This window comes from Methanoculleus sediminis (genome assembly GCF_001017125.1).
In the GTDB taxonomy this organism is placed as follows: domain Archaea; phylum Halobacteriota; class Methanomicrobia; order Methanomicrobiales; family Methanoculleaceae; genus Methanoculleus; species Methanoculleus sediminis.
Genome location: NZ_JXOJ01000002.1, coordinates 161,033 through 217,596 on the forward strand (window position 1 = coordinate 161,033; position 56,564 = coordinate 217,596).

Annotated in this window: 56 protein-coding genes and 1 tRNA gene (1 of these 57 cut by a window edge); 33 read left to right on the plus strand and 24 right to left on the minus strand. The window is 64.7% G+C overall.

The window, feature by feature from the left end:
- The first annotated feature begins 225 nt into the window (after positions 1-225).
- The 3 genes from cofG (at position 226) to SZ63_RS03615 (ending at position 2,497) form a co-directional block, all read left to right on the plus strand.
- Positions 226-1,221, plus strand: coding sequence for a 7,8-didemethyl-8-hydroxy-5-deazariboflavin synthase subunit CofG (gene cofG, locus SZ63_RS03605; protein ID WP_048181343.1), 996 nt, complete (start codon positions 226-228; stop codon positions 1,219-1,221).
- 43 nt (positions 1,222-1,264) lie between these two features.
- Positions 1,265-1,990, plus strand: coding sequence for a phosphoribosylaminoimidazolesuccinocarboxamide synthase (gene purC / locus SZ63_RS03610; RefSeq protein WP_048181349.1), 726 nt, complete (start codon positions 1,265-1,267; stop codon positions 1,988-1,990).
- A gap of 228 nt (positions 1,991-2,218) precedes the next feature.
- Positions 2,219-2,497, plus strand: a complete 279-nt coding sequence (locus SZ63_RS03615; protein ID WP_048181354.1) for a ferredoxin-thioredoxin reductase catalytic domain-containing protein — start codon at positions 2,219-2,221, stop codon at positions 2,495-2,497.
- Between the two features lie 196 nt (positions 2,498-2,693).
- Here the strand turns inward: SZ63_RS03615 and SZ63_RS03620 are convergent, their stop codons facing one another.
- Genes SZ63_RS03620 through ppsA form a run of 7 tightly spaced genes read right to left on the minus strand, consistent with a single transcriptional unit; the run spans position 2,694 to position 11,032 of the window.
- Complete coding sequence (locus tag SZ63_RS03620; protein ID WP_048181358.1) at positions 2,694-4,343, minus strand: ABC1 kinase family protein; 1,650 nt, start codon at positions 4,341-4,343, stop codon at positions 2,694-2,696.
- A 43-nt stretch (positions 4,344-4,386) separates the two neighbouring features.
- The gene (locus tag SZ63_RS03625; RefSeq protein ID WP_048181361.1) at positions 4,387-5,556 is read right to left on the minus strand and encodes an MFS transporter; all 1,170 of its coding nucleotides are present in this window, start codon (positions 5,554-5,556) and stop codon (positions 4,387-4,389) included.
- Between the two features lie 5 nt (positions 5,557-5,561).
- Entirely contained in the window at positions 5,562-6,173 is a 612-nt protein-coding gene (locus SZ63_RS03630; RefSeq protein ID WP_048181364.1) for an METTL5 family protein, read from the minus strand.
- A complete protein-coding gene (gene dph2 / locus SZ63_RS03635; protein WP_048181366.1) occupies positions 6,170-7,123 on the minus strand; it encodes a diphthamide biosynthesis enzyme Dph2 in 954 nt (317 codons plus the stop codon). Before dph2 ends, SZ63_RS03630 begins: the two co-directional genes overlap by 4 nt.
- A complete protein-coding gene (gene hpt / locus SZ63_RS03640) occupies positions 7,101-7,652 on the minus strand; it encodes a hypoxanthine/guanine phosphoribosyltransferase (protein WP_048181368.1) in 552 nt (183 codons plus the stop codon). Before hpt ends, dph2 begins: the two co-directional genes overlap by 23 nt.
- Positions 7,645-8,742: a tyrosine decarboxylase MfnA gene (mfnA, locus tag SZ63_RS03645; RefSeq protein ID WP_048181371.1), complete on the minus strand. Its 1,098-nt coding sequence runs from the start codon at positions 8,740-8,742 to the stop codon at positions 7,645-7,647. The genes hpt and mfnA overlap by 8 nt, the downstream gene beginning before the upstream one ends.
- The gene (ppsA, locus tag SZ63_RS03650) at positions 8,735-11,032 is read right to left on the minus strand and encodes a phosphoenolpyruvate synthase (RefSeq protein ID WP_048183515.1); all 2,298 of its coding nucleotides are present in this window, start codon (positions 11,030-11,032) and stop codon (positions 8,735-8,737) included. Before ppsA ends, mfnA begins: the two co-directional genes overlap by 8 nt.
- A gap of 94 nt (positions 11,033-11,126) precedes the next feature.
- Here ppsA and serA point away from each other — a divergent pair, with 94 nt between their 5' ends.
- From serA to SZ63_RS03665, 3 genes are all read left to right on the plus strand, one after another.
- On the plus strand, positions 11,127-12,710 hold the full coding sequence (gene serA, locus SZ63_RS03655) for a phosphoglycerate dehydrogenase (protein WP_048181375.1): 1,584 nt from the start codon (positions 11,127-11,129) through the stop codon (positions 12,708-12,710).
- A gap of 136 nt (positions 12,711-12,846) precedes the next feature.
- Positions 12,847-12,920 (plus strand) — tRNA-Val (locus SZ63_RS03660).
- 253 nt (positions 12,921-13,173) lie between these two features.
- Entirely contained in the window at positions 13,174-14,250 is a 1,077-nt protein-coding gene (locus SZ63_RS03665) for a YIP1 family protein (protein WP_048181376.1), read from the plus strand.
- 352 nt (positions 14,251-14,602) lie between these two features.
- Here SZ63_RS03665 and SZ63_RS03670 read toward each other — a convergent pair whose 3' ends face one another.
- Both SZ63_RS03670 and SZ63_RS03675 read right to left on the minus strand, forming a co-directional pair.
- Positions 14,603-15,166, minus strand: coding sequence for an SRPBCC family protein (locus tag SZ63_RS03670; protein ID WP_082122636.1), 564 nt, complete (start codon positions 15,164-15,166; stop codon positions 14,603-14,605).
- 159 nt (positions 15,167-15,325) lie between these two features.
- On the minus strand, positions 15,326-16,453 hold the full coding sequence (locus SZ63_RS03675; protein ID WP_241481231.1) for an acyltransferase: 1,128 nt from the start codon (positions 16,451-16,453) through the stop codon (positions 15,326-15,328).
- A 122-nt stretch (positions 16,454-16,575) separates the two neighbouring features.
- On the opposite strand from SZ63_RS03675, the gene SZ63_RS03680 reads away from it, so the two are divergent.
- Together SZ63_RS03680 and SZ63_RS03685 are read left to right on the plus strand one after the other, a co-directional pair.
- A complete protein-coding gene (locus SZ63_RS03680) occupies positions 16,576-17,025 on the plus strand; it encodes a PPC domain-containing DNA-binding protein (protein ID WP_048181379.1) in 450 nt (149 codons plus the stop codon).
- The gene (locus tag SZ63_RS03685) at positions 17,022-18,824 is read left to right on the plus strand and encodes a YgiQ family radical SAM protein (RefSeq protein WP_048181381.1); all 1,803 of its coding nucleotides are present in this window, start codon (positions 17,022-17,024) and stop codon (positions 18,822-18,824) included. The genes SZ63_RS03680 and SZ63_RS03685 overlap by 4 nt, the downstream gene beginning before the upstream one ends.
- 5 nt (positions 18,825-18,829) lie before the next feature.
- On the opposite strand, the gene SZ63_RS12885 is transcribed toward SZ63_RS03685, so the two are convergent.
- From SZ63_RS12885 to SZ63_RS03695, 3 genes are all read right to left on the minus strand, one after another.
- Positions 18,830-19,105, minus strand: a complete 276-nt coding sequence (locus tag SZ63_RS12885) for a hypothetical protein (RefSeq protein WP_156168351.1) — start codon at positions 19,103-19,105, stop codon at positions 18,830-18,832.
- Positions 19,106-19,130: 25 nt separating this feature from the next.
- Positions 19,131-19,427, minus strand: a complete 297-nt coding sequence (locus SZ63_RS03690) for an HNH endonuclease (protein ID WP_241481232.1) — start codon at positions 19,425-19,427, stop codon at positions 19,131-19,133.
- A gap of 98 nt (positions 19,428-19,525) precedes the next feature.
- Positions 19,526-19,825, minus strand: coding sequence for a hypothetical protein (locus SZ63_RS03695; protein ID WP_048181384.1), 300 nt, complete (start codon positions 19,823-19,825; stop codon positions 19,526-19,528).
- Positions 19,826-20,048: 223 nt separating this feature from the next.
- Between SZ63_RS03695 and SZ63_RS03700 the strand changes: the two genes are divergently transcribed.
- From SZ63_RS03700 to SZ63_RS03710, 3 genes are read left to right on the plus strand one after another with little or no spacing between them, the layout of a single operon-like run.
- Positions 20,049-20,738 (plus strand): TIGR00266 family protein, encoded by a 690-nt coding sequence (locus SZ63_RS03700; RefSeq protein WP_156168353.1) that lies wholly within the window; start codon positions 20,049-20,051, stop codon positions 20,736-20,738.
- Positions 20,739-20,769: 31 nt separating this feature from the next.
- Positions 20,770-21,804 carry a DUF2117 domain-containing protein gene (locus SZ63_RS03705; protein ID WP_048181390.1) on the plus strand — a complete coding sequence of 345 codons (1,035 nt, stop codon included), beginning with the start codon at positions 20,770-20,772 and terminating at the stop codon, positions 21,802-21,804.
- 3 nt (positions 21,805-21,807) lie between these two features.
- On the plus strand, positions 21,808-22,956 hold the full coding sequence (locus SZ63_RS03710) for an Nre family DNA repair protein (RefSeq protein WP_048181393.1): 1,149 nt from the start codon (positions 21,808-21,810) through the stop codon (positions 22,954-22,956).
- A gap of 125 nt (positions 22,957-23,081) precedes the next feature.
- Here the strand turns inward: SZ63_RS03710 and SZ63_RS03715 are convergent, their stop codons facing one another.
- Together SZ63_RS03715 and SZ63_RS03720 are read right to left on the minus strand one after the other, a co-directional pair.
- Complete coding sequence (locus SZ63_RS03715; protein ID WP_156168355.1) at positions 23,082-23,429, minus strand: hypothetical protein; 348 nt, start codon at positions 23,427-23,429, stop codon at positions 23,082-23,084.
- 205 nt (positions 23,430-23,634) lie between these two features.
- Positions 23,635-25,281: an ATP-dependent DNA ligase gene (locus SZ63_RS03720; protein ID WP_048181399.1), complete on the minus strand. Its 1,647-nt coding sequence runs from the start codon at positions 25,279-25,281 to the stop codon at positions 23,635-23,637.
- A 104-nt stretch (positions 25,282-25,385) separates the two neighbouring features.
- Between SZ63_RS03720 and SZ63_RS03725 the strand changes: the two genes are divergently transcribed.
- Positions 25,386-25,619 carry a hypothetical protein gene (locus SZ63_RS03725; RefSeq protein ID WP_048181402.1) on the plus strand — a complete coding sequence of 78 codons (234 nt, stop codon included), beginning with the start codon at positions 25,386-25,388 and terminating at the stop codon, positions 25,617-25,619.
- Between the two features lie 20 nt (positions 25,620-25,639).
- Here the strand turns inward: SZ63_RS03725 and SZ63_RS03730 are convergent, their stop codons facing one another.
- Complete coding sequence (locus tag SZ63_RS03730) at positions 25,640-26,119, minus strand: SdrD B-like domain-containing protein (protein ID WP_048183534.1); 480 nt, start codon at positions 26,117-26,119, stop codon at positions 25,640-25,642.
- Positions 26,120-26,488: 369 nt separating this feature from the next.
- A complete protein-coding gene (locus tag SZ63_RS03735; RefSeq protein WP_241481233.1) occupies positions 26,489-29,107 on the minus strand; it encodes an MSCRAMM family adhesin SdrC in 2,619 nt (872 codons plus the stop codon).
- Between the two features lie 261 nt (positions 29,108-29,368).
- On the opposite strand from SZ63_RS03735, the gene SZ63_RS03740 reads away from it, so the two are divergent.
- From SZ63_RS03740 to SZ63_RS03750, 3 genes are all read left to right on the plus strand, one after another.
- Positions 29,369-29,884, plus strand: a complete 516-nt coding sequence (locus tag SZ63_RS03740; RefSeq protein ID WP_048181405.1) for a DJ-1/PfpI/YhbO family deglycase/protease — start codon at positions 29,369-29,371, stop codon at positions 29,882-29,884.
- A complete protein-coding gene (locus SZ63_RS03745) occupies positions 29,878-30,591 on the plus strand; it encodes a dolichyl-phosphate beta-glucosyltransferase (protein ID WP_048181408.1) in 714 nt (237 codons plus the stop codon). The genes SZ63_RS03740 and SZ63_RS03745 overlap by 7 nt, the downstream gene beginning before the upstream one ends.
- A 262-nt stretch (positions 30,592-30,853) precedes the next feature.
- Positions 30,854-31,807, plus strand: coding sequence for an HD domain-containing protein (locus SZ63_RS03750; RefSeq protein ID WP_048181411.1), 954 nt, complete (start codon positions 30,854-30,856; stop codon positions 31,805-31,807).
- Between the two features lie 146 nt (positions 31,808-31,953).
- Here the strand turns inward: SZ63_RS03750 and SZ63_RS12610 are convergent, their stop codons facing one another.
- Both SZ63_RS12610 and SZ63_RS03755 read right to left on the minus strand, forming a co-directional pair.
- Entirely contained in the window at positions 31,954-32,079 is a 126-nt protein-coding gene (locus SZ63_RS12610) for a YHS domain-containing protein (protein WP_394298769.1), read from the minus strand.
- A gap of 13 nt (positions 32,080-32,092) precedes the next feature.
- Positions 32,093-34,558 carry a heavy metal translocating P-type ATPase gene (locus SZ63_RS03755; protein ID WP_048181413.1) on the minus strand — a complete coding sequence of 822 codons (2,466 nt, stop codon included), beginning with the start codon at positions 34,556-34,558 and terminating at the stop codon, positions 32,093-32,095.
- A 167-nt stretch (positions 34,559-34,725) separates the two neighbouring features.
- Between SZ63_RS03755 and SZ63_RS03760 the strand changes: the two genes are divergently transcribed.
- Positions 34,726-35,658, plus strand: a complete 933-nt coding sequence (locus SZ63_RS03760) for a HEAT repeat domain-containing protein (RefSeq protein ID WP_048181414.1) — start codon at positions 34,726-34,728, stop codon at positions 35,656-35,658.
- A 19-nt stretch (positions 35,659-35,677) separates the two neighbouring features.
- Positions 35,678-36,601, plus strand: a complete 924-nt coding sequence (locus tag SZ63_RS03765; protein WP_241481234.1) for a HEAT repeat domain-containing protein — start codon at positions 35,678-35,680, stop codon at positions 36,599-36,601.
- Positions 36,602-36,692: 91 nt separating this feature from the next.
- On the opposite strand, the gene SZ63_RS03770 is transcribed toward SZ63_RS03765, so the two are convergent.
- Entirely contained in the window at positions 36,693-38,588 is a 1,896-nt protein-coding gene (locus SZ63_RS03770; protein WP_082122637.1) for a PKD domain-containing protein, read from the minus strand.
- Positions 38,589-38,922: 334 nt separating this feature from the next.
- A complete protein-coding gene (gene hisD, locus SZ63_RS03775) occupies positions 38,923-40,173 on the minus strand; it encodes a histidinol dehydrogenase (protein ID WP_048181419.1) in 1,251 nt (416 codons plus the stop codon).
- Between the two features lie 139 nt (positions 40,174-40,312).
- Here hisD and SZ63_RS03780 point away from each other — a divergent pair, with 139 nt between their 5' ends.
- From SZ63_RS03780 to SZ63_RS03805, 6 genes are all read left to right on the plus strand, one after another.
- A complete protein-coding gene (locus SZ63_RS03780; RefSeq protein ID WP_048181422.1) occupies positions 40,313-41,284 on the plus strand; it encodes a substrate-binding domain-containing protein in 972 nt (323 codons plus the stop codon).
- A 67-nt stretch (positions 41,285-41,351) separates the two neighbouring features.
- The gene (locus tag SZ63_RS03785; protein ID WP_048181426.1) at positions 41,352-42,047 is read left to right on the plus strand and encodes an ABC transporter permease; all 696 of its coding nucleotides are present in this window, start codon (positions 41,352-41,354) and stop codon (positions 42,045-42,047) included.
- A gap of 4 nt (positions 42,048-42,051) precedes the next feature.
- Positions 42,052-43,137: an ABC transporter ATP-binding protein gene (locus SZ63_RS03790; RefSeq protein WP_048181429.1), complete on the plus strand. Its 1,086-nt coding sequence runs from the start codon at positions 42,052-42,054 to the stop codon at positions 43,135-43,137.
- Positions 43,138-43,259: 122 nt separating this feature from the next.
- A complete protein-coding gene (wtpA, locus tag SZ63_RS03795; protein WP_048181434.1) occupies positions 43,260-44,351 on the plus strand; it encodes a tungstate ABC transporter substrate-binding protein WtpA in 1,092 nt (363 codons plus the stop codon).
- 66 nt (positions 44,352-44,417) lie between these two features.
- Positions 44,418-45,299 carry an ABC transporter permease gene (locus SZ63_RS03800; protein WP_241481235.1) on the plus strand — a complete coding sequence of 294 codons (882 nt, stop codon included), beginning with the start codon at positions 44,418-44,420 and terminating at the stop codon, positions 45,297-45,299.
- Positions 45,286-46,353, plus strand: a complete 1,068-nt coding sequence (locus SZ63_RS03805; protein ID WP_048181437.1) for an ABC transporter ATP-binding protein — start codon at positions 45,286-45,288, stop codon at positions 46,351-46,353. The genes SZ63_RS03800 and SZ63_RS03805 overlap by 14 nt, the downstream gene beginning before the upstream one ends.
- Here the strand turns inward: SZ63_RS03805 and SZ63_RS03810 are convergent.
- Together SZ63_RS03810 and SZ63_RS03815 are read right to left on the minus strand one after the other, a co-directional pair.
- Complete coding sequence (locus tag SZ63_RS03810) at positions 46,334-46,513, minus strand: SemiSWEET family transporter (protein ID WP_052959052.1); 180 nt, start codon at positions 46,511-46,513, stop codon at positions 46,334-46,336. The two genes, SZ63_RS03805 and SZ63_RS03810, sit on opposite strands and share 20 nt — an antisense overlap.
- Before the next feature lie 125 nt (positions 46,514-46,638).
- Positions 46,639-47,769 carry a putative sulfate/molybdate transporter gene (locus SZ63_RS03815; RefSeq protein WP_048181440.1) on the minus strand — a complete coding sequence of 377 codons (1,131 nt, stop codon included), beginning with the start codon at positions 47,767-47,769 and terminating at the stop codon, positions 46,639-46,641.
- A 179-nt stretch (positions 47,770-47,948) separates the two neighbouring features.
- Between SZ63_RS03815 and modA the strand changes: the two genes are divergently transcribed.
- From modA to SZ63_RS03835, 4 genes are read left to right on the plus strand one after another with little or no spacing between them, the layout of a single operon-like run.
- A complete protein-coding gene (gene modA / locus SZ63_RS03820; RefSeq protein WP_048181441.1) occupies positions 47,949-48,767 on the plus strand; it encodes a molybdate ABC transporter substrate-binding protein in 819 nt (272 codons plus the stop codon).
- 21 nt (positions 48,768-48,788) lie between these two features.
- Positions 48,789-49,292, plus strand: a complete 504-nt coding sequence (tsaA, locus tag SZ63_RS03825; protein ID WP_048181443.1) for a tRNA (N6-threonylcarbamoyladenosine(37)-N6)-methyltransferase TrmO — start codon at positions 48,789-48,791, stop codon at positions 49,290-49,292.
- Entirely contained in the window at positions 49,289-50,086 is a 798-nt protein-coding gene (locus tag SZ63_RS03830) for an ABC transporter permease (RefSeq protein WP_048181445.1), read from the plus strand. The genes tsaA and SZ63_RS03830 overlap by 4 nt, the downstream gene beginning before the upstream one ends.
- A gap of 11 nt (positions 50,087-50,097) precedes the next feature.
- Positions 50,098-51,153 carry an ATP-binding cassette domain-containing protein gene (locus tag SZ63_RS03835; protein WP_048181448.1) on the plus strand — a complete coding sequence of 352 codons (1,056 nt, stop codon included), beginning with the start codon at positions 50,098-50,100 and terminating at the stop codon, positions 51,151-51,153.
- Here the strand turns inward: SZ63_RS03835 and SZ63_RS03840 are convergent.
- Positions 51,123-51,494, minus strand: coding sequence for a hypothetical protein (locus SZ63_RS03840; protein WP_048181452.1), 372 nt, complete (start codon positions 51,492-51,494; stop codon positions 51,123-51,125). The two genes, SZ63_RS03835 and SZ63_RS03840, sit on opposite strands and share 31 nt — an antisense overlap.
- Before the next feature lie 50 nt (positions 51,495-51,544).
- Positions 51,545-51,778 carry a hypothetical protein gene (locus SZ63_RS03845; protein ID WP_048183549.1) on the minus strand — a complete coding sequence of 78 codons (234 nt, stop codon included), beginning with the start codon at positions 51,776-51,778 and terminating at the stop codon, positions 51,545-51,547.
- Positions 51,779-51,870: 92 nt separating this feature from the next.
- Between SZ63_RS03845 and SZ63_RS03850 the strand changes: the two genes are divergently transcribed.
- From SZ63_RS03850 to SZ63_RS03875, 6 genes are all read left to right on the plus strand, one after another.
- On the plus strand, positions 51,871-52,677 hold the full coding sequence (locus SZ63_RS03850) for an amino acid kinase family protein (protein ID WP_048181454.1): 807 nt from the start codon (positions 51,871-51,873) through the stop codon (positions 52,675-52,677).
- A gap of 87 nt (positions 52,678-52,764) precedes the next feature.
- On the plus strand, positions 52,765-53,463 hold the full coding sequence (locus tag SZ63_RS03855; protein ID WP_048181457.1) for an ABC transporter substrate-binding protein: 699 nt from the start codon (positions 52,765-52,767) through the stop codon (positions 53,461-53,463).
- A 125-nt stretch (positions 53,464-53,588) separates the two neighbouring features.
- Positions 53,589-54,515 carry a substrate-binding domain-containing protein gene (locus SZ63_RS03860; RefSeq protein WP_048181460.1) on the plus strand — a complete coding sequence of 309 codons (927 nt, stop codon included), beginning with the start codon at positions 53,589-53,591 and terminating at the stop codon, positions 54,513-54,515.
- 56 nt (positions 54,516-54,571) lie between these two features.
- Positions 54,572-55,273 (plus strand): ABC transporter permease, encoded by a 702-nt coding sequence (locus SZ63_RS03865; RefSeq protein ID WP_048181464.1) that lies wholly within the window; start codon positions 54,572-54,574, stop codon positions 55,271-55,273.
- A gap of 4 nt (positions 55,274-55,277) precedes the next feature.
- Positions 55,278-56,357: an ABC transporter ATP-binding protein gene (locus tag SZ63_RS03870; protein WP_048181467.1), complete on the plus strand. Its 1,080-nt coding sequence runs from the start codon at positions 55,278-55,280 to the stop codon at positions 56,355-56,357.
- Between the two features lie 190 nt (positions 56,358-56,547).
- Positions 56,548-56,564, plus strand: the start of a protein-coding gene (locus SZ63_RS03875) for an MBL fold metallo-hydrolase (RefSeq protein ID WP_048181472.1). It continues 769 nt past the right edge of the window; the window shows 17 of its 786 coding nt (coding positions 1-17); it begins with the start codon at positions 56,548-56,550; its stop codon lies beyond the right edge, outside the window.

The following is a 56,564-nucleotide window of genomic DNA, read 5'->3' on the forward strand; positions in this document are numbered from 1 at the left end:
TTCACACCTCGCACACTCGGTGCTCAAACTCCTTCCCCTTCGGGGAAGTCGCCCTTCACACCTCGCACACTCGGTGCTCAAACTCCCTCCCCTTCGGGGAAGTCGCCCTTCACACCTCGCACACTCGGTGCTCAAACTCCTTCCCCTTCGGGGAAGTCGTTCTTCGCGCGAGTCGGCGGCGTTTGGTAACTAAAGGTTCATGTGAGACAATGCCGACATGTACCCATGCACCGCCGCGTGATCACCTTCTCAAGGAACGCGTTTCTCCCCCTGACGACGGTCTGCGTAAACCGCTGCGGCTACTGCTGTTTCCGCACCCCGGTGCGGGAAGGGTGCGTCATGCCGCCCGATGAAGCCACCCGGACGCTTGATGCGAGCGCGGCCCTCGGGTGCACGGAAGCGCTCTTCACCTTCGGAGAACGGCCCGGCGCGGTGCCGGGCTTTAACGAGATGCTCGGGCGGCTCGGCTACGCGGATATCCTCGACTACGTCTACGGCCTCTCTCTTGCGGCCATCGAGCGCGGCCTCCTCCCGCACACCAACGCCGGCATCCTCTCCTACGGGGAACTCGACCGGCTTCGCGAGGTGAACGCAAGCATGGGGCTGATGCTCGAGACGACCGCGGATGTCGCCGCACACCGCGACTCCCCGGGAAAGGACCCGGCGGTCAGGATAGAGATGATCGAGAACGCCGGGAAACTCTCGATCCCATTCACGACCGGCATCCTGCTCGGGATCGGCGAGACAATGGACGACCGCGAGGAGTCGCTCCGGGTCATCGGCGACCTCCACACACGCTTTGGCCACATCCAGGAGGTCATCGTCCAGAACTTCTGCCCGAAACCCGGGACTGCGATGTCGGATGCGGCGGTTCCCGGCACCGACGAGATCTGTACGACGATCAGCCTCGCACGCGAGATCCTTCCGGCAGACGTGGCGGTGCAGATACCCCCGAACCTCGCGGACGCATCCCATCTCATCGGGTGCGGCGTCAACGACCTCGGCGGGGTCTCCCCGCTCACCATCGATTACGTCAACCCGGAGCACCCCTGGCCGCAGCTCGACGAACTCCGGCGGATCGCCGGGGACGCCGAACTCCGCGAACGGCTCTGCATCTACCCGCAGTACATCGAGAAGGGCTGGTACTCTTCCCGGCTCGAACCCCTGATCCGGCGGCTCGCAGAGAAGATTGCTGCACCCGGCCGGGACGCGGGTGCATAACCTCATGACAAATCCCGGACAACACATATCAGGAGATCTGGCCATGAAACAGGTTGACCTCCTCTACACGGGGAAGGCTAAATCCGTCTACCGCACCGACGACCCGGAAGTATACATCATGAAGTTCCGGGACGACATCACGGCGTTCGACGGCGAGAAGAAAGACACCCTGGAAGGAAAAGGGAAGTACAACGCGGAAGTTTCGACCTTCATCTTCAGGTACCTGGAAGAGCACGGGATCCGGACGCATTACCTCGCGAGCATCGAGCCCGGCGTCATCGCCGTGCGGAACCTTACGATGATCCCGCTCGAGGTGATCGTGAGAAACGTTGCGGCCGGCTCAATCGTGCGCAACTACCCGTTCCGGGAAGGAGAACCGCTCGATCCGCCGTTGATCGTCATCGACTACAAGAGCGACGCCCACCACGATCCGATGCTGAACGACGACCTGATCTACGCTCTCGGTCTTGCTACGCCCGAAGAGCTCGACCAGATCAAGGCCATGGCGCTCGCGATAAACCAGCTGCTCTCGGAGTACCTCGACCTGCGCGGCATCACCCTGGTCGATTTCAAGATGGAGTTCGGCCGTTACAACGGCGAGATCGTCCTCGGCGACGAGATCAGCATGGACTCGATGCGGCTCTGGGACAAAGAGACCGGAACATCCCTCGACAAGGATGTCTACCGGTTCGGCAAGGGGGACGTCATGGAGACCTACGCCGGCGTCGCGAAACGGATTCTCTCCCCGCCCTGGGGCGAGCCTGCATGAGGTGCACCGTAGCCGCCACCAGTGCGGAGAGGCGCTGCATCGGCCCCGTGGAGGTGCTCGCACGGCTGAACCGCGAAGGACGGTTCGGGGGAGAACATCGCCGGTGTCCTCTCCGAGGGCAGGGATGTGCTCGCGATGATGCCGCACCCCGAGTCAAAATCTTTAACTCGATGATGGCCTATATCGAAGAGTACAGGCGCCAGCGAGTTGTACAATAGGAGTTTTATTATGAGTGAAGATGGGATCGAAGAGGCGCGGGCCAGGGCAAAAGAGTACGCGAAGGAGAAGGGCTACATTTTAAACGTCGACGAGAAGCAGCTCGAGGCGGTTCTCCGCGGGCTCGCCCGGAACAAGGAGCGGTTCGGGGAGGCATACTGCCCCTGCAGGCTCCGGAGCGGCGACCCCGAAAAGGACCGGATCATCGTCTGCCCCTGCATCTATCACGAGGAAGAGATCGGGGAGCAGGGCACCTGCCACTGCCGGCTGTTCTTCAAGAAGGGCGAATAACTTTTTTTCGGCCCGGCAGCCGTACTGCGCAAATCCGGCCGAGCGAGGCTCGAGCTCCGGCTCTTTGACCCGTCGCGCTCCAAATCGTCACCACTCGTACCAGCACTACTCGTGCGCGACCTTCGGATTGACTGGCACGGATTCCCACAGGAAATCGCACCTTCGGTGCTCAAGCGCCAACCCTATGGCCCATCCTTCATCGCCGGAGGCCGCGGCTGTATCTGAGGACGTTGTAGACTGCATAGAACCCGACGATCACCGCGAAGACGTAACCCAGCGTGGCGAGAACCGAGACGTACCCGGGAACAGGGATATCGGCAATCCTGAGAACCAGCGACGACCCCACGACGATCGCGGCGACCACCACCCCGACGATGATCTTGTCGCTCGTCCGGTCGATGACGCCGACGATCCGGTCGAGGTCGTGGTTCTCGAGCTCGAGCGTGACGGTGCCCTCCGAGAGGGTTTTCAAGGTCTCGTTCACGTTTCCGGGGATGGCAAGCAGGCCTTCCGCCGCGTCCACGATCGACCGCACCGCGCCCGTCACGTTCTCCGGGGAGAGGCGCTGCTGCGCGGCGATCTCCAGCAGATACGGCCGGATCCTCTGGTCGAAGTTGAACGCGGGATCGAGCCGGGTGCCGACGTCCATCACCATGACGATCACCTTCATCATCAGCATCAGGGTGGACGGCACCCGGATATGGTACCGCCGGAGGGTGTCGGTCAGGCCGCGGATCGCGATCGCGAAGTTCACCCGTTCAAGTTTCATCTCCCGGTAATCCAGCATGACGAGGTAGAGGTCGTCTTTTACGGCATCGAGGTCCGCCGGGTTGATACGCACGTCGATCTTCCCGAGCGCTGTGATCACGCCGGCGACGTCCTTGCGGGTCATGGCAAGGAGGAGGTCGACAAAGACCCGCCTTCTCTCCGGGCGGAGAACGCCGACGATGCCGTAGTCGAGGAAGACGATCTCCCCGAGTTCGGTTACCAGAAGGTTTCCCGGGTGGGGATCGCCGTGAAAGAACCCGTCGACGAAGATCTGCCGGACGTAGGCGGCAAACCCGGTGTCGGCGATCTCTTCCGGGAAGAGACCGAGGGCCCGGATCGCCTCCACATCGTCGATCCGCACGCCTTCGACGTAGTCCATGGCAAGCAGACGGGGGCCGGAGATCTGCCAGTAAATCCGGGGGATCTTTACGCATTCCAGATCCTGCAGGTTCCGCCTGAGACGCTCCGCGTTCGCCCCGTCCTGGGTGAAGTCCAGTTCGCGCCGGATCTGGACCGAGAACTCGTCCATCATGCCCTGCAGGTTGTATACCCGCAGGTCCGGGAAGATCGACTCCACCCGGGTCACGAGCGACTGCAGGATCAGAAGATCGGTCTCGATGAGGTCGACGATCCCCGGGCGTTGCACCTTGAGGGCGACGACATGACCGTCCCTCGTCACCGCGCGGTGCACCTGCGAGAGAGAGGCCGCCGCAACCGGCTCCTCCTCGATGATGTCGAAACACTCCTCGAGGTTCGGACAGTACTCCATGATCACCGGCCGGATCTCCGCAAACGGAACCGGGGCAACCCGGTCCTGAAGCTTCTGCAACTCCTCGATCAGTTCGGGCGGCAGGAGCTCTCGCCGGGTGCTCATGATCTGGCCGAACTTGATGTAGGTCGGCCCCAGCTCCTCGACCGCAAGCCGGATCCGCTCGTAGACCGATCGCTTCTCTTCGGGAGCCCTCCGGAATACCCGCAGCCGCTCGGCCCCGGGAATGACCTCCTCGACGAGAACTCCGAAACCGTACTTGACGAGCACATCCGCGATCTGGCGGTAGCGCCGGAGCCGGGTGACCATCGGCGATGAATCCGCACTCCCGATACTTAAGGGATGGGGCGGATCATCCCCGGGAGGGGAGCCGGCCCCGGACAAGAGACTTCCAGGGGTAGGGGACGAAGAGGAAGAGCGGCACGGCAAGGACGATCGCGAGCGGGATCGTTGCGAGCCCGAGCGTCAGCGTGGTCATATCGGCGATCCAGCCGGTGACCGAGACACCCATCCCACCCACGCCGACCGCGAGCCCGAGCATCAGGCCGGAGACGAGCCCGACGTTGCCCGGGGCAATCTCGTGGGCCATGGCGACGGTGACGGCGAAGGTCGACCAGAGGATGAACCCGAAGACTATCAGCGCGGCGAGCGAGAGGATGCCCTCCGTGGTGAGGAATACGACGAACGGCGGGATGGCGGTGACAAGCCCGATGATCGTGTACTCTTTGCGGCCGTAACGGTCGGAGAGCACACCGCCGACGACCTGCCCCACGACCCCGGCGATGAGCGTGCCCGAGACCAGGATATTCGCGGTCACGAGGTCGAACCCCCGCATGGTGAGGATGGTGGGGAGGAAGGCGACCGAGCCGAAGATCGCCCACGCCCTGAAGCCCGAGGCCGCGACCAGGAGAGCGACTGCCCGGTAGGAGGGTTTGGCGGCGGGCGCGCGCGTCTCCGGGACGGCGGCGCGGTCGGGGGCGGGGAGGATGCGCCTGAGTGCCACCGCGATCGCGATGCCGGGGACGGCGAGGACGACGAGGCCCGGAAGGCCCATCAGCCCGACGGCGACCCCGGCGCAGATGGGGCCGATCGCGTAGCCCAGGTTGCCGCCGATGACGAAGTAGGAGGTGATCCGGCCCCGGATCGAGTCACTGGCCAGACGGCTGACGGTGCCGAGCGCGCTCGGGTGGAAGAAGGCGTGCCCGAGCGCCGCAACGGCTACGGACGCGAGCACGAGGAAGTAGTTGTCCAGAAGGCCGACGATGGAGATGAAGATCGCGCTTATGGCCACGCTCGTGCCGACGTGGACGGCAAACCCCCGGGTATCGAAGACCCAGCCGACGAGCGGCTGCACGAACGACGACGTGAGGTTGTAGACCGTGACGATCAGCCCGGCGAGGAAGAACGAGTAACCCTGGTCCGCGATGAGGAGCGGCAGGATTGCAGGGAGAACGGGCGAATAGAGGTCGGTCACCAGGTGGGCGGCGGAGAGCCCCCAGACGGGTTTGGTATCAACAGTCACTATTGTCAGATCCTCTTTAAACGTATGACCTCAACCGTGATATCCACTCGGTCCTTGCGGTGGTGCGCAAACGTCCGCCGCATGGGAAACGCGCACCGTATCACCTCCTCGATCGTTGCCCGGCCTTCCGTATAGGCGGCGACGAACGGTGCCGAGCCCTCGTTGAAGATGCCGTAGACGACCTCCCCGAGTTCGAGCGCCCGATCGATGAACGGCCGGTCGGCGTGCGCCTTCTGCGCCCCGAACGGCGGGTTCACCACGACGGTTTCGCAGGCGAGCCCCTGCCACCCGACGCCGGGGTCGCGGACGTCGGCGACCAGGAACTCGACGGCGATGCCGAACGTCTCCGCGTTCCGCCGGGCGACGGCTATCGCCGCCGGGTCGATGTCGAGTCCGGTCACGCGGGAGGCGCCGAGGAGGGCGGCGCCGCAGGCGAGGATCCCTGTTCCGCACCCGAGGTCGCAGACCCACCGTCCCTCGATCGCGCCCTGCATCGCGGCGTGGTGGAGGAGGCGGGCCGCCACCGGCGCCGGGGTCTGGTACTGTTCGAGCCGGGCCGTCGGCCGCTCGAACCCTTCCAGGCGTTCGAGCCGCATCTCAAGTTGCCGCAGGTTCATGGCGCGAGGTACTCGTCGATGGCATAGTCGTCCCAGTCCCGGGCCCCGCAGAGGATCTCGAACTCCGGCGGGGTCAGCACCGGGACGGGGAACCGGATCTGGTCGTCGTAGGCGAGCCGGGGGCAGGCGGTGTTCACGTAAGCCCCGAATCCAAGGTCGAGCATCTCGGCAGGCGAGACCTCGCGCATTGCGACCAGGAACGCCCGGTCGGAGAGGGCGGCGAGCCTTCGCGCGAGATTCGTCCGCTGCTGCCCGCTCTTGGTGCTGACGATGATCCCGTAGTTCGCGGCGTCCCGCGCCTTCTCCATCACCGCAGCCCGGCGGCGGACCAGGCGGTCGGCATCCACCTCCTGCGCCTCGCGGGTGTAGGGATCGAGCGCGACCACGCGGGAGCGGGTCGCGAGCCGGATGCCGATGGGGTGAAAGACTCCCGTCCCCACGAAGAGAATCTCGTCCGCTCCCGTCGCCCGTGCGGCGGCGAAGTTGCACCCGAGCACCTGCCCCGGGATCGGCGTCCGGCCGTCGCCGGGGGCGACGACTGCTTCGATGCCGTGCTCGCGGAGATAGGCCGCCATCGCACCGAGCAGGTGGACGTGCTGGACGGTGGTGACGAGGCCGACGCGCCGGCCGGTGAGAAGAGGAAGGGCTTTCTCCAGCACGTTAACGTCGAAGTCGAACCGGACGGGCTCGTAGATGACATCGGTGCGCTCCTCGACCGGTGCGTGGCCGAAGTGCACCAGAACGTCCGCATACCGGAGCGCATCGAGCGCGAGGTCGCAGCCCCCGTAGCAGGGGTCGCCGCTGACGATCACCTCGAATCCCTCGCGGCGGAGGGCGGCGGCCGTTCCCGGCGCCTGCCGGGCGAGCCCGGCGGGGAACTGGAGGGCCACCGACCGCACCCCGCGCTCGCGGAGCCTTCCGATGAGATCAGAGACAGGTATCAACGACACGCACCTGCGTCTCGGAGACCTCGATCTTGACCAGGGTCTTGAGCGGGCGGCCGATATCCGCATCGCCCCGGCCGATGACCACGCAGATGTCGGCGATCTCGGCGCCTGTGCTCTCTATCGCGCTGATGAGGGCGCGGAGCGTCCCGCCGGTGCTGCAGACGTCGTCGATGATCACGACCCGTTCGCCTGCGGCGACGCCGTTCAGGTAGAGCTCGCCCTTCGAGTAGCCGGTGGTCTGGTGGACCGCGACCTCGCCGGGGAGGCCGTAGGGGCGTTTTCGGACGACCACGAGGGGGATATCGGTCATCATCGAGAAGGCGACGCCGATGTGGATGCCCATCGCCTCGCAGACGACGATCTTGTCGATCTTCGCAAGATCGAGGTTCCGCACCATGGCGCACCCGATCTCGCGGAGGAGCGCGGGCTCAAGAAGCGGCACCCCGTCGGTGATCGGGTTGATGAAGTAGTTGTACTCTCCCCGCTTCATGACCGGGGAGGTTTCCAGCGAATGAATCAGGCGTTCAAGCATTTGTATCACTCATATCTACAAGGAATTGCTCGATCACGTCGCGGGTGACGTGAGGCATGCAGACGATCCGCATATGCCCGTTCCGGGTCGTCGAGACCCGCCAGCCGGCAGGCGCACGCTCGCAGGAGAACGTAGCCACGTTGACGTCCGGGGTCACGGCTCTCTGGTAGCCGAGCGTTTCCATCCCCTCGATCAGCCTCCGGCTGTTCTCCATGCACCCGGCGACCACCGCCCGCATGCCGTCCATCCCCAGGTACTCGAGGACGGCGACCGCCGCGGCCACCGACGCCCCGGGCCGGGTGCCGGCAAGGGTGCACTCCCGCTTCACCGTCAGGTAGGGGGTGTCGACGTTGAGGCACGAGAACCATTCCGGGCTCCGCGTGAGGAGGCAACCTGCCGGAATGGTGCTCATCCCCATCTTGTGGGGGTCGACGGAGACGGAGGAGACGCCGGGGAGCCGGAAGTCGAACGGGATCGGCCGGTCGAGGAACGGGACCACCATCCCGCCGAACGCGGCGTCGACGTGAAGGAAGACGTTCCGGTCGAGGGCGATCTCCGAGAGCCGGCTGATCGGGTCGACCATGCCATACTCAGTCGTCCCGACCACCCCGACGAGAGCGACCGTGTTTTCGTCCACGAGAGCGTCGACCGCCCCGGTGTCCATCCGGAACTCGGCGTCGAGCGGCACCGTCCGCATTTCGAGTCCGAGGATGTCGCAGGCCTTCGTAAACGAAAAATGGCTCGACGCCGGGATCACCACGTTCGGGGACTCTGCCTGCTTGAGCCTTTTTGCGATCCGGAGCGCCTGAATGTTCGATTCCGTTCCGCCGCTCGTCGCGTACCCCCCGGCGTCAGGAAGGTGCATCAGGGTGCCGAGCCTCCGGACGAGGAGATCCTCGAGCGCCGCCGTCCCGGGGAAGAGCCCGGGGTCGCCGAGGTTGGTTTCGAGGAACATCGCGTGCGCCCGCGCCGCGACCGGGTGGGGCGGCGTGCACATCGAACTCAGGATATTCCGGTAGCCGAGATCCTCCCGCCGTTTCGACGAGAGGAAGGAGAAAAGGTCTTCCTCAGGGCAACCAACGTCACGCATTTCGTCTCGCCGCATCAAGAAGGATCTGCTGCTCTTTCCGCGCTACGGTCTCGCGGATGCGGGGGACCGCATCGATATTCGCCGAAACGCTGGAGATGCCGTGCTCGACGAGCCACGTGACCATGTCGGGGTCGGAGCCGGCCTGACCGCAGATGGAGCACTCGACACCGTTCTCCCGGCAGACGCCGATCGCGTAGTCGATCAGCCGGAGCACGGCAGGGTGTCTGGGCTGGTACATCTCGGCGACGTGCTCGTTGTTCCGGTCGATGGCGAGCGTGTACTGGATGAGGTCGTTCGTCCCGAAGGAGGCGAACCTGATCCCGGCCCGGATGAAGTCCTCGATCAGGATTGCGCTGCTCGGGATCTCGATCATGACCCCGAGGGTCGCGTTCTCCACATCGACTCCCCATTCTTTCATCATCGACCGGGCTTCGACGAACTCGCCGGGGTGATTGACCATCGGAAACATCACGCCGAGGTTGTTGTAGCCCGCGGCCCAGAGCCTCTTGAAGGCCTCCACCTGCAGGCGGAACTGGTCGGGGCTCCGGAGGTCCCGGCGGATGCCGCGCCAGCCGAGCATCGGGTTGTGCTCGATCGGCTCGTTCTCGCCGCCTTCCATGTTGCGGAATTCGTCGGTCGGGGCGTCGAGCGTCCTGACCCAGACGGGCTTACCCGGAAAGGCATCGAGAACCGTCTTGATCCCGCCGTAGAGTTCGGCGATGAACGTCTCTTCCTCGCCGTGCTCGATGTACCAGCCCGGAGTCTTCGCGAGGCCGAGGATGAGGTGCTCGATCCGCAGAAGGCCGACGCCGTCCGCTCCGGTTGCGGCGGCCCGCTGTGCGGCTTCGGGCAGGGAGACGTTCACCTTGACGAGCGTGCCGGTGATGACCGGGGCGGCCGCTGCCGCCGCCGGTGCAATTGCCGGTGCGGCTGCCGGTGCCGGCGCCTGAACCGCGCCGTCGTAGATGAGGCCTTTCTCGCCGTCGACGGTGACGATCTGGCCGTCCTTGAGCAACTTCGTCGCCTTCTTGGTTCCTACGACCGCGGGCGTCCCGAGCTCGCGGCTCACGATGGCCGCGTGGCAGGTCATGCCGCCTTCATCGGTGACGATGGCGCTGACCCGGCGCATTGCCGGCACCATGTCGGGGTTGGTCATCTTGGTGACCAGGATATCGCCGTCTTTGACGCCGCTCGTGTCCTTGACGTCGCGCACGATGACGACCCGGCCGCTCGCGACGCCGGGCGAAGCACCCTGGCCTTCGACCAGCACCACGCCGAGCGCGCCTTTCCCCTTCTCCGCCGGTCCGGCGCCGCCGTGCGGGATCTCCGGGCGCTTGATCGTCGTTATCGGCCGGGACTGGAGGATGAAGAAGTCATTGCCGACGATCGCCCACTCGACGTCCTGCGGGACGCCGTAATGATCCTCGGCGATCTTGCCGAGCGTGGCGAGGCGCGCCACCTCCGCTTCGGAGAGGACCGGGGCGGTGCGCTGTTTCGCGGAGAGGTTGACGGTCTTCGTCCCGTGCTTGCCCTCGGGAACGATCATGATCTCCTTCTCGGCGATCAGGCGGTCGACGACCCGCTCGGAGCGCAGGTCGAAGACGTAGTTGTCGGGGGAGACGCTCCCCGAGACGACGGCTTCCCCGAGTCCCCAGGAGCCCTCGACGATCGTCAGGGGCTCGCCGGTGACGGGGTGGGAGGTGAACATGACGCCGGACTTCTCCGAGCCGATGAGTTCCTGCACGACGACGGCGATGTTCACGCTCCGGTCGTCGAACCCCTGTTTTGCCCGGTAGTAGATGGCGCGCGCGCCGTACAGCGAGGCCCAGCACCGCTGGACCGCGTCAAGAAGGTCGGTTTCTCCGAGAATATTGAGAAACGTCTCCTGCTGACCGGCAAAACTGGCATCGGGCAGGTCTTCGGCGGTGGCGCTCGACCGGACGGCGACGACCGTTCCGTCCGCCCCCATCCTGGCATATGCGTCGACGATCTCCTGCCGGATCTGGTCGGGCATCTCGGCGGCGAGGACGATGTCCTGCACTTCACGGGAGACCGATTCGAGCGCTCCGTTGTCGTCGACGTCCAGACGCTCCAGCCTGCGGAAGAGTTCTTCTTCGATCCCGGTCTCGATAAGAAACCTTCGGAACGCCTGGGCGGTCACCACAAACGCCTTCGGCACGGGCAGGCCGATGGCCGTCATCTCGCCCAATGAGGCCCCCTTTCCACCTACGGAAATGATATCTTCCTTTTTTATTTCTTCGAGCCACAGAACGTTGGGCATTTCCTTCATGCTCGCACCACACATATACTTCTCACCATCACATAAAAGATTTCGGAGGAAAAAGCATCAATACATATGATGTTGAATTAGTATGGGTTGAACCGTGAAATATAGAGTGCTGGTCAGCGACCCGCTGGCAGAGGAAGGGATCGACATCCTGAAGGAATTCTGCGATGTGGATGTCAACACCGGGCTGACCGAGGATCAGCTTGTTGCTATTATCGGAGACTACGATGCCCTGCTGGTGCGCTCGGGGACCGAGGTGACGGCGCGGGTCATCGACGCGGGAGCAAAACTCAAGTTCATCGGCCGTGCCGGCGCCGGGGTCGACAATATCGATACGGAAGCGGCGACGAGGAGAGGCATCATCGTTGCGAATGCTCCCGAGGGAAACACTCTCGCGGCCACGGAGCACACGATGGCGATGATGCTCTCGCTCGCGCGCAATATCCCCCAGGCGACTGCGTCCCTCAAGAAGGGCGAGTGGAAACGTTCGAAGTTCATGGGCGTCGAGCTCAACGACAAGATCCTCGGCATCATGGGATTCGGGCGTATCGGGCGCGAGGTGGCGAAGCGTGCACAGGCAATGCAGATGAAGTGCATCGCCTACGACCCGTTCATCACCCAGGAGCGGGCCGCAAGCCTCGGCGTGGAGATGGTGCCGCTCGACGAACTCTTCCGGAGGGCGGACGTGATCACCGTCCACACCCCGCTGATCAAGGAGACGCGCCACGTCATCAATACCGAGACGATCGCGACGATGAGGGACGGCGTCCGGCTGATCAACTGCGCCCGCGGCGGGATCATCGACGAGAAGGCGCTCGCGGATGCGGTTGCGAGCGGCAAAGTCGCCGGTGCGGCGCTGGACGTCTTCGAGAACGAGCCGCCGACGGACTCCCCGCTTCTCGGGCTCGATAAGGTGATCGTCACCCCGCACCTCGGGGCGAGCACGGTCGAGGCGCAGAAGAACGTCGCGGTCTCGGTGGCGAACCAGTGCATCAGCGTTCTATCGGGCGGCCCGGCGAAGTACGTGGTGAACGCGCCGATGATCCCGGCGGAGCAGCAGGCGCTGGTCGAGCCCTACGCGATGCTCGCGCAGAAGATGGGCAGCCTCCTCATCCAGCTCGTCGAAGGGCGGCTCGAATCGCTCGAGATCACCTACGGCGGCGAGGCTGCGGGGCTTCCGAACACGAAGTTCGTCACCCGCGTCATCCTGAAAGGCATGCTCGACCCGATCCTGCAGGTGCCGGCCAATATCGTGAACGCCGAGTTCGTGGCAAAGGAGCGCGGCATCCGGATGAGCGAGACGACGACCGAGGAAGCGCAGGGGTTCAAGAACATCATCACCATCACCGCGAAGACCGACAGGATGACGGAGACGGTGAGCGGGAGCGTCTCGGGCCCGAACCGCGCGCGGATCGTGAGCATCGGCGGCTACATGACCGACCTGACCCCGACCGGCCACGTGGTCATCTCCCGCCACACCGACAAGCCGGGCGTCATCGGCAAGGCCGCGACGATCCTCGGCCGGGCGAACGTGAACATCGCGGGGATGCAGGTCGGGCGCCACAAGCCCGGCGAAGAGGCGCTGATGGTCCTCACCGTCGATTCTGCGGTGCCGGCCGATGCGATGAACGAGATCAAGAAGATCGACGGCATCCACACGGCAAAGCACGCCGAGATCTGATCGGTCGGATCATCACCTCAATTTTTTTCACCGCATGCCGGCCTCCGATGCGGCGGAGCCGGGACGGGGCGGTTTTTGGCGCGTGACAATAATTTTATACCCGGAGCACCAACCTTATTGATCGTCGGGCAGACACGGGCTCGTGGTCTAGCTGGTTATGACGTCGCCTTGACATGGCGGAGGTCCTGAGTTCGAATCTCAGCGAGCCCATCACTGTTTTTGCGAAAATTTACTTCTAAATGGTTCTTTCCGGAGACAATATTCCGGAAGAGGCCGTCGATGAATCGGGAGATATTTCTCACGTTTTCATGCAGGTAATCGTACACTTCCCATGAGAGTGTGATGTGTAATCTCGGACTACTGCGTTTCTTTTCGCGGCAGGCGTCGGGGGATCGGGACCAGCGCCGTACGCATCTTCAGAAAAAATCGACAGACCTATTATACCGGTATCAAAGTAGAAAGCATGCCTTACTCGTTCACCCGGAAGATAACGGGCATCTTCTTCAGGACGACAGATACGTTCCGGGAGCTCGAAGAAGAGCATCTCGCACCCGCGCTCTTCCACTTCCTCAAACTCACGGCCCTCTTCTCCCTGCTGATGACCGCCACGCTCTACACCCTCCCCGGCATGCCGATTGCGACGAGGTGGTCGCTGGCCGCCCAGGCCCTCCGGCCCCAGGACTTCTTCGTGGTCCTGCTCGTCGCGACCGTCATGATGCCGCTCGCCATCGGCGTATGGCTCCATATATGGGTCTACATCTTCGGGGGACGGAGAGGGATCGGGCAGACCCTCAAGGCGGCGATGTACTCCTACACCCCGTTCTACATCATCGCCTGGATCCCGATCCTCGGGCTCTTAGGCGGAGCGGCCTCGACGCTCTATCCCCAGTACGTCGGGATCAGGGAACTCCACCACGTCTCGACGAAGAGAGCCGCCGGTGCCGTCTGCGCCGCAGCGTTCCTGCCTGTCGTTGCAGTCTTCGGGATTATCACCCTCCTGCTCGCTGCACCCGCCTCAATGGTCACCGCTCCCACGAGCGGGAACGGAACACTGGTTCTCCCCGACAGTCCGTACCTGCTCGAGCGTTCGGAACTCCCCGGGAACATCATCATCTATACCGCAAACGAGATCGAGAGCGGGCTCATCATGCGGAGAGCAAAAGACTACGGCTGCTTGAAGGAGTACTCGATGATGTACGCAACGGAGAAACCGTCTCCTCCGACCACGAGGAATATCCGGCACTTCGTCATGATCTTCCCCCCGGGCAACGCAGCAAAGATGGTGCAGGCCGACGAGAACTACTACCGGGGGCTGGTGCCGCCGCGAAACGCCGAAGAGCTGCCGGCGCCCGACATCGGCGACCGCTGCATCAGCTACAGGACACCGGGCACGGGTTCGGGATCGGGCGAGGCATACGAGAGTTACTGCATCATATTCACGAAAGGCGATGTCTACGAGAGGTTCTTCACCTACGGACCATCCCCTGATTACGAACTCTTAAAGGACCTTGCCGAACGTGCCGCGGCAAAGATCCCCTAACACTCGAAGCCGCACCTGGCGATTTGCAACCTGTATGAGCACTAAAACAGTACGTTCGATCTTCGGGAGACGCACGCGGCCTCGGACGGGGAGGGGGTTCTCCCCCTTCAAAGCCTAACGGCTTCTCATGCTCTGTTCCGTCGGAACATCGCACCTCGCACCTAGCGGTGCTCGAGCTCGCTTCGCCCCCCTCGAAATTCGTCACGTTTCTCAAACTCCCGTCCGAAACCCATTGGGTTTCTCAAGCTCCGGCCCAGCGGGCCATCGCATCCTACGGACAGTCGTTCTCCGGAGCATCGCACCTCGCACCTAGCGGTGCTCAGGCTCGCTTCGCTCGCACTCCCCGACGACCCTACTTCTGCAGCCGTTCCAGGAGTTCATCCAGGCGGGAGAAGGTGTCCTTCATGCCTTCCTCCATATCGGACTCCATCATCCCGTCGCGGTCCTCTACCGAGAGAAAGACCGACTGACCGGTGAATTTCGTCCGGTTGCCGGGCAGTTCCTCGAACTTCGCCACATCCAGGACGGCGTGGCCGGACTCCGGGAGCCCCTCGAACTCGAAGGTCTGGATGATCCGCTCGGGAGGAGTCAGATCGTGATTCACCCCGTGGAACCCGTACTCGTTCCCCTCCTCGTCCGTCTGAACATACCGCCAGCTGCCCCCGTTCCGCGACTCGAACGTCTCTATCCTCGTAGAAAGACCCCGCGGGCCGATCCACTGCCTGAAGAGTTCCGGATCGGTGTAGGCCCGAAAGACCAGTTCTCGCGGGGCGTCGAACTCCCGGACGACGAAAACCTCCTGCTTTCCCGGTTCTGCAGTGATCCGGATAGGATTCCTCTCCCTGTGAGTCTGTCCACCCTCGATCGTGCCGCGGCCGGCGGCCTGCTCTTCGCTCTTCTGGAGTTCCTGTGCCATTCTGCCCATCTCCTTTCGCATCCCCGGGGGTCCTCATCTTTTTATAGATTATCGGCCGTGCTGCAGAACGCCACCGTGAGCGGCCGCGAACGATCGGGGCCTCCTCCAGGGGCGAGATCGTGCGGCGAACCCGACGGTGTCGGATTTAAGGCACACTCTTCACTGCAGCGGCCTCCGCCGCACCCGCGACCCCCCGAGCAGCCACCCGGCATACGGGACGCCGGAGAGGACCCGCACCACCGTATAACTCGCGAGCACCGCCGCCGCAAAGACCGCCGGGTAGGTCTCCCAGTCCGCCCACGAAAGCCCCGTGAGGGAGGCCCAGAGACCCGCAACGGCCGCGATGAACAGGGGGTGGACGAGGTATATCCCATAGGAGTGCTCCCCGAAGGACCGGAGGGCACCTGCAGGACGGCCCCCTCTCTCCTCCAGCCGCCAGGCCGCGAGGACGAGCGCGGCGATGGCGGGGACGTAGTAGAACGGCTCCAGGATCCGATAGATGCAGAAGACCGCGAGAGTCGCGCCGGAGATACTCCCGTAGCGGAGCACGGCCGACGCCCACATGCTGCCGATGAGGAGGGCGCCCGCACCGGCCGCGGTGATGACCCACGCCGCCGGGAGAGAGCGGAGCGCCGAGCCGCAGCGCTCCGTATGTCGGGCGGCGTGGATCCCGAGGACGAAGTAGAGGAGGTGCGACGGAAAGAGGCGGATCAGCACCGTGTACCACTCGGTGCCCGCGAACGCTCCTGCAAGGTGGGCGCCCGCGTTCCAGAGAATCTGGACGAAGAGGAGGGCGAGGAGGAGAAAGAGCGCCGCCCCGCCCCGGTCGAACCGGTCGTAGCCTCTCGCGATCAGCGGGAAGACGAGGTAGAGCTGGATGATCAGCACGAAGAACCAGAGGTGGTAGGCGGCGGTCCCGAGGAGGAGGGCCTCCACCACCCTCCCGGGCGCAGGCACGCCGGCGAACCCGATCGTCCCCTCGACCGTCACCATGAGGTAGAGCGCGGTGAAGAAGAGGTAGGGAAGGAGGATCGTCTTCGCCCGGCGCCGGTAGAACTCCCAAAGCGAGTAATCGCCGAAATACCGTGCCGCGAGCACCCAGCCGGATATAAAGACGAAGACCGGCACCGCGAAGTGAGCGGCGACGTAGACGAAGACGTTGACGAGGGCGAGCAGGTTCACTTCGGGGATCCGGTTGAAGTTCATCGAGACGTGGACGGCGATCACGGCAAGGGCGGCAAACCCCCGCAGATACTCGACCTCCCGGAACCAGACCACCGCAGCCACACCTCTCTCTATCGCCCGCAGGACACTGGATCATTGCAGGCCGGGTATATAACTGCCCGCACATGCAGGCGGGTCAAGCACTAATAATACCCGGAGGTACCATCTATCAGGAGAGTGAGTCCATGCAGTACTCGGAAGGGCAGGTCGGCAGGATCTTTACCGTCCGGATAGACGACGGAGAAGACTTTCTCCGCGAGATCCAGCGGTTTGTCACGGCAATGAACATCAGGTGCGGCACGATCCAGTTCCTCGGCGCCGTCCGGTCGGCGAAGATCGTGACGGGGCCGAAAGAGCCGGTCATCCCGCCGTCCCCTCGGGGCGAAGAGATATTCGGGGGCTGGGAACTCCTCGGGTTCGCGACCATCTACCCGGGAGAGGACGGGCCGTCCATCCACCTTCACGCGGCGGCGGGGAAGGGGATACGATCGCTCGCCGGGTGCCTCCGGGAGAAGGCGGAGGTTTACCTGGTGATCGAAGCGATCGTCACGGAGTTCGTCGGTATCGTCGCAAAACGGCTCCCCGACGAGAAGACCGGCGTCAACCTCCCGGTCTTCGACCGGATGCTCCCATGACCGGCCAGCCGGAATACCTCCCCATGACGGTTGCGGAGGCGGAGCGTCTCGGCATCGACCGGTTCGATATCGTCCTCGTCACCGGCGACGCCTACGTCGACCACCCCTCCTTCGGAACCGCACTCCTTGGCCGGGTGCTCTGGAACGCCGGGTACTCCGTCGCCGTCATCGCCCAGCCCGACTGGCGAAGCGACGCCGACTTCCGGCGGCTCGGCGAGCCGCGGCTCTTCTTCTCGGTCTCGGCCGGAAACGTCGACTCACTGGTGAACGCCTTCACGCCTAACCTGAAGCGGCGGCGAACGGATGTCTACTCGCCGGGGGGAAGACTTCTGCGGCCCGACCGGGCAACCCTGGTCTACACCGACCGCATCCACGCCATCTTCCCGAAGACGCCCATCGTCATCGGCGGGATCGAGACGAGCCTCCGGCGGTTCGCCCACTACGACTACTGGTCCGACTCCGTCCGGCAGGCCATCCTCGCCGACGCGCCGACCGACATCCTCGTCTTCGGGATGGGCGAACGCCAGGTGGTCGCAATCGCCGACCGTCTCGCCGCCGGAGAGGCCGCAAGAGACCTCACCGGGATCCCCGGCACCGCCTACCGTGTCGAGAAGAAGGCCTGGCGGGGCATGGACCAGTCCGGATACGTCGTCATCCCCGGCTACCCTGAGGTGAAAGAGGACCGGTATGCTTACGCAAAGGCGTTTGCGATGCATTATGCCGAGCAGGACCCTCTCCGGGGCAGGCCCGTGGCCCAGCCGCACCCGAAGACCGTCGTCGTCCAGAACCCGCCGGCGCTGCCGCTCTCGGGCGACGAACTCGACCGGGTCTACGAACTCCCCTACACGCGGAGAGCCCACCCCTCCTACACCGAGCCCATCCCCGCCCTCGAACCGGTCAGGTTCTCGGTCGTCACCCACCGGGGGTGTTTCGGCGCCTGCTCGTTCTGCGCCCTCACCCACCACCAGGGCCGGATCATCCAGAGCCGGAGCGCGGACTCGATCGTCCGGGAGGTGGAGCGGATGGCGAAGATGCCGGAGTTCGCCGGGGTTGTCCAGGACGTCGGGGGGCCGACGGCGAACATGTACGGTATCCGTTGCGGCCGGTGGGAGAGCGACGGCACCTGCCCCGACCGCCGCTGCATCGACTGCCCCGCGCTCGACCGCAGCCACGAGGAGCAGCTCCGCCTGCTCCGACGGCTTTCGGAGATCCCGGGGGTGAAACGGGTCTTCATCGCCTCGGGCATCCGCTACGACCTGATCCCGGAGGACCAGGAGTACCTGGCGGAAGTCTGCGCCCACCACGTCTCCGGGCACCTCAAAGTCGCTCCCGAACACGTCTCAGAACACGTCTGTGCCTGCATGGGGAAACCTCTCCGCGAGGTCTTCGACGCCTTCCGCGAACGGTTCGAGGCTCTCCAGGAAGGGAGGCAGAAGAGGCAGTACCTCGTCCCCTATCTCATGTCCGGCCATCCGGGGTGCCGGATCGAGGATATGGTCGAACTTGCCGAGTACGTCAGGGACACCGGTCTCTACACCGAGCAGGTTCAGGACTTCACGCCGACCCCGATGAGCATCTCGACGACCATCTACCACACCGGGCTTAACCCCTTCAGCCTCGAAGATGTCTACGTTCCGAAAGGGCGGGAGAAACGGGTCCAGCGGGCGCTCATGCACTACCGCGATCCGGAGAACTACGGGATCGTCTGCGAAGGGCTCTGCGCCGCCGGGCGGGAAGACCTCATCGGCAACGCATGGAAATGCCTCGTCCCGGCGAAACGAAAGAGAAGGAAGAAGTAAGGCTATCAGCGCAGGATCGAACTGGCGGCAAACCCGGCAGCCATCGCGAGCGCCCGGCTCGGGATCCGGGGGATCAGTATGGTCGTCACCGCGAGCGTGACCGCGAAGTTGGCTGCAGTCCCGGGGGTGACGGCGGCATCGAGCATCCGCATCGTACAGGAGCGCCATTCATGGGGAGGAGGCGAAGAGGGGGGCGCGACCCGCCCCGCAAGGTCGCTCGCCGTCCGCATGGCCGTCGACCGCCACCCGGCCGTCCGCGATACACCCCGTCTGCAGGTCATGATAACCAGAGATGGGGGCCAGAGATTACTTATTCCTATGGGCGACCGGGTCGGCAAACAGTTCCCGGATCCGGTGCATGTGATTCCGGTGGCAGGAGGGGCAGAGGGCTTCAAGGTTCCCGAGCGTATGAGAGCCGCCGCAGATCGCCGGTCGCCGGAGGTCGAAGTACGTCGACCCGGCGTCGAGCGCGGCGCTGCACCCGGCGCACCGGTTGTCCTGCCGCTCAAGAACGGCCCGGACGGCCTCGTGCGTAAGATACGCGTCCCCGATAGGCGCATCGTCGGGGTAGGTCGCGGTCCGGATCCCTCGCTCAGACGTCACGCGGAGAAATTATTTTTCCAGATGATAAGCTTTACGATAAGGCGATGGGTTATAACGCCCGGGAGGAGAGATTCCTGCAATTCCCGGCCGACCGGAGTTCAGGTGGATGGTTCGCCCCGTTCGGCGGTCTCGTTCACCAGATTCATCCCCGACTCCGCCAGATCCATCAGGCGTTCGAGATACCCGGCTCCTGCTTCAAGCCACCCGAGCACGTCGCGGGCGAGCGAGATCAGATCGCCGCCGATCTGCACCAGCTTCTCGACAAATTCCCGGACCGATTCGACCACGTCGAGCACGCGTTCCGGTGCGTCGCTCTCGGGCAGCGAGACCCTGACCGTCTCCGCACCTCCCGCCGCTACCACGGCAAAGAGAAGCAGGATGGTAGCGAACGGCCTCATGCCGCCACCTCATCGGCCGTGAACACCGATTTCTCGTGACCTGCCGGGACGCCGACGGAGCGTCCGCACGGGATGAAGCGGATGCCGGACGATCCGTTCCTCATACAGATCGTTACGCTACCGATTTTTATTAAGCCATCCGCTCCGGGGTTGGAAAAGAGCCGTCGTCACCCGCAAGACAAAAAGAAAAGACCAATTACCCAACATGGACGACAATTCTAGCATGCAGTCCGAGATTACCGGAGACAACCTGCAGATGGTGACCCTCCGCCTCGCCCCCGGCGAGAGCGCCTGTGCCGAGGCCGGCGCCATGGTCAACATGAGCGGGAACATGCAGATGACCACCAACATGAAGGGCGGGCTCTTCAAGGGACTCAAACGGATGGTGACGGGCGAGGGACTCTTCATGACGGAGTTCACCCCGCAGGGCGGGGACGGCTTCGTCTCGTTTGCCGGGAACGTCCCGGGAAAGATCTTCACCCTCGACCTTGACGGGAACGATTTTATCGCCCAGAAGGACGCGTTCCTCTGCTCGGAACAGGGCATCGACCTCGACATCGCGTTCACGAAGAGGCTCCGGTCGGGCGCGTTCGGCGGCGAGGGGTTCATCCTCCAGCGACTCTCCGGCAGCGGGAAGGCGTTCCTCCACTGCTGCGGCGACATCATGGAGATGACGCTTGCGCCGGGCGAGGTGGTCAAGGTCGAGACGGGGCTCGTCGTCGGGTTCGAGAGCACCGTCGACTACAGTATTCAGCTCGCCGGCGGCGTGAAGACCGTATTCTTCGGCGGCGAAGGGCTCTTCCTGACCACGCTGACCGGGCCGGGCCGGGTCGTCCTGCAGTCGATGGATATCGCGAAACTCGCCTCCTCCCTGATACCCTACCTCCCCATCCAGAACTCGTCGGGACGGTAACCTGATAGTCCGCGAAACCCAAGTTTACGGCATGAACCCGCCGACGGCCGACCTCGTCATGGTGGTCCACGGCCCCGAGGCCTTCGATGCCGGCGACGTCGGGCGGTTGATCGGGCTCCTCTCCCCCCGGCGGGTGCTGGTCGCAGGGGTGATGGCCCGCACGGCCGCCGAGGAGTCCGGGCTGTCGGTCGTCTGCACGGACGAGCGGCCGAGCAGGGTGCTTGCCGCGCTCTCCGGGCGGGCGTGCCTGGTCAACCGGGGAAAGACCCCGGAGTCCGGGAAGATATTCGGTGAGATCGTCGCCGGCAGGCTCGGAGGGCTCGTCCACGTCGAGACCTCGAGCGGCACCGTCTACTGCTGGAACCGCGGGGACGGCACCCTCACGGAGGAGATTGCACGGCTGACCGGTTACGGCCTCGTCCATGCGGAGAGCGAAGGCGCCCGGCGGAAAGGCGTCCGGGAGATCCGCGGGTGCCTGCCGGGGGAGGCGGTCTTCGTGAACGGGATCGTCATCGGGACCGCGACGGCGGAGACGGTCGTCCTCGCGAGCGAGAACGGAACCCTCCGGGCCGTCTCGGGGCTCGACCCGAAACCGCACGGATTTGAGAAACTCCTCCGGGCGGGTCTTCCCGAGATCCGGAAAGCCTGGTGCAAGAGCGGGGCGGTACGCTCGGCCCCGCCGCGGCAGGGCGAGCGCCCTTCCCGCGGGGGCCGGATCGCGGTCATCGACCACTGCGGCCACACCCTCTACCGCGAGATCGGGGAGAAGGTCTGCGGGATCCTTTCCGTCGGCGACGATACCACCGCCGTCTGCGGCCATATCTGCTCGCATTCCGGCATCCCCGTCTTCGGCGTGGTCGACGGGGACGCCGACGCCATCGTTAAGCCCGGGTACGCCCCGGGATCGGTGGTGGTCGAGGTCCTGGACGGCCGGGACGACGACGTCGGGCAGGAACTTGCGGCCGTCCGGGGCCTTGAGGCAGACTCGTGGGAGGATTGGGTCCAGGAGACGCTCCGCGTCCTCGGGGAGAGGGTCCGGATCGTCCTCGATCTTCGCGGAGGATAACGCATGCGATGCGCCGAGTGTAAGGGAAAAGGGCTCTGCGGACTTGAGCGCTGCCCGATCATGAGCAGGTTCTACGCCCAGCTCCCGGTCCGGCAGAGCGACCGCTACCAGGGCTCCGCACCGTCGGTCTTTGTGGGGAGTTACGGCTACCCGAAGGTCGCGGGCGGCCCGCTGATGATCGACGACGCCGACCACCCGCCGGACTGGGTAGCGAGAGGGCTTGCAATCGACGACATCGTGGGGTTGCGGGCCCGGACGATACGCGGCGCCGGCGAGGCGAAAGGGCTTGCCGGGAGCATCCAGGAGATCGCGCTCTCGAGCCTGCCGCTCGATGTCGAAGTGCGCTTTACGAAACCGGTTTCCTTCGATCTCCGGTTCGACGGGACGATCGCCCCGGTCGGGCTCACCGGCGCCATCCGGAAGATGGACGTCCTCGGGAACGCCCGGGTTGACCGGGCAGTCGACCGGGCGACGTCGGACACCGATCTCTCCGCGACCGATGCCTGCGAGGTGCTCACCGCCTCCGGCACCGACGTCTACCGGATCACCCAGCTCCTCACCGCAGGGCTCCTCGGGAGCGAGAAGAAGCGGCACGTCGTCCCCACCCGGTGGGCGATCACGGCGGTCGACGACACGGTCTCAAAGCAGCTCAAGAAGAAGATCGCCCGCTATCCGGCGCTCTCCGGGATAGAGGTCTTTTCCGCCTCGCTCTACGGCAACCACATCGTCTGCGTCCTTGTCCCCGGCGACTGGAAGTTCGAGATGATCGAGATCTGGGGGAGACAGTCGCTCTGGGGCGGTGGGAGCGAGACGATTGCCGTGGACGGTGAAGGGCTCACCAAATCCGGTTACTCCCCGCTCGCGGGAGCCTACTACTCGGCGCGCCTCGCGGTCGCGGAGTACCTGGAGAGCGTGCGCCGCTCGGCAAGGGTGCTCGTGCTGCGAAACGTCACCGGCGAGTACTGGGCGCCGCTCGGCACCTGGGTGGTCCGGGAGGCGACGCGGAACGCCATGCGGGGCGCGAAAACCCCGTGCGCCGATCTCCGGCAGGCGATCGACCTCGCATCCCGGCTGATCGGGTTTAACCACTGGCAGCCCCACAGCAGGCTCATCCCGGAACTCACGACGCAGAAGACGCTGTTTGATTTTTAGCACATTAAAGAGTATTATTCAACGGAGAAAACTCCAGATAGGGGTTAATCTGCGCGACTATGGACGAGAACATCTCGGAAATTATGTCTCAGGTTCCGCATCGATGGTAGCGGAACCAGGAGTAATCACTCCAGCCCCCGAATGAATCCTAATCCTCGCAAGTGGATCATGTATCCAATAAGGAGCCCCACGCCTGCCAAGACGAACCCAGCTTCCAAGTTCGCAAACCCTGCCGTCCCGATGAACCAGCCGAGATAACCCCAGATCGCAGTGAAGATAAATGCCGCCAAGATTGTGACTATAGGATATTTCCATATCAGGACCAGGCCGATCAGGGTGGCTGATCCCAGAAGTATTGAGTGGAAATACCACCCCATGAAAATGGCCAGCGCAATCAATTCTACGCCGACAATTCCGGAAACTTGGGCATTCTTAGAAACATGCGATAAGCCCGACCGGATATCCCCTCGCATATTGTTAGGTAGAGGAATAGGAAAATAAACTTACCTAAATGCGCCGATAGTGTCCAGAATAATCTGGATGAGGTTGTAGATCGGAAGGATCATGTAGCCGGTTAACTCACGCAAAGCCGCGAAGAACGCGAAGAATGGTAGATGGGTGTGTAATGCTCCTTCATGGCTTTGCATGGGCTGATGGTGAAGGGAAAGGTGATATATTCTATAGTGATCCCTGTCCGTTCTTCTGCCGGCCGTAGCGCTCGACGAGCGCTTCAAGGGTCTCGGCCTCGTCCACGCTCTTGTCCTCGCGCACCCGGACGAAACGCGGGAACCGGAGCGCGTAGCCGCTCCCGTAGTTAGGGCTCGTCTGGATCTCGGAGTAGCCCACCTCGAAGACCACCTCCGGCTCGAGGGTGACTTCCTTTCCGGAGCGGGCGATGACTTTGTCCTTGAAGAGGGCGTAGAGTTCGGCCAGCACCTCGTCCGTGATCCCGGTCGCAACCTTACCGACGGTGAGGAGCCGGCCCTGGTCCTGCACCGCGAGCAGGAACGAGCCGAACGTCCCGGCCCTCCGGCCCTCGCCCCACTCCGCCCCGACGACCACGAGGTCGAGCGTCTCGACGCCGGGTTTGACCTTCACCCAGAGGCGGCCCCGGACGCCGGGGGTGTAGGGCGAGCCGGGGACCTTCACCATCACGCCCTCGTGCCCGAGGTCGAGGGCTTCGGCGTAGATCGCCTCCGCCGCGGCCGCGTCGGTCGCGAGGAACTGCGGAGCGACGTGTGCACGGAGCACCGTATCGAGGGCTTTGCGCCGCTCTGCAAGGGGGCGATCCATCAGCGTCTCGCCGTCCAGGTAGAGGATATCGAAGACCCTCGGGACGAGTTCGATCTTCTCCATCATCGAGTCGATCTCGTGCTTGCGCCGGAACCGCCGGATGACGTACTGGAACGGCATGGGCTTCCCGTCGCGGACGGCGACCGCCTCCCCGTCCAGGATGACGTCGCGGTCGGTGGCCTCCAGGAGGAGCCGTGCGATGTCGGGGAGGCTCGCCGTGACGTCCTCCAGTTTCCGCGAGTAGATCCGGCAGACGCCGCCCACCTTGTGGAACTGGAATCGGCTCCCGTCGTACTTGTACTCGACCGCCACCTCGCCGTGATCCTCAACCTGGGCGGCGATGGTGCCCGCCTGCGCGAGCATCATCTTCACCGGCCGGAACGGTTCGATCGTCACGCGGGAGAGCGCGCCGGGGTCGCGCCGGGCAAGGAGGGCGACTTCCCCGAGATCGTTCATCGCCTGGTGGGCATGCTCGACCAGGCGGACGTCGACCTCGAACGCCTTCGCGACGGCGTCGCGGATGTTCCCCTCGCCCATCCCTATCCGGAGCTCCTCGAGCATCAATCGCGCGAGGTAGCGACCCTCGAGCGGGCGGGCGTTCCCAAAGAGCCCCTGCGCCACGCGGAGTTTCTCCCGCTGCGACCGCTGCCCCTCGGCGGCCGCCATCCGCTCGAACTCCCGGTAGACGTCGAGGAGGCCGAGTTCCTGGATGAAGAACGACGTCTGCTCCTTCTTTGCAAGGAGCCCCTCGACGGCAAGGCCCACGTCGCCGGTCGTGTTGATCGCCTCGCGGACGGTCTCCCGCTTCGTCCCGACGACGTAGGCCACGGCATCGTAGAGGAGGTTCGGGCCCACGCCGAGTTTTTTGGTGCTCCAGTCGGGAAAGACCCTGCCCATGATGAACCGGACGAAGATGGGGAGCTCCTCGTCGTCGAGCCGGGGAAGAACGGCGGCGGCCTGCTCGATCATATCGAGGCGTCCCGGGATTCCTTCGAGGTGCTCGCAGACGCGGGCGAACTCCAGAAACTGCATACCCATAATCTCCTGAAGTATTACCCGGCGTGGTCAATCAACCCTTCTGTTCTGCCGCGGCCGGTTCGGCACGATTGATGTGGGAGCACCGCCCACCTCTATCCATGAACCAGGACGAAGAAATCAAAGAGATGCTCCGCGACCTCCTCTGGCTCAACGCCCTGATAGCCACGGAGCTCATCCAGATCACCGAGAACACCTCCCAGATCCTCCGGAAGGCGGCTCCGCCGGAGTCCTGCATCGTGGAGCACGCGGCTCTCCGGAAGACGGCGCTCGAGATCGCGGACCGCTACAGGCCCGGCACGATGCTCCGGAAACACGTCGCGGAGCACCAGTAAAAAAAATGGCGCGATCGCCGTCAGGCTTCGATCGGCACCAGACCGGCATCCCTGACGACGAGGTCCGTCATCTGAACCGCCTCTTCCATCAGGTCGATCCCGGTGGTCGTGCCGTTCGCCGCATCGACGGTGCTCGCCGTCTCCCCGGGAGCCCCCATGCCGGGGACCGTGAAGCCGTAGCCCTCCGGCAGGACTACCTCGACGGTGTAGTTCCCCGGCAGGACGCCGCTGAAGATGTAGAGCCCTTCGCAGGCGTGGGCGAACGTCTCCGCCGTTGCAACCCGCTCCCCCGCGGCGTCGAGGAGGTGGACGGCGACGCCGCTCATGCCCCACTCGCCGGGACCCTGGACGCCGTTCGCGTCGGCGTCCAGAAAGATTGTTCCTCCGATCGTGCCGACGGTCTTCTCATATTCCGGCCCCGCCGGGGCTGCGGCGCTTGCGATCGAACCGAAGACGAACGCTGATACGATGACTGCTGCAAGAACGCTGATGAATTTCACTCGGTTCACCTCTTCTGCCCGGACGCCGTGACAGACGCTCCGGGCGTGTAACCCCGGCGATAAGGCCGCGATGCTTTTTCATATCATCTTTCGGCGGCCCGTGGGATCGGGATTTTTTCCGATCCGGTACCGGCCAGGGGGTTCGACTCACAATAGGCATTATAATATATTAATATTTTTATTGATCTCGGAGACATACCCTGGAAGCCCCGGGGGTTCGTTCGAACGATCCGTGCAAATTCCGCCACGAAAACAAAAAATATCCCGGCCTCCGCAACCTGGCGGATCGGGAGCAGGGATCCGTGACAATCGGAGAACCACAGAAGGAACGCACACTTCCTGTGCCGGACGCCGCCTTATCCATTCCGATCAATCGTCTTCGTCCCGGCCGTCGTCACCCCGGCCGCTCTCCGTCATCGCGTCCGGCTTTTTTCGGTCATCGTCGTCGTTCTTCACCGCCTCCCGGTCATCTTCGTCCTTTACCTCATTCCGGTCGTCGTTGCCGTCGTCTCTCACCTCATTCCGGTCGTCGCCGCTCTCCCGCACGGGTTCCCGTTCGCCGGCGGCATCGCCGTCATCGACGGTCTCGTTCCCCGGAACCTCCGGGCCATCGGTCACGCCCGGCCCGCCCTGCTCATCGTCCTCCTGCTCATCGTCCGTTCCGCCCCCGGCGGAGGCCTCATTCTCCGGCTCGCCGGGCGGAGTGGCCGGAGACGGGGCGAGGGAGAGGAACAGCCCCGCATCCCTGACGACCGCTTCCCCTCCGCCGACCGCAAACGGGCCGGTCGCCCCGGTCGAGGGGTCGGCGTGGCTGTCCGGGCCGGGACTCGTGAAGGCATAGCCGTCCGGCGCGGTGAACGCGACGGAGTACTCCCCGGGCGGAAGCGGGCCGAAGAGATACATGGAGAAGTGACTGTCATGGTGTCTGGTCCGGGTCGATGCCGCCACGTTCCCGTCCGCGTCCAGGAGGCGGACCCCGACGTCCGTCAGGCCGTAGGCCTCGTCCCGGACTCCGTCCCGGTCACCGTCGCTCCAGACCGTCCCGAGCACCCACCCGTAGGCCGCCGCCGGGGTCCCGGGCAGGAGATTCCCGACGAGTCCCGCATTCAGGGTCTGCCGGTCGACCCCGCCTTCGGCGAATATCACGTCCGTGTCGAGAGGGGCGGCGTGGTTGTCCAGGCCCGGGACGGTGCAGGAATACCCGTCCGGGAGAACGAACTCAACACCGGCATAGCCGACGGAGGGGATGGGTCCGAACCGGTATGACCCGTCCGGGCCGGTGGCGGTATAGTCGAGCATGGTTCGCTGGCCGATCAGCCGCACGCTGATCTCGGGGATACCCGGCTCGCCGGGATCGCGGGCGCCGTCGCCGTTCAGGTCGAACCAGACCGTCCCCGAGAGCGATTCGTTTCCGGCGCCGCCGGTCTGGTTATTATCGTCGTCATTGTCATCGTCGTCGTCGTCATCGTTGCCGGCCGGCGTCACGGTCGGGGACGGCGCGGCCGTCACCGTCGGCGTGGCTGTGGGCGCCGTCGTCCCGGTGGGCCCGGGTGTCGTGACCCCCGTCGGAGCCCCGGTAGGGGACGGCGGTGCGGTCCCCGTCGGAACCGCCGTCGCTCCACCCTGGCCCGTCGAAACCGGTGACGGGGCGGCCGTCACCGTTGCGGCCGGCACCGGTGGTTTCTGGGAAATTATCGGGGCTTTCTGGGGTTTGGCAGGTGCCGCCGTGGGCGCGGGCGTCGGGGTAGCAGTCGGTGTCGGTGTCGGCGTGGGCTCCGGCCCCAGTTTCACCACCCAGGCATCCATGTTCGCCGCCCCTCCGCTCTCCGTGGCGTTGAACGTCCCTGCAAAGACGAACTCACCCGGTGCGGACTCGATGAGCGAGGCGGCCGCATCACCGGGGTTTACACCGCCGAACGTCCTGCTCCACGCCACCGCTCCGTCGGCGTCGGTCGCGACCAGCCAGGCGTCGGTATCGGCCACCCCGGGGTAAGCCGTCTCCCCGGCAAAGAGGTAGCCGCCGTCCGAGACCTCGACGGCGGCCGCCGCCGTCTCGTTCACGCCGAAGTCGCCGTAGATCCAGTTCCAGAGGATATCCCCATCAGGCGTGAGTTTGATGAGGAGGGCGTCGGTATCGGCCGTCGTGTTGTCGGGCCGTTCCGTAAACGTGCCGGCGACGAGCAGGTTGCCGTCGGAGGTGTTGATCACCGCCCGGCCGGCATCGTCGTCGGGGCTGCCGAACGTCCGGTTCCAGACCTCCGTACCCGACCCGTTCAGCCGGGCCACCCAGACGTCGGCCATGCCCGCTCCCGAAGACCCGGTGGTGCCGGCAACGACGAAGTCCCCGCCGGGGATCCGGGTGACGGCGTTCGCGGCATTCTCCCCGGCTCCACCGAACGTCCGGTTCCAGACCTCCGTACCCGTCTCGTTCACCCTGACCACCCAGGCCGAGGACTCGTTCCCCTCCCGCAGTGCGGTTGAGCCGACGAAGACGTAGCCACCGTCTTCGGCCTCGACAACCGCGTTTGCCGAGGCGTTGACGTTCGGGCCGCCGTAGGTCCGGTTCCAGGCCTCGCCGCCGGAAGGGTCCATCATCACGAGCCAGGCATCGGTGTCGGCCTCCGTCCCGTTCGTGACGAGGGTGAGGTTCCCGGCGAGAAGGAGGTTGCCCCCACTGGTCCGGATGATGGAGTGCGCAGCGTCGCCCTCCTCCCCGCCATACGTTCTGTTCCACTCCTCGCCGCCGTCCGGCACGAGCCGGATCACCCAGGCGTCCGTCTTTGCGCCGGGCGACGCCGTCTCCCCGGCAAGGACGAATCCGGTTCCGCCGGGGTCGGGGACGACTGCGTGTGCCGCGTCGTAAGCATCGGGTCCTCCGTACGTCCGGTTCCAGATAACTGCAGGATCCCCTGCCTGTGCTCCCGCGGCCGTAACGAGCGCGAGTGCCGACAGTAGAACGATCCAGAAACAGGTGCCGCGTCGCATCATGTACCTCTCCTCGTCTCCACCCCGGGAACAGGCCTGCGTTCCGTGCCGGAGACAACCCGACATGGTTCGTTCGTCGAAAGCCGGGCATCCGGCAGAGCCTTCGGATCTCACGCCGCCGCGGGGCCTGCACTTCAATAGCCCAATTATTATAATAATCTTATTCCAAAATACGGCCGGATGCTCCCGGGCACCCGGTCCGGAGCATGACCACGCTCCACAACCATCAATACGCTTATGAACAAATCCTGATAGGAGACCCGTATGAAACTCTTGCTTGCGATTGCCCCTGAACGGTTCAGGGACGAGGAACTGGAGATCCCGAAACGGACCTTCGAGGAGGGGGGGATCGGCGTCGATCTCGCCTCTACTGTCGCCGGCACGTGCACGGGGATGCTGGGATGCACCGCGGAGGCGGCCATGACGTTTGAGGACGTGGATCCCGGCGACTACGCCGGGATCGTGGTCGTGGGCGGAAGCGGCTCGGAGGAGCACCTCTGGGGAAGCGAAAGGCTCCGGAACCTTGTCCGGTCGTTCTTCGAGCAGGGCAAGGTCGTCGCCGCCATCTGCCTCGCACCGGTCGTGCTGGCACGGGCGGGCGTCCTCGCCGGACGGCAGGCGACGGTATACCCGAGCCCGGCGGCGGTATCCGAGATGAAGAAGGCAGGAGCGAACCTCCTCGAAATCCCCGTCGTCGCCGATATGCAGGTCGTGACCGCCAACGGCCCCGAAGCTGCCGCACAGTTTGCCGACACCATCATCACGAAACTGGAATGCTGAACGAGACACACGCCGGCGGCGTGAACCCGGCGGACTGCACCCTGGTGATCCCCGCATACAACGAAGAGCGGCGGATCCGGTCACTCCTCGAGGACGTCTCGGGCTTTCGAGGCCATCTCGTCTTCGTCTGCGACGGAACCGATGCCACTCCCGCGATCATCGGTGCGTTTGCGGGCGCTCACCCGTCGCTCTCCATCCGGTGCCTGACGTTTCCGGCCCGGCTCGGGAAAGGCGGAGGCGTCGTTGCCGGGATGGAGGCGGCGGCGACGCCCTTGGTCGGCTACATGGACGCAGACGGCTCGACCGCGCTATCCGAGATGGAGCGGCTCTTCGATCGCCTCGCAACCGCCGACGGCGCCATCGGCTCGCGCTGGGTTTCGGGCTCGGTCCTCCCCGTGCGGCAGGGGTTCCGGCGCCGGGTCGAGAGCCGTCTCTTCAACCTGATGGTCAGGGCGCTCTTCGGGCTCGAATACCGGGACACCCAGTGCGGGGCGAAGGTCTTCCGGAAAGAAGCTCTTGAAACGGTTCTCTCGTCCATCCGGTCAACCGGGTTCGAGTTCGACGTCGAACTCCTCTGGCGGCTGCGGCGGAACGGCTACCGGGTGGAAGAGGTCCCGATCACCTGGGAGAACCGGGACGAGTCGAAGGTGATGACATCGGACGCGAAGGCGATGCTGATGGGGATGCTCCGGCTCCGGTTCGGGTGAAGGGATCTCCCGACGGAACTGTCGTAACCTGAACTCCGGACGTCCCGTCCGTCGTTCCTGGCGGGACATGCATCGCCTTCGAAGCCTGATGGCTTCGCAATCTCCGTTCGGCCGCGATCGCGGCCGAACATCGCCGCTCGAAAACGCTTCGCGTTTTCTCATGCTCCGCCTGCCCCTAGCGGGGCACGCATCGCAACCGGAACAAACCACCGCTCTTTAAGCCTTTCCGGGCAAACGGGTAGTTACAGGAGCGCTGATCGGGGTGTTTGAGAAGACAGTATTCGTGGAGGAGATCAACGGGGGCGTCCAGGTCGACGCGCCTTTCGTGGTGGATGCTGCGGAACTCCGCGAGAAGCGGGGCGGCAAGTATATCCAGCTCGCCATCTCCGATAAGACCGGTCGAGGAGCCTGCAAGGTCTGGGGAACGCCGGATCACAGCGTGGAGCAGATCGAAGCGTTCTGCCGCGCGATCCGGCCCGGCGAGATCTACCGCATCCAGGGCTACGCGAAGATCTTCAACGGCACCTGCGAGGTCAACGTGAACGACGGGATCACCTGCCTCGCCGACCCGGTGCCGCAGGAGAGGTTCGAGCCGTCCCTGTTCGTGTATGCCCCCGTCGATATCGAGAGCGTCCGGTTGGGGCTCGCCCGTATGGCCGCGAAGATCGAGGAACCCGGCATATCCTCTCTCGTCTCAACGGTCATGAACGACGCCCCGGATTTCCTCGACGCTCCGGCGGCCAAATACCACCATCATGCCTACATCGGCGGCCTTGCGGAGCACACCCTCGAGACCGCGGAGATTGCGCTCTCTCTTTCGAGCACCGTCAGCCGGACGGAGATGGATACCGACGTCCTCCTCGCCGGAGCGCTCCTCCACGATGTCGGGAAAGCGTCCTGCTTCTGCCGCCGGGGGTTCTCGTTCGTCGCGCTCCCGGAATACACCCTCGTCGGGCACACGGCGATCGGGGCGGCGGCGCTCATGAAGCATTCCGCCGGTGTCGACCCTGCACGGTTCGGCCACATCCTCCATATCCTGATGTCGCACCACGGCCCCCACGGGGATGTCCTGCCCCGGACACCCGAAGCCTGGGCGGTTCACTTCGCCGACAACGCCAGCGCCTTTCTCCGGGAAGTCTCGGACGACGCCGCGGACCTTGCGCCGGGAGAGGGACGGCAGGGAACGCGGAGCGGGAAGGCGGTCTACCGGTTCTGACCGTGGCAGGGGCGCACCCGGGCGTAAACCACATAGTGCTATATCAAAAAAGCCAATAATTCTTGCCCCGTTTCAGGAATTCTCTATTATTCTTTGAGTATAAGCCCTTTACGATCCGAACCGGGACGCCCGCCGGCAAAAAATGGTTACGATTCCTTCAGGTACGCCTCGGGGTCGCGCTCGAAGAGCTTCTTGCATCCCGGGGCGCAGAAGTAGTAGGTCCTGCCCCGGTACTCGGCGGTGTACTTCGCATTCGCCTCATCGACGTCCATCTTGCATACCGGATCAACTGCCACGTGCATCAGCCTCCGACAGCGTCCCTCTCTTCGCCGGAGGTATATAAGCCTTGAGCAGCAGGGAGAGCGAGACGACCGTCACCGACGAGAGCGCCATCGCGAGCGCCGCAAGTTCCGGCCGGAAGGTGATGCCGAAGAAGGGGTAGAGTACCCCCGCGGCGAGGGGGATGAGGGCGGAGTTGTAGGCGAACGCCCAGAAGAGGTTCTGCTTGATCCGGCTCATCACCTTCCGGGAGAGTTCGACGGCCGCGACGACGTCGATCAGGTCGTCGCGGATGAGAACGACATCCCCGCTCTCGATGGCGACGTCGGTCCCGCTCCCTATGGCGATCCCGACGTCCGCCTGCGCGAGCGCCGGGGCGTCGTTGATCCCGTCGCCCACGAAGGCCACGACCTCGCCCCGGCCCTGAAGAGCCCGGACCTCCTCGGCCTTCTCCTGCGGCAGCACCCCGGCGCGGACGTCCTCGATCCCGACCTCCCGCGCGATGGCGTTCGCCGTCCGCTCGTTGTCGCCGGTGATCATCGTGACGGCAAGGCCCATACGTTTCAGTTCCGCAACGGCACGCTTCGTCGTCGGCTTGAGGGTGTCTGCGATGGCGAGGATGCCCGCGAGGTCACTCCCGGCGGCGACCAGGACCGCGGTCTTCCCCTCGTCCTGGAGGGCGGCAATCCGGCGTTCCGCCCCCTCCGGGATGGTGACGCCGTGCTCCTCGAGGAACGGCCGGTTCCCGATAAACACCTCCGTACCCTCCACCACGGCGCTGACCCCCCGGCCGCCGAAGGTGGTGAACCGTTCCGAAGCCGGGACGGTGACCCCCGCACTCTCCGCCCGCCGGACGACCGCCTCCGCGAGCGGGTGCTGCGAGTTGTGCTCGACCGCCGCGGCGACCGCAAGCAGCCGCTCCTCCGGCACCGCGAGCGTGACGACGTCGGTGACGTCCGGTTTCCCCCGGGTGAGCGTCCCGGTCTTGTCGAAGACGATCGCGGTCAGTTTTTCGGAGACCTCAAGCGCCTCGCCGTTTCTTATCAGCACCCCGAGTTCGGCGCCGCGGCCGATCCCGACGGTCACGGCGGTCGGGGTGGCGAGACCCAGCGCACAGGGGCAGGCGACGACCAGGACGGAGATCAGCACCGTGAGCGCAAAGAGGAGCGGGGCGCCGAGCCCGAAGTACCAGACCAGGAAAGCGGCGGTTGCAATCGCGAGCACGGCCGGGATGAAGTAGGAGACCGCGACGTCCGCGATCCGCTCCACCGGGGGTTTCGAGCCCTGGGCGTCCCTGACGAGCCTGATGATCTGCGAGAGCACCATGTCCTTCCCGATCTTCTCGGCACGGATCCGGAGGACGCCGTTTACGTTCAGGGTGCCGCCCACGACCTCGTCGCCCTCCTTCTTATCGGCCGGGATGGGCTCGCCGGTGATCATCGACTCGTCCACCGAACTCTCGCCGCCGACGACCGTCCCGTCCACCGGCACCTTCTCCCCCGGCCGGATCAGGATGACGTCGCCGACGACCACGGCCTCGACCGGGACCTCGACCTCCTTGCCGTCCCGGATCACCGTCGCGGTCCGGGGCCGCAGGCCGACGAGTTTCTTGATGGCCTCGGACGTCCGCCCCTTCGCCCGGGCTTCGAGGTACCTCCCGAGCGTCAGGAACGCCGCGAGCATCACCGCGGTCTCGTAGAAGTTGAAGTCCGGGGTGAGGACGATCTGAAACGTCCCGAGAAGGCTTGCGCCGTAGGCGACGCCGATCCCCATCGCATACATGACGTCCATCGTCAGCGCCCGGTTCCGGAGCGCGGCCGCCGCGGCCCTGAAGATGGGGGCGCTGACGTAGAGAAAGACCGGCAGGGTGACGGCCAGCATGACGAGGTTGACCGAAACCGGGAGGGCGGCCGCCCCCGGCATCCCGAAGAGCATGTAGAGGAAGAGCGGGATGCTCACCGCGAACCCGACGGTAAACCGCCGGAACTTGTCCCGGAGGTCTTCCTCGCGCATCCGGGCCTCGACGTCCTCGGGGATCTCCTCCTCGAGCCCCAGGTACTGGTAACCGGCATCCTCGACGGCGGCCCGGATATCCGCGATCGTGACGAGTGCGGGGTTGTAAACGATATGTGCGTTCTCGCTTGCGAGGTTGACACGGGTTTCGTAGACCCCGTCGAGATCCGCGAGCGAGGCCTCGATCACCTGCGCGCAGCTCGCGCAGACCATCCCCCCGATCCTGACGGTGGCCTCGTTCCTCACGACCTCGTAGCCGGCGTCCGAGACCGTCCACTCAAGGTCGGCAAGGGTTGCCCTCGCCGGGTCGTACTCGACGGTAGCGGTCTCGCTTGCGAGGTTGACCCGGGCGTCGTAGACAGCGTCCCTGCCCTTGAGAGCGTGTTCCACGTTGAGAGCACAGGACGCGCAGTGCATCCCGGTGATCTTCAGTTCCGCTCTTCTCTTCTCCTCCGGCATGATACTCTCCTCGCTGTGCGCAGATAAAATACCTGCACCCACCTGTCCGTGGTCCCGCACCCCCCTCCCTGGAGGAGCCGGATCGCCGTTACGGCACGTGACGATTTTTATACACAATATTATTATACTCATGACCGATTATATCGCCCCGTCATGAGGTGATTGTGGTGCAGAGAAGGGATATTCCAGCAGGGGAGAAGCAGTACGATGTCGAGCATCTGGCATCGAGACAGGACGTCGACGGCCTGATCGAGGCGCTGCAGAGCGGCGATCCGACCACCCGCCGGAGTGCCGCACTCGGCCTCGGGGCGCTCGGGGAATGGCGGGGGGTGGACCCCCTCATCCGGGCGCTCACCGACCCGGTGCAGGACGTCCGGGAGGGGGCGGCGAACGCGCTCGTCCTCGTCGGAACACCGGCGGTCGAACCGCTGCTCGACCTCCTCGATCGCCCCGGTGCTGCGGCCGGGTACGGGCTTGCGCGGGGAGCACCCGGGGAAGGGCTGACGCAGGTCGATCTCCTCGGGGGGCCCGAAGGCATGCCGGCCACGAAGAGGACTCTCCGGCACAGGGGAGGCATCAGGCAGCACGACGCGTTCGGCGGTCCGGAAGACATCAGAAGAGCGGGAGGCGGAAGGGCTCGCGACGAGGAGGAAGGGCTCGCCCAGCACGATGCGTTCGGCGGCCCGGAGGATATCAGGAGAGCGGGGGCCGGAAGGGCCGTCGAAGGAGAGGAGGAGATCACCCAGCACGACCTCCTCGGCGGCCCGGGGGACGTCGGGACGGAGAAGAGCCTCCGGCACCCCGAAATCGCGCAGCACGACCTGTTCGGCGGCCCGGAGGATGCAGAGGCGCACAAGGCCCTCTTCCCCGGAGCGAGAAGGGCCGGCGTCGTGCCGGAAAGCGCCGTCCCCGACGCGGGGCTCCGCCGGGCTTACGCCGCCGTCATCCTCGGCGAGATCGCCGACCCGCGGGCGGAAGGCGCACTCGGTCGGTCACTCTCCGACACCGATCCCGCCGTCCGGAGGGCGGCCGAGGACGGGATGACGCGGTTCCGGCAGAAGCGCGGGATGGCCACGTCCGTCCCGCCGACGTCACGGTGACGAAGCGGAGGTGAAAGTGTTGGAGCAAGAAGACGTCGAGAGGCGGTTCAATATCGACCTGATGAGAGCGGAGAAGGATGTCGACGGCCTGATCGGGGCGCTGAACAGCACCGACGGCCTGACCCGCCAGCGGGCCGCCCTGGCGCTCGGGGACGTCGGCGGCGCCGAAGCGATCGGGCCGCTCGTCCGGGCGCTCGGCGATCCGCTGACGGCGGTTCGGGAGGCGGCGGCGGACTCGCTCACGCTGCTCGGGACGCCGGCGGTCGGGCCGCTGGTCGAACTCCTCGAGAAACCGGAGGCGGCGAAGTACGGGGAGGCGCCGGGCGCCGGCGAAGCGCCGACCGTGACCGGGCCGGGCGGCCGGACCTGGGAAGTCGAGACGCAAGGAGACCTCCGGCGAGTCTATGCGGCTGCCATCCTCGGCGAGATCGGCGATCCCGCCGCGTTAGAACCCCTCGTCCGGGCGCTTCGGGACGAAAACGACGACCTCCGGTGCCAGGCAGCGGGAGCCATAGCTAAGTTCGGCGACAGAGCGACGGAGCCGCTTCGCCGGATGCTTGCCGACCCGGACCCGGACGTCAGGATCTTCGCGGCCGGCGTCCTCGGGGATACCGGGGATGCCTCGGCGGTCGAGCCCCTGATCGGTGCTCTTCACGACGGAACCGACGACGTCCGGGGCGCAGCGGCGGGCGCCCTCATCCGGATGGGCGATGCCGCGGTCGAGCCCCTCGTCGCGGCGACGAAGGATGCCGACCGGAACGTCAGGCTCTACACGGCGGGTGCGCTCAAGTACATCGGCGACCTGCGGGCGATCGACGCGCTCCGGAACCTCACCCTGGACGAGGATGCGGACGTGCGGAGCGTTGCCGAGGACGCGATCGATACGATCCAGATGGTCCGCAGAGAGGCCGCCCCGGAGCCGTCGCCGCCGACGTCGCGGTAACCGATCTTACTTTTTTGCCCGGAGTTCGAGCACCAACGGCCGAAACAAGGAGAGTGTTCAAAAAAGGTGGGTATTCTGTCGCGGCGCGAAGTCAGTCGTATTTTCGGAAGAGCGCCGGGTTCTGCCTCCTGATCCACCAGCGCCGGATCAGGTATCCGCCGCCGGCGAGCACCAGGATCACCCCGGCGACAAGGGCGACGGTCCCGAGCGGGAACTCGGGCGCCGGCTCACCGGCCGGCGCGGCCGCGGTCTGCGTCACGGTGGGCTCTGCTGCCGCCCGTGACGTCGTCGTCGCTGCTGTCGGCGTCGTCTGTGCCGCTGTCGGGGTCGTCACGACCTCCTCGCCTCGCTCGACCCCGCTGATCGCAAAGAGCGAGAACCCGGGGGTCGTCGCCGTGAAGGTGACCGTCGTCCCGGTGACGCTCTCGATCGTCGTCGGGAGCGCCTCCCATGCCGTGCCGTTGTAGTGGTAGAGCACGATCTCTTCGGGGGTGAATCCATGCTCCTCGAGCCACGCGGCCGGGACGGTGAAGGTGATGTTCGCCCCGGTAATGGTCTCGAACCGTGCCGGCACCAGGTCGATGTACTGGTACGGGGTTCCCGGCGCCGGGGGAATGCCGGCTCCCGGGGAGGACTGCTTCCACCCGGTGACGATCAACATCTCAAGCCCGGTTCCGGTGACGTTGACCCTGCTCACGACAGAGTCGCCGCCCACGTTGTATCCGTCCGGCCCGCCCGTCGAGCCGCCGCCACCGCCGCCGGAGGACGGCCGGCGGGTCGGGGTCGGGGTGGGGGAGGCCGTGACCGTGATGTACCCGGTGCTCTGCGCAATGTCGCTCCCGCCGGCGTTGTATACCTGCAGTGCCACCGAGTAGGTGCCCGGGGCGGTATAGGTGTGCGTGGGGTTCTCTGCCGTCGATCCTGCAGGCTGGAGCCGCCACACGTCGTTGAAAACGGCGGTACCGTTAAATCCGCCCATGAGGACGATGCTCCCGTCCGACGCCGCGACGCTGGCGAACATGCTTCTTGCCGGCCACCCGGTATCCGGCAGCTCTGTCCACGTTGCTCCGCCGTCGGTCGAACGCCACGCATCGTTCTTCCAGACGCCGTCGTGACCGCCCGTGAGCACGATGCTCCCGTCCGGCAGCGCGACGGCGGTGTGATACCGCCTCCCCGTCCAGTCGGCGCTATCGGTCACCTGCGTCCATGTTGCTCCGCCGTCGGCCGACCGCCAGGCGTCATTTTTCCAGGTGCTTTCGTCGTCACCGCCCGTGAGGAGGATGCTTCCGTCCGGCAGCGCAACACTGGTATGCAGGGCTCTTGCCGTCCACCCGGCGTGCTCGGTCTGCCGCGTCCACGTCGTGCCGCCATCGGTCGATCGCCAGGTGTCGTTCAACGGATCTTCTTCATCGTCCAGACCGCCCATGACTACGATGCTCCCGTCCGGCATCGCAACGCTGTCATGCTGGAATCTTTCCGGCCATGCGGCATCGCCGGTCTGCTCCGTCCACGCTCCGCCGTAGGTTTCGTCGCCGAAGAACCACGCCCACCCGGTCGGGCCGCCGGTCGAGGCGTCGGTGAAGGAGACGGTCAGGGGTGCGGTGCCGGACGTCAGGGTGCCGCTGAAGGCTGCTTCCGGCGGGGGAGGGGTGACCGTAATGTAACCGGACCTGGTTTCCGTGTCCGATCCATCCGCGTTGGTGGCCGTCAGGCTGACCGTGTAGGTCCCGGCGGAGGAATAGACGTGCACGGGGTTCCGGTCAGTCGAGGTCCCGCCGTCGCCGAAATCCCAGTACCATGAGCTCGGCCATCCCGCTGAAGTATCGGTGAACTGCACCTCAAGGGGCGCCGAGCCGGTGGTCGGCGTGCCGCTGAACGCCGCCGTCGGGGGCATCGGTCCGACAGCGCTCGCGGTGCCGACAAGCAGCAGGACTGCAGCGATCAGGCATAGTGCCGTCGTAGAAAAGTTAACGGAAAGTTTCGGCATAAAGGGTTTAGTAAATTACTAAACGATAAGCATTCTGGTTTTGTGTTGCGCATTGGGCGGCATTAAGGCTTCGGATCCGCATATGGGCGTCGGAAATCTCCGATAGCCGTACAATCGTGTGTCTTTTCCGCACAGGATCGGGCTCGGAAAATGGGGTGTTCCGCTCCCTCTCATGGCATCAGTCGTAGTCCTTGAAGAGCGCCGGGTTCTGCCGCCGTATCCACTTGCGGCGGGCCCGGTGGATAAGCGCGATCATCCCGAACGGGAAACCGTGAGCCGGCGGGAGGGGAGGTATATTTTCGAAAAACCCGTGCCGCTAAAAAAAAGAGTATCTCTATCCCCTTCTCCTCACCCGCACCGATTCCGCGTGGGCGTGGAGCCCCTCCGCGTCGGCGATCGTCTCCACCACGTCGCCGATCGCTTCGAGCCCTTCCCGCGTGATCACCTGCACCGTCGAGCGCCGGCAGAAGTGGTTCACATCGAGGCCGGAGTAGAGGCTGGCGTAGCCCGCCGTCGGGAGGACGTGGTTTGTCCCCGATGCGTAGTCGCCGCAGGCAACCGCCGCGTAGGGGCCGACGAAGATCGACCCGGCGCTCCGGATGCGGTTGAGGACGGCGAGCGGGTCGGCCACCTGAACCGAGAGGTGCTCGGGAGCGATCCCGTCGACGGTCGCGACCGCTTCGTCGAGGTCGGCGGCGACGATGTAGCCGGAGTGCTCAAGCGCCTTTGCCACGATCTCGCGGCGTTTCGCCTCCCCGGCCATCCGCTTCACCTCGGCCCCGACCGCATCGGCGACGGCCGCATCGGTCGCGACAAGGACGCAGGCGGCGTTCGGGTCGTGCTCGGCCTGGGCGAGGATATCGGCCGCGACGAAGGTCGGGTTCGCCGTGCCGTCTGCGAGGATCGCGATCTCGCTCGGGCCTGCGGGGAAGTCGATCTCGGCCTCGTCGCGGAGAAGCATCTTCGCCGCGGTGACGTAGACGTTCCCCGGGCCGACGATCTTCTCCACCCGCGGGATTGACTCCGTCCCGATCGCCATCGCCGCGATCGCCTGGGCGCCGCCGACCCGGTAGACCTCGTCGACACCGGCGATGTCGAGCGCGACGAGGGTGATCGGGTTGATTGGCGGCGGGGTGCAGCAGCAGATCTCCGCGACCCCCGCGACCTTCGCCGGGATCGTGCACATCAGCGCCGTCGAGGGGTAGGCCGCCCGCCCGCCGGGGACGTAGGCGCCGATCCGGGAGAGCGGGGTCGTCTTGACGCCGAGGGTGATCCCGGGCTCCATCTCCTGCAGCCAGAGGTCGCGCCCGCGCTGCAGTTCGTGGAACCGGCTGATCCGCTCTTCCGCCTCCACGAGGCTCGCGACCAGTTCTGCGTCCACCTCGTCGTAAGCCGCCTCCAGTTCCTCACCGGTGACGGCGATCTCCGCAAGATCGATCCCGTCGAACTTCTTTGTCAGGTCGAGCAGGGCGGTGTCGCCCTCCGCCCGCACCTTCCCGATGATCTCGGAGACCGGCCCTCTCACCCGGTCGATGTCCGACCGCCGCCCGGCGATCCAGGTCTCGATATCCAGCGCCTGCCACATGAGGAAAAGAATCGGCGGGCGGGAGCGTTAAGGTTTCGACCCCACCATCGTCCGGTGAGTCTCGCCCTGACAATCAGGTTTAATTAACAACCTGGCCGGGATAAATATATATTCCCGGAGCTCGTCAGAACGCGCTGCAATGAAGATAAATGCGACTCATCTGGCGGCAGGCATCATCACGATCCTGCTCATCCTCGCCCTCTGTGCCGGGTGCACGAGTCCGGCGCCGGGCGGAAACGAGACGCCGGCCGGCACGGCGACGACCGCTCCCGCCGGCGGGGGAAACGTCCTGCGGATAGCCACCACGACGAGCCTGGAGAACACCGGGCTGCTCGCGGAACTCGAACGGGTCTACGAGGAGGAAACCGGTATGGACCTCCAGTTCATCGCCCAGGGCACCGGACAGTCGATCGACTCCGGCAGGCGCGGCGACGTCGACCTGGTGCTCGTCCACGCCCCGGACCTTGAGCAGCAGTTCATCGACGACGGCTTCGGGATCAACCCGCGGTGCATCGCCTACAACTACTACATCATCGTCGGGCCCGAGTCCGACCCGGCGGGGATCGCGAACATGACCCCGGTGGAGGCCTTCCGGACGATCTACGCGGCCGGCACGAATGAGACGGCGGGTGTCGCCTTCGTCTCCCGTGGCGACAACTCCGGGACACACACCCAGGAGCAGGTGCTCTGGGAGCAGGCGGGCTACGATTACGATACCGAGATCCTGGACGCCGGGGCCTGGTACGTCGAGGCCGGCAAAGGCATGGGCGACACCCTGATCCTCGCAAACGAGCAGCAGGCATACACGCTCTCCGATGAGGGGACCTATCTTTCGTTTGCCGACCGACTCGACCTTGCACCGGTCGTCGCCGAGGGGGCGGAACTGCTGAACCGCTACAGCGCGATCGCCGTCAACCCCGCACAACACCCCGGCGTGAACGCAGAGGGGGCCGCGGACTTCATCAACTGGCTCACCACGAACGAGACGAAACAGATGATCGGTGAGTTCGGCGCCGAAGAGTTCGGCAAGCCGCTCTTCACGCCCCTCTACGCTCCCGAGTGTACCGAACCGCCGTTCAACTGCACCTGCACCGGAGAGGTGGCCGGATAAGCGGCATCAGGGACGGATGGCAGCCGCGGACCAAGGTGAATAACGGCATGACGGGGGTTGAGGGAGCGTGGTGAACGGGAACCCGATCATCGAGGGGTTCGTCGAGGCCATCGAGCTCATCATCACCCTCGACCCGCAGGTGGTGGAGATCACCATCCGCTCGCTCTACGTCTCCCTCACCGCCACCTTCTTTGCCGCACTGATCGCCCTGCCGCTCGGGGCGCTCATATACTTCTACGAGTTCCGGGGCAAGCACGCGGTCGTCTCCACGCTGCAGACGCTGTATGCGCTCCCCACGGTCATCGTGGGCCTGATCGTGTTCCTGCTCCTCTCCAACGTCGGGCCTTTCGGGTTTCTTCGTTTCCTCTACACCCCCGGCGGCATGATCGCCGCCCAGACCGTCCTCATCATCCCGCTCCTGATGGGGCTGACGGTCTCGGCGCTCTCCGGGATCGACCGGGACAAGCGCTACACGATCACTGCGCTCGGCGCGAGCAGGCTCCAGACGGTCATGACCATCATCGCGGAGGCCCGGTTCGCGGTCATGTCCGGCGTCCTCCTGGGCTTCGGGCGGGCGATCGCCGAGGTCGGGACGGTGATGATCGTCGGCGGCAACATCCGGGGCGCCACCCGCGTCCTCACCACCGCGATCGCGCTCAACACCTCGATGGCAAACTATTCCCTCTCGATTGCACTCGGGATCATCCTCCTTGCGGTGGCGCTCGGGGTGAACATAGCCCTCTCCCTGGTGCAGCGGCGGTGATACCATGACGATCATCGAAGCACACAACATCAGAAAATCCTACGGCAGCCTTGAAGTCCTGCACGACGTCGACCTCTTGGTCGAAGAAGGCGAGATCCTCGGACTCATCGGCCCGAGCGGGTCGGGGAAGAGCACGCTTCTGCGGCTCCTCGACCTGATCGAGCCCGCGAACGCCGGGGAACTCTCGGTCTTCGGGATCGACACGGTCACGGATCGCGGCACCTGGCTCGACCTCCGCCGCCGGATGGGAATGCTCTTTCAACGGCCGGTCGTCTTCAACGCATCCGTCTACGACAACGTCGCGATGGGGATGCGCTACCGCGGCGCCCCGCGTGACGAGATCGAGCGGAAGGTGAAGGAAGCCCTCGAAGCCGTCGGGCTCTCCCGTTACATCAAAAGCCGGGCGCTCGATCTCTCCGGCGGCGAGCAGCAGCGGGTGGCACTCTCACGGGTGCTCGTGACCGACCCCGAGATCCTCTTCCTGGACGAGCCGACGGCGAACCTGGACCCGACATCCACCGCCACTATCGAGGAGATCGTGACACGGCTGAACCGCGAGGCAGGAACGACCGTCCTCATAAGCACCCACGATCTGGCGCAGGGGCAGCGTCTCGCCCACCGGGTCGGGGTGATGATCGAGGGCACGATCGCCCAGACCGGGCCTTCCCGGGAGATATTCCGCGAGCCGAAGAGCCAGAGGATCGCCCGGTTCGTGGGCGTCCAGAACATCGTCCCCGGCCGGGTCGTGGCGCAACGAGAGGGGCTCACCGTGGTGGAGGCGCAAGGCAAGGAGATCTTCTCGGCGACTTCCCCGCCCGCCGACGAAGTCGAGATGATCGTCCGGGGCGAAGACATCTCCCTGCACCGGAGGAAGCCCGGCTACGAGGAGGCGGAGAACCTCTTCCCCGCCACGGTCACCGCCATCGAGCCCACGGCCCCGTTCGTGAATGTTGCGGTGCATTGCGAGTGCGATCTCGTCGCACTGGTGACCGCGAGGAGGGCGGAGACCCTCGGCCTCGAGATCGGCATGGAGGTCTGGGTCTCCCTCCAGGCGAAGGCGGTCCACCTTATCCCGCAGGCGGGGCGCTGAGCCGGTATTGCCGGCCACATCTCCGGCCCCCGCCCCGACCGGCAGCACCGGGTAAACCAATTTGAGTTAACTCGCGCCTGAATGAATATATTTAACTGTGCACCTCCCGCAAAACTTCTTTCATGAAATCAACCCGACTGTATGCGTTTATCTGTCTCATCGTCGCTGCCGCGGTCATGATCTGCGGCTGCACGGGGACAACGAACACCGATTCGACGCCCGGTGCAGGCAGCCAGACCACGACCCCCACGGCGACGGCAACCGCCGCCGGAGAAGTCCAGGTGAAGGTCTTCCATGCCGGCAGCCTGACCGGGCCGTTTGAGAAGGTGAAGGCAGAGTTCGAAGCCGATCACCCCGGCGTCACCGTGCTCCTCGAGCCCGCCGGCAGTGTCGATTGCATCAAGAAGATCACCGAGAACGGCAAGCCCGCCGACGTCCTCGCCTCCGCCGACTACTACCTCATCCCTGAGATGATGATCCCGGAGCACGCCGACTGGTACCTCACGTTCGCGAAGAACCGGATGGTCCTTACCTACTCAAACGACAGCAAGTACGCCGGCGAGATCACCGCCGAGAACTGGTACGAGATCCTCGACCGCGACGGCGTCCGATGGGGCTTCTCCGACCCGAACTCCGACCCCTGCGGCTACCGCACCCCGATGGTGATCCAGCTCGCCGAGGCCTACTATGAAAACGACCAGATCTTCGAGACTCTTGTCAGCGAGCACAGCAACATTACCGTCACCGAGGCAGACGGCGTCTACACGATCCACGCCGCCGACCCGAAGCCCGACAGCACCACCCTGACGATCCGCCCAAAAAGCGTCGAACTCGTCCAGATGGTCCAGTCCGGCGGACTTGACTACGCCTGGGAGTACAGGAGCGTTGCCGTCCAGCACGACCTCGAGTTCATCGAGCTCCCCGAGGAGATCGACCTCTCGTCGATAGACTTCGCGGAGAACTACGCGACCGTCCGGACCGAGGCGAAGAAGGGCGACGGCACCACGCTCTATGGCGGCTCCGCCATCGTCTACGGCGTGACCGTCCCGAAGATCGCCGAACATCCCGACCTCGGCACCGAGTTTGTGGAGATGCTGATCGGCGCCACCGGACAGGAGATCCTCGAGCGCGACGGCCAGCCCCCGATCGTGCCCGCGGGCGGCTACGGCGACGTCCCGACCGCTCTCCAGTCGCTCGTCGAGATGAAGGCCTGAACCCCTCTTTTTTATGCCATCAGTTATCAGCGGACGCGTACAACGCTTATTCAGGAACGTGCCGAAATGAAGACCGGAACGCTCTCGAGCGACCCCCTCCGGGGGGATGGTGAAGCAGCTCCCTCCTGGTGGAGAGAGCGCGGGAGGCGGCATATCGACTGGTGCACCGCCGGGTTCTGCATCATGGGAGGGCTGCTCGTCGGCATCACGGTGCTCGCCCTCGCGAACATGGCGACGGCGGAACTCGCCGATCCGGTGCATCTCTTCAAGGTCGCGGCGTCGTCGGAGGTGATCGGATCGATCCTCCTCACGTTCGGCGCGGGGGCGAGCGCCGTCCTTCTCCTCATCCTCTTCGGAACCCCGCTCGCCTACGTCCTCGCGCGGTCCCGCCCCTCCCGCTTCAAGGGAGTCGTCGAGAGCATCGTCGACATCCCGCTCATCCTGCCGCACACGGTGGCGGGCCTGCTCGTCTACCTCCTCTTCATGCGCCGCGGGTGGCTCGGTGCGCCGCTCTCGGAGGTCGGGCTTGCCTTCGAGGACGCGCTCCCGGGGACGATCGTCGCGATGCTCTTCGTCGCCTCGCCGTTCTACGTCAACACCATGCGGGAGGGGTTCGAGAAGGTGCCCGTCCACCTGGAGAACGTCGCCCGCACGCTCGGGGCGGGCACCTTCACCACGTTCCGCACGGTCACGCTCCCCTTAAGCCTCCGGCACATGTACAGCGGGGCCGTTCTTGCCTGGGGGAGGGCAATCGGGGAGTTTGCCGGCGTCATCATGATCGCCTACTACCCGTTCATCATATCGACGCTGATCTACTACTCCTTCACGACGGACGGCATCCACACGAGCAGAAGCATTGCGTTTACGGTCATCCTGGTGAGCTTCGGGGTCTTCTACCTCCTCCGGCGGATGACCCGGTACCTGGGGAGGTACGATGATCGCGTTTGACCGCGTCTCGCTCGCACTCGGCTCGTTCTCGCTCGACGACGTCAGCCTGACGATCGGTAAGGGCGACTACTACTTCATCGTCGGGCCGTCGGGTGCGGGAAAGACGGTGCTTCTCGAAGCGATCGCCGGCCTCCACCGGCCGGACAGCGGTCGCGTGCTCCTCCGGGGCACCGAGATCACCGCTCTCCCCCCGGAGAAGCGGAAGGTCGCCCTCGTCTACCAGGACTACTCGCTCTTCCCGAACATGAGGGTCATCGAGAACGTCTCCTACGGTCTTCGGGTGCGGGGGATGCGAAAGGAGGAGGCCCGGGCCGAGGTCGCCCCTCTCCTCGAACGGTTCGGGATCACCCACCTCGCGGACCGCTACCCGGGAACCCTCTCCGGCGGCGAGCAGCAGCGGGTGGCGCTTGCACGGGCCGTCGCGGTGAAACCGGACATCCTCCTCCTCGACGAACCGCTCTCGGCCCTCGACCCCGTCACGCAGGAGAAGTTCATCGACGATCTCCGGCGGCTCCACCGGGAGGACGGTCTCACCATCGTGCAGGTGAGCCACTCCCGCCGGGAAGCGCACCTGCTCGCCACCCGGATGGCGGTGATCATCGACGGGACGCTCGTGGACGAAGGAGAGGCCAACGTTGTGCTGAACGCGCCGAAGAGCCGCGAGGTCGCGTCGTTCATCGGGGTCGAGAACATCCTGGACGGAACGGTGACGGCAAACGACGGCGGGCTCGCGACGGTGGCTGCCGGAGGGCTGGCCTTCGAGGCAGTGACCGACGCAGCGGCGGGCGAGGAGGTCACCCTCTGCATCCGGGCCGACGACGTCGTCGTCGCCGTCGGGGACCGCCCGCAGTCCAGCGCCCGGAATACGATGGCCGGGACGGTTCTCCGGATCGCAGAGAACGGCCCCGTCGCCGAGGTGCGGGTGGACGCCGGCGTGGAACTGACTGCGGTCCTGACACGGCGGTCGGTGCGCGACCTCTCGCTCGTTCCGGGAACGCCCGTCACCCTCTCCGTCAAGGCGACGGCGATCCACGTCATCCGTTCTTTTTCTTGAGCGAGAGGGTGAGGGCGACCAGGAGGGCGGTCGCGGCGTTCGCCGCGACGATGGCGCCGTCCCCTTTTACCAACCCGTAGGCGAGCCAGAGCAGGACGCCCGCAAGGAGGACGACGAGCGTCGCGAGCGAGAGGTCGGCGGTTGAGCGCGTGGCAGCCACGCCCGGACGGCCTGCGGTGCGAGCGAGAGCGTGGTGAGCGATCCGGCGAGAAGACCGAGTGCGGTGACGGCGTCCATGAGAATCTCACCCGGGTCTTACGCCGGACGGGATAAACCCTGGGCAGGTCAGGTTCCGGACCGCCGGCCTTCCCACCACCGCATCGCATAGGCAACGATCATCCCGACGATGAACGCAAACGTGAGGCCCACTATGAGGGTGAGGACGGCGATGACCCCGGTGACCAGGTAGGACTCCGTCTTTACGCTGTGCTTCCCGAGCTCGATCGCCACGAAGACCAGGAGCGCGCCGAAGACGCCGAAGGGGATGAGGGTCAGCACCTCCGGCGGAGCGAAGGCGACGGCGAAGACGAGGATGAATATGCCGGCGACGATGTTCGCCCCACCGGTCCTCGCGCCGAACCGGTACATGGCGGCGAGCCCCCCGGCGCCGTGGCACATGGGGAACCCCCCGAGCGGCGTCGAGACCAGGTTCATGGCCCCGATCGTCCGCGAGAGCCGGTCGGGGTCCACGCCCTTCTTCGGGAAGAGGTCGTAGGTGAGGAGGGATGTCGCGAGGATGGCGTTCGCGATCGTGAGCGGTATCTGCGGGAGGGCAAGGTCCCAGGTTCCGGCGAGGAAGTCCGCCGGCATCGGGACGACCGGGACCGGAAGCGGCATCAGGCGGAACGGCGGCATCCCCTGCACGGCGATACCGGCGGCAAGCCCGATGAGAAGGACCAGCAGGGCGGAGACGTCCGGAATCCGGGTGCGCTGCGACAGAACGAAGAAGACGAGGATGATCCCGATGGACACGGCTGCAAAGAGAGCGTCGGCGACGATGTAGCCGAGCGACGTCCTGAGGAGAAGGAGTGCAAGCCCCGCCTGAACCCCCCGGACGACGCTTTTCGGGATATGCTCCCCGAGCCAGGTCATGCCGCCGACGAGCCCGAGCAGGAGGAAGAGCGCGCCGACGACAAGGCCCGAGGCCACGATCTCGCCGGCACAAAGCCCTTCCGCGATGACGATGGCACCGATCGCCTTCATCGGTTCGATGGGGACGGGAAGGCGGTAGTAGAGACCGGCGATGACGAACCACGCGGCGAGGAAGAGGAAGAAATGGCTGACGTTCACGTCCGGGCAGACGATGGCGACACCGAGCAGGATGGGAAAGATGGTGCCGAAGTCGCCGACAGCTCCGGCAACCTCCTCCAGGGTGATCCGAATGCCTTTCTCTTCCGTCCCGGTGCTCTCCGTCATTGTGCAACTCTCGGTATGTCTTGTCTCCTTTTTGGGGTTTCGGATGGGGATCCGGTATGTTCGGGGTTGCGGTTATGAAATCACGTTACTATTTCAATCAGGGCAAACCCATTAATTTGTGTTGGTTAATTTGATCCAATGTATAAACGTTTATTTTACCCACATGAGTAATTATTCTTATGAAAGCACACCTGCTTCTCATTCTTGCACTGCTTATCGCGGCAACCGCCGCCTTTGCATGCGGATGTACCGGAACCACCACCGATGCGCCGGGAGAGACCGAAACGGCCAAACCCGAGCTGCTCGTCTACTGCGGGGCGGGCATGCGCGAACCGATGGACGAGATCGCGGCGACCTTCACGAACAGGACGGGCATCCCGATCAACTTCGTCTTCGGCGGGTCGAACACCCTGCTTACCCAGATGGAACTGACGGAGATGGGCGACGTCTACATGCCGGGCGCGACCGCCTACTTCGATGCGGCCCGCGAGAAGGGGCTGGTCGAGGAGGAGCACCTGATCGTCTACCACGTCCCGGTCATCGCCGTTCCGAAGGGCAACCCGGCCGGCATCACCTGCCTTGAGGACATGACAAAGCCCGGGGTGCGGGTGGCTCTCGGCGAGAATCCCGGCACCGCCATCGGGCAGCTGACCGACAAACTCCTCGAAAAGAACGACCTCCTTACTGACGTGGAGAAGAACCTCGTGACCCGCAGCGGCACGGTGAACGAACTGCTGGTCTACATCTCCATGGGACAGGCCGATGTCGGTATCATCTGGGAGGACCTCTACGTGCCCGAGAAGATGGATATCATCTACATCCCGAACGCCGACAACCTGGTCAAGATCGTCCCCATCGGCGTGCTGACCTCGTCCGAGCACTCCACCGAAGCGGAGCAGTTCACCGCGTTCGTCATCTCCGAAGAAGGAAAGGAGATCTTCACCAGGCACGGTTTCATCACCTACCCGAGCGAGACCTACACAGACCTCAAACCCTGATATACAAGGAGGAGAAGTAGCATGGAAGTCACCTACCAGATCATAGGAACCATTCACTCACCGTTCACCGACCAGGACACAACGCCCATCCAGAGCATCTTCTCCGAGGCGGAGGGGACGATCGAGGTCTTTCCCGAGTACGCCGACGGGCTCGAGGGGGTCGAGGGGTTCTCCCACATCATCCTCCTCTACCACTTCCACCGGGCGAACGGCTTCAGCCTGCGCCAGCGCCCGTTCGTCGACGGCAGCAAGGAGCGCGGAATCTTTGCCATACGCCATTTCAGCCGCCCGAACCCGATCGGGATCTCCCTTGTCGAGGTCGTCTCCGTCGAGGGCAACACCGTCCGGGTCCGCGGGATCGACGTGCTGGACGGCACGCCGCTCCTCGACATCAAACCCTACGTCCGCCAGTTCGATCACCGCGACGAAGTCCGGAGCGGCTGGGTCGACGCAAAGCACATCGAGGAGGTGAAGGTCCGGAGTTTCTCCCCAAAGGATCTCCGGGAGCATGAGGAGTCTTCATGAACCTGAAAAACTCCTCTTATTTTCGGATGGCGACCGTTGCGGTCGCACTCCTCATCGCGGCCTTCATCGTAATGGTCCTCGTCGGGGTGGTCACCCACTCCCCCCCGGCCGTTCTCATCGAATGCTTCCTCTCCGAGGAGATCCAGTTCGCCATCAGGCTCTCGATCATCACCTCCGTCATCTCGACGCTCCTCTGCATCCTGGTCGCCGTGCCGGTGGCCTATGCCCTCGCCCGCTACACGTTCCCGGGCAAGACGGTGATGAACATGCTGATGGATATCCCGATGGCGCTCCCGCCGCTCGTGGCGGGCGTGGGGCTTCTGCTCTTCTTCGGGGTATCTCCGGTAGGAAAGTCGCTTGCTGCCGCGGGGCTCGCGTTCGTCTTCACGCCGCTCGGGATCATCATGGCCCAGTTCTTCGTGAACCTGCCCTACATGCTCCGGGTGACCCGTTCGACGTTCCAGGGCGTCAACCCCCGCTACGAGTACGTGGCAAAGACGCTCGGCTGCACCGACGCTCAGGCCTTCTGGCGGGTCACGCTCCCGATGTCCTGGAACGGCCTCCTCGCGGGATCGGTGATCACCTGGTCGAAGGGGATCGGTGAGTTCGGCGCCGGGCTGATGCTTGCCGGCGCAACGCGGATGAAGACCGAGACGCTTCCGCTCTCGCTCTTCCTGAATATGTCCACCGGAAAACTCGAGTATGCCATCGCTGCGGCGACGATCCTCATCATGATCTCGGTCGTCTCGCTCTACGCTTTCGAGCGCTACGGCGGAGCCACGCACGTCTACTAGGAGGTTCACCCATGCTTGTCATTGACTCCGTATCCAAGAGCCTCGGAGAGTTTTCGCTCTCGAACGTATCGCTCTCGGTCGAAGACGGGGAGTACTTCATCGTCCTCGGCCCCACCGGCGCAGGGAAGACGATCCTTCTTGAGACGATTGCCGGGATCTACACCCCCGATGCGGGCAGGATTCTCTTGAACGGCCGGGACATAACGGACGTCCCGGCGAGGGAGCGCAGGATCGGCATGGTCTACCAGGACTACATGCTCTTCCCGCACCTGACCGTCGAAGCGAATATCGGTTTCGGGTTGAAGTCCCGCGCCGATCCCGCGTTCATCCGCGGAAAAGTGGAGGAGAGCGCGGATCTCCTGAACATCGGCCACCTCCTCCAGCGCTACCCGGGCACGCTCTCGGGCGGCGAGCAGCAGCGCGCGGCGATTGCCCGGGCGCTGGTGATGGAGCCGGAAGCCCTGCTGCTCGACGAACCGCTCTCCGCGCTCGACGTGAAGACGCGCGAGAACCTCCGGGCGGAACTCGCCCGGATCCACGAGGCCACCGGGACGACGATCGTCCACATCACCCATAACTTCGAGGAGGTCTTCGACCTCGCCGACCGGGTGGCGATCATGCGCGGCGGCGACGTGATCCAGGTGGGGACGCCGGAGGAGATCTTCCGACGGCCGAACTCCGACTTCGTCGCGGGTTTTGTCGGGGTGGAGAACCTCTTCTGCGGAACAGGCTCGGGCGACGGGACGGTCGCGGTGGGGGATCTCCGGATACGTGCGGAGAACGCCATACCCGGCCCCGTCTCCGTTGCAATCCGGCCGGAGGAGATCCTGCTCTCGAAGACGCCTCTGCCGGAAAACGGGAAAAACGTCGTCATCGGCCGCGTGGATTCGGTGCGGCCGAACGGGGGGCTGGTCCGGGTCTCGGTCGACGCCGGAGTGCAGTTTCGGGTGACCCTGACACGGCAGGGGTTCGAGGAGACGGGCGTCGCACCCGGCGACGCGGTCCACCTCGCCTTCCGGTCTTCGGCGGCCCACGTCTATCCTCCGGGAGAAGAGGAGGAGGCCTGAACGCCGCGCGCCTGAAGTGCCCGGAGGACACCGGCACCCAGGACCTCTTCTGCGCGCTCGCCGTGCCGCTCCGCCATGACCGCGAGGAGACGCTCCGTCCCCGCGGCCGTGGTGGAGACACCGACCCGCTCGGCCCGGCGGATCAGCCCGTCCCGTTCCATCTCCCCGAAACGGGGGAGGACGTAGTAATGCGGGATCCCGAGGTGCTCGGCAAGTTTCCGTGTCGTCGGGAACCGCAGCGAGATGCCGTCCGGAGAAAAGCCGACGGTTATGCACCGGTCCTCCTCGAGGAGGATCCTGACGGCCGCATCGATTATGTCGTCGTGTTCGTGTGTGGACATCCGATCGTAGAAGTACTTGCGCCCGGCGCAAAAAAAAGAAGACGATCCGGTTATGCCGCTTCCGCCTTCATCTCGCCGCGCTCTTCTTCGGGCATCTCCTCGAGGTAGATGATCTCCGCTCCGATGTCCTTTGCAATCTGTTCGAGTTCTACCTTCCGAAAGTGGGTCCCCTCCACCTTCAGGTGCTTCGATTCACCCTGCTCTTCGACGACGGCGACGACGCGGAAGCGGGGCTGCTTCACGCCGGTGCCGACCTTCTGGCGTTCACGTGCGTAGATTTTCATATCTGTTTCCATCCCATACCAACTGGTATACCAGCAGGTATACACCAAAAGCACTTAACTTTTTCTATCATACAGGAGGTAAGGTTGTTATCATGGCAGAACGGTTTGAGATGGAATCGAAGTTCCGCGGCGAGAGCCTGGTCCGGCGCGGCCTGCTTCGCGCGACCAGAAGTGGCAAACAGGTCAGGATCATGCCCGACCTGAACGTGATCAAGATCGGCGGCCACGGCGTTATCGACTACGGGCGGGAAGTGATGTTCCCGCTGATCGACGAGATAGGGGAACTCTCCCGGAACAACAAGATTCTGGTCGCCACCGGCGGCGGTGTCCGGGTGCGGCACATCCTCGACGTCGGGATCGATCTCGGGATGCCGACGGGAGTGCTTGCGGAGCTGGCGGGTAAGATCAGCGAGCAGAACGCGATCATGATGTCAATCCTCTTCTCGAAGTACAACGGTGTCCGGATCCACACCGACGACCTCTTAAACCTCCCCTCGCTCATATCCCTCGGGATGCTGCCGGTCGTGCAGGGCACCCCGCCCTACGGGCTCTACGAGCATCCCCCGAAACTCGGAAGCATCCCGCCGCACCGAACCGATACCGGCGCCTTCCTGATGGCGGAGGTGGTCGGCGGAAAGAACTGCATCCTCGGGAAGAACGTGGACGGCCTTTATGCCGAAAACCCGTTCGTGAACCCCGACGCCGAGTTCATCCCGGAGATCACGGCCGACGAACTCCTGGAGATGGAGATGGAGGATATGGTGCTCGAACCGAAAGCCGTCGAGCTGCTCCGGGACGCTTTCCACGTGAGAGAGATCAAGGTGGTGAACGCCCACGTGCCGGGCAACATCACGAAGGCCGTCAACGGGGAGCGGGTCGGCACCATCATCCGGGCCTGACGGCCCCGGAGTCAATCATTTTTGATTAACTTGGGAGAAGTCTTCTTTAGCGTTGTGTGTGGATCAGTACAGCACACGAGCGATTCCATGACTCTCTACCTTGGCATTGACGACACCGACACCCGCGAGTCCCGGGGCACCGGGCGGCTCGCCCGCGCAATTGCTGCAGAACTCGCCCGGTCCTACATGGTGACCGGGGTGACCCGACACCAGCTCTTTGTCCACCCGGCTGTTCCCTATACCTCCCACAACAGTTCCGCGGTCATCCACATTCAGGATACCGGGAACGGGATCGCGGCCGACGTCTTCGCGACGGCAAAGGAACTGATGCTCGCCGACTTCATCGAGGGGAGCGATCCCGGGATCTGCGTCGCCGCCGACCGGAACATCAACGGCGACCTTTCCCGCTTCGGCTTCTCGGCAAAGACAAGCGTCGTGACCCAGGATCAGGCGCGCTCGCTTGCCCGTGAGGCCGGAATCCTCCTCGAGGGGCTCGGCGGCACCGAAGACGGCGTCATCGGCGCGCTTGCCGGCATCGGCCTCGCGGCATCAGGGAACGACGGCAGGTTCGTCCAGAAGGGGACGACCCGGGACCTCCGCGGCAGCCAGACGGTCGCCGCAATCCTCGCTTCCGGCGTCGACCGGGTCATGACCCGGGACGGGACGGCGGTCGGGGAAGGCACTATCTGCTTGCGGAAGTTCCCGAAGCCCGCGTTCATCGGCGGGAAGGCGATCCTCTACGTCGAGGCGGAAGGGGATGCCTACCACGATATCGTGGTAGGCTGAAGAGCACATCAACAACATCTCATTTAAACTCCCGGAATGTAAAATCGATTAATTATATTAAGTTTCCATTAACCCAAAACACACCTATTTAAATGCACGTATTGCGATACATCTGTCTGATAACTATGTACAGACGAACTATTTTTGCCGTTGCGGCCGTCATGGTCGCCCTCCTGCTGATCTGCGGCTGTACCGGGACGACAACCGACCCGACCCCCGTGGAGAAGCAGCAACTCCGTATCGCCACGACGACCAGCCTTTACGACACCAAACTCCTCGACCACCTCACGCCGATCTTCGAGGAGAAGTACAACGCCGAGGTGCTGATCGTCTCCGCCGGGACCGGCAAAGCGATCGAATACGGGCAGCGTGGAGACGTGGACGTCCTGATGGTGCACGACCGTGCGCGTGAAGACGCCTTCCTCGCCGACGGCTACGGCATCAACCGGCGCGTCTTCGCCTACAACTACTTCGTCCTCGTCGGGCCCGAGTCCGACCCGGCAGGTGTTGCGGGCATGCAGCCCGAAGCGGCCTTCACCGCCATCCGCGAGACGGGCGTGGCCGGTGGTTCCGACGTAGTCTTCGTCTCCCGCGGCGACGCGTCGGGCACGCACTCCAAGGAGAAGGCCATCTGGAAAGCCGCCGGGTTCAACTACTCGACCGACGTGCAGGGCTCCGGCGACTGGTACCAGGAGGCCGGAACCGGCATGGGCGCGACCCTTGAGATGGCGAACGAGAAAGAGGCCTACACCCTCTCCGACATCGGCACCTACCTCGCCTACAAGGGCGACCTCGACCTCGTGACGCTCGTCGACGAAGGCGACATTCTGCTCAACGTCTACTGCGCGATGCAGATCAACCCCGCAAAGTACCCCGACATCAACACCACCGTCGCGAAAGACTGGGTCAACTTCATGATCTCCGACGATGTCCAGAAGGAGATCGACTCATTCGGTGTCGACCAGTACGGCCAGCCGCTCTTCTACGCCGCACAGGACGACTGGGAGAAGATCGGCGTGACCGAGGCCGAAGTGAAGGACCCGATCGCCTGAGCGGGCCAGAATCACCATCCCTTTTTGCCTCCGGCAGAGTATAGTCAGGTGCAGGCATGTACGAGATCATCGAGGGATTCCTGGAGGCAGCGAGACTCATTGTCACGTTCGACCCCGACGTAATGGCCATCGCCGCGCGAAGCATCATCATCTCGTTCACCGCAACGATCATCGCCACGCTGATCGCCGTTCCGCTCGGCGCCGCGATCAACTTCGGCACCTTCCCTGGAAAGAAGAACCTCGTCAACCTGATCCAGACGCTCTACTCCCTGCCGACGGTCATCGTCGGGCTGCTCATATTCCTGCTCATCTCCCGTGTCGGCCCGTTCGGGTTCCTGCGGCTGCTCTTCACCCCGACCGCGATGATCGTCGCGCAGACGGTGCTCATCCTCCCGATCATGACCGGGCTCACGATCTCCGCGCTCTCGGGCGTCGACCCGGTGATCAGGGATACCCTCCGCTCGCTCGGGGCAACAAGGCTCCAGTTCCTGGTAAACGTCTTGAAAGAAGCGCGGTTCGCGATCCTCGCATCCGTCGCGGTCGGGTTCGGGCGGGCGATATCCGAGGTCGGGGCGGCGATCCTGGTCGGCGGCAACATCGCGGCGTCGTCGTTTGCGAGTTCGACCCGGGTCCTGACGACCGCGATATCGCTCGAGACGTCGATGGGCAACATCTCCCAGTCCATCGCGCTCGGTATCGTCCTCCTCATCATCGCCCTCGGCGTGAATCTCGCCATAACCACGGTGCAGCACCGGTGATTGCATGATCGAATTCGACAACGTCTCAAAAAATTTCGGCGATACGAGGGTGCTTACCGGCGTCACCGGGGAGGTGAACCGGGGAGAGATCTTCACCGTCATCGGGCCGAGCGGGGCCGGGAAGTCGACCCTGCTGCGCCTCATCGACCTCCTCGACGTCCCGGCAGGAGGGGCGATCCGGATCAACGGCCTCGACATCCATGCAGATAAGGAGAAGAGCCTCTCCGTCCGCCGGATGATGGGAATGGTCTTCCAGAAACCTGCCGTCTTCAACACGACGGTCACCGAGAATGTCGCCGTCGGCCTTCGGTTCCGGGGAGTAAGCAAGAGCGAAACCCGTAAACTGACCGAAGACGCCCTCGCCATGGTCGGCCTTGCCGGCTACGGGGAACGGCGGGCCCGAACGCTCTCGGGAGGGGAGATGCAGCGGGTGGCCCTCGCCCGGGCGATGGTGATCGAACCCGAGATCCTCCTCCTCGACGAACCGACGGCGAACCTCGACCCGGTCTCGGTGGCGATGATCGAGGACCTGGTGGTGCGGATCAACCGCGACCTCGGGACGACGGTCATCTTCTCGACCCACGACATGTACCAGGGACAGCGGCTCGCCCACCGGATCGGGGTGCTGATGGACGGGGCGTTTGCACAGGTGGGGACGCCGAGAGAGGTCTTCACCCTCCCGGCAAGCCGGGAGGTCGCCCGGTTCGTCGGGATCGAGAATATCGTCGAGGGCGTCGTCGTCGAGAGAGAAGACGGCACCGCCGTCGTCGACGCCGGCGGCGTCCGGGTCAGGGCAAGGTCGCCGTTTCCCCGGGGAGAGAGGGTCTCTCTCTGCATCCGCTCAGAGGAGATCCGGATTGCCCCGGCGATCAGGGGGAGGAGGGTCTCCGACGGGAACATCCTCCCCGGCACGGTGACGGCCGTCGTCCCGCGCGGCCCGTTCAGCAGGGTGACGGTCGACTGCGGGTTCCCTCTCTCGTCCGTCCTCTCCTGGAAGGCGGCGGAAGATCTCGACATCCGCGAAGGGGGCCGCGTCGAGGTCGTGTTCGCGGCGGAGTCGGTCCACGCCGTCCGGCAGGGCTGAAGGCCGCATCTCTTCTCGGGGAACGCCGGTCTTTTGCCGCAAAGTGCCGATCCGGCCGCCCACCCCCTGCCGGGACTCCTCCGCTGTGCTCATCCGCTCCCCCGGAGATAGATGTTCCGGGACCTCAGGGATCTTTTTGCACGGCCGTCTTCCCTGATCTTAAATATCCGCACAGCCCACCATTTCTACAATGGAACTGACAGTCCT

Bases quoted from the DNA above. Each gene is read 5' to 3' on its own strand.
- cofG (WP_048181343.1), top strand. From the start codon at position 226: ATGCACCGCCGCGTGATCACCTTCTCAAGGAACGCGTTTCTCCCCCTG.
- purC (WP_048181349.1), top strand. From the start codon at position 1,265: ATGAAACAGGTTGACCTCCTCTACACGGGGAAGGCTAAATCCGTCTAC.
- SZ63_RS03615 (WP_048181354.1), top strand. From the start codon at position 2,219: ATGAGTGAAGATGGGATCGAAGAGGCGCGGGCCAGGGCAAAAGAGTAC.
- SZ63_RS03620 (WP_048181358.1), bottom strand. From the start codon at position 4,343: ATGGTCACCCGGCTCCGGCGCTACCGCCAGATCGCGGATGTGCTCGTC.
- SZ63_RS03630 (WP_048181364.1), bottom strand. From the start codon at position 6,173: ATGAACCTGCGGCAACTTGAGATGCGGCTCGAACGCCTGGAAGGGTTC.
- hpt (WP_048181368.1), bottom strand. From the start codon at position 7,652: ATGCTTGAACGCCTGATTCATTCGCTGGAAACCTCCCCGGTCATGAAG.
- mfnA (WP_048181371.1), bottom strand. From the start codon at position 8,742: ATGCGTGACGTTGGTTGCCCTGAGGAAGACCTTTTCTCCTTCCTCTCG.
- ppsA (WP_048183515.1), bottom strand. From the start codon at position 11,032: ATGAAGGAAATGCCCAACGTTCTGTGGCTCGAAGAAATAAAAAAGGAA.
- SZ63_RS03665 (WP_048181376.1), top strand. From the start codon at position 13,174: ATGCCTTACTCGTTCACCCGGAAGATAACGGGCATCTTCTTCAGGACG.
- SZ63_RS03670 (WP_082122636.1), bottom strand. From the start codon at position 15,166: ATGGCACAGGAACTCCAGAAGAGCGAAGAGCAGGCCGCCGGCCGCGGC.
- SZ63_RS03680 (WP_048181379.1), top strand. From the start codon at position 16,576: ATGCAGTACTCGGAAGGGCAGGTCGGCAGGATCTTTACCGTCCGGATA.
- SZ63_RS03685 (WP_048181381.1), top strand. From the start codon at position 17,022: ATGACCGGCCAGCCGGAATACCTCCCCATGACGGTTGCGGAGGCGGAG.
- SZ63_RS12885 (WP_156168351.1), bottom strand. From the start codon at position 19,105: ATGACCTGCAGACGGGGTGTATCGCGGACGGCCGGGTGGCGGTCGACG.
- SZ63_RS03695 (WP_048181384.1), bottom strand. From the start codon at position 19,825: ATGAGGCCGTTCGCTACCATCCTGCTTCTCTTTGCCGTGGTAGCGGCG.
- SZ63_RS03700 (WP_156168353.1), top strand. From the start codon at position 20,049: ATGCAGTCCGAGATTACCGGAGACAACCTGCAGATGGTGACCCTCCGC.
- SZ63_RS03705 (WP_048181390.1), top strand. From the start codon at position 20,770: ATGAACCCGCCGACGGCCGACCTCGTCATGGTGGTCCACGGCCCCGAG.
- SZ63_RS03710 (WP_048181393.1), top strand. From the start codon at position 21,808: ATGCGATGCGCCGAGTGTAAGGGAAAAGGGCTCTGCGGACTTGAGCGC.
- SZ63_RS03715 (WP_156168355.1), bottom strand. From the start codon at position 23,429: ATGCGAGGGGATATCCGGTCGGGCTTATCGCATGTTTCTAAGAATGCC.
- SZ63_RS03720 (WP_048181399.1), bottom strand. From the start codon at position 25,281: ATGCAGTTTCTGGAGTTCGCCCGCGTCTGCGAGCACCTCGAAGGAATC.
- SZ63_RS03725 (WP_048181402.1), top strand. From the start codon at position 25,386: ATGAACCAGGACGAAGAAATCAAAGAGATGCTCCGCGACCTCCTCTGG.
- SZ63_RS03735 (WP_241481233.1), bottom strand. From the start codon at position 29,107: ATGATGCGACGCGGCACCTGTTTCTGGATCGTTCTACTGTCGGCACTC.
- SZ63_RS03740 (WP_048181405.1), top strand. From the start codon at position 29,369: ATGAAACTCTTGCTTGCGATTGCCCCTGAACGGTTCAGGGACGAGGAA.
- SZ63_RS03745 (WP_048181408.1), top strand. From the start codon at position 29,878: ATGCTGAACGAGACACACGCCGGCGGCGTGAACCCGGCGGACTGCACC.
- SZ63_RS12610 (WP_394298769.1), bottom strand. From the start codon at position 32,079: ATGGACGTCGATGAGGCGAATGCGAAGTACACCGCCGAGTACCGGGGC.
- SZ63_RS03755 (WP_048181413.1), bottom strand. From the start codon at position 34,558: ATGCCGGAGGAGAAGAGAAGAGCGGAACTGAAGATCACCGGGATGCAC.
- SZ63_RS03770 (WP_082122637.1), bottom strand. From the start codon at position 38,588: ATGCCGAAACTTTCCGTTAACTTTTCTACGACGGCACTATGCCTGATC.
- hisD (WP_048181419.1), bottom strand. From the start codon at position 40,173: ATGTGGCAGGCGCTGGATATCGAGACCTGGATCGCCGGGCGGCGGTCG.
- SZ63_RS03780 (WP_048181422.1), top strand. From the start codon at position 40,313: ATGAAGATAAATGCGACTCATCTGGCGGCAGGCATCATCACGATCCTG.
- SZ63_RS03790 (WP_048181429.1), top strand. From the start codon at position 42,052: ATGACGATCATCGAAGCACACAACATCAGAAAATCCTACGGCAGCCTT.
- wtpA (WP_048181434.1), top strand. From the start codon at position 43,260: ATGAAATCAACCCGACTGTATGCGTTTATCTGTCTCATCGTCGCTGCC.
- SZ63_RS03800 (WP_241481235.1), top strand. From the start codon at position 44,418: ATGAAGACCGGAACGCTCTCGAGCGACCCCCTCCGGGGGGATGGTGAA.
- SZ63_RS03805 (WP_048181437.1), top strand. From the start codon at position 45,286: ATGATCGCGTTTGACCGCGTCTCGCTCGCACTCGGCTCGTTCTCGCTC.
- SZ63_RS03815 (WP_048181440.1), bottom strand. From the start codon at position 47,769: ATGACGGAGAGCACCGGGACGGAAGAGAAAGGCATTCGGATCACCCTG.
- modA (WP_048181441.1), top strand. From the start codon at position 47,949: ATGAAAGCACACCTGCTTCTCATTCTTGCACTGCTTATCGCGGCAACC.
- tsaA (WP_048181443.1), top strand. From the start codon at position 48,789: ATGGAAGTCACCTACCAGATCATAGGAACCATTCACTCACCGTTCACC.
- SZ63_RS03830 (WP_048181445.1), top strand. From the start codon at position 49,289: ATGAACCTGAAAAACTCCTCTTATTTTCGGATGGCGACCGTTGCGGTC.
- SZ63_RS03835 (WP_048181448.1), top strand. From the start codon at position 50,098: ATGCTTGTCATTGACTCCGTATCCAAGAGCCTCGGAGAGTTTTCGCTC.
- SZ63_RS03840 (WP_048181452.1), bottom strand. From the start codon at position 51,494: ATGTCCACACACGAACACGACGACATAATCGATGCGGCCGTCAGGATC.
- SZ63_RS03845 (WP_048183549.1), bottom strand. From the start codon at position 51,778: ATGAAAATCTACGCACGTGAACGCCAGAAGGTCGGCACCGGCGTGAAG.
- SZ63_RS03850 (WP_048181454.1), top strand. From the start codon at position 51,871: ATGGCAGAACGGTTTGAGATGGAATCGAAGTTCCGCGGCGAGAGCCTG.
- SZ63_RS03855 (WP_048181457.1), top strand. From the start codon at position 52,765: ATGACTCTCTACCTTGGCATTGACGACACCGACACCCGCGAGTCCCGG.
- SZ63_RS03860 (WP_048181460.1), top strand. From the start codon at position 53,589: ATGTACAGACGAACTATTTTTGCCGTTGCGGCCGTCATGGTCGCCCTC.
- SZ63_RS03865 (WP_048181464.1), top strand. From the start codon at position 54,572: ATGTACGAGATCATCGAGGGATTCCTGGAGGCAGCGAGACTCATTGTC.
- SZ63_RS03870 (WP_048181467.1), top strand. From the start codon at position 55,278: ATGATCGAATTCGACAACGTCTCAAAAAATTTCGGCGATACGAGGGTG.